Genomic DNA, 56,855 nt, shown 5'->3' with positions numbered 1-56,855 from the left:
GACCAGCTCACGGACACCGGCTGGCACCTGCTCGGCCAGCCCCAGGACCACGCCACGGTCGGCCCGCGGCTGCCCACGGCCCCCGGCCTGAGCAACTACACCGGGACGGCCAGGGAAACCACCAGGATCAGCATCGCCCAGGGCATCGGCACCGATGCCTTGTACGCGCTGCCCGTTCCCTTCCCCGCCACGACGGTCACGGCACAAGGATCGGTGCGCGCGGACCGCGCGACGCTGATGGTGTTCGATCCCGGCGTCACGCTCGGCGGCATGGACTACACCGTCGAGAGCGTCGACGAGTCGCCGCCGGCCGCGCTGCTCAACGAGGCGCCGCCGCCGCAGGGTGACATCGCCGCCCGTGACCTGTCCGTGCCCTCCTCCTACGACTCGCTGCGCGCCCTTGCCGAGTCCGTGGTGCGACTGGCGGGCGCGAAGACCGAGTTCCAGAAGGCGCTCGCGCTGCAGAACTGGCTGGCGGGCGGGACGTTCAGCTACACGGTGCACGCTCCGACGTTCGACGACGCCGCGGGTCTCACCAAGTTCCTCACGGTCACCAAGACGGGGTACTGCCTGCACTTCTCCTACGCCATGGCGGTGCTGTCCAGGCTGCTCGGCATCCCGGCGCGCGTCGCCTTCGGCTTCACCCCAGGCACCACGGTGTCCACCGGCACGTGGGTGGTGACCTCGCACGACGCGCACGCCTGGCCGGAACTGTACTTCCAGGGGTTCGGCTGGCTGCGGTTCGAGCCGACGCCGACGGGCGCCAACGGACAGGGCAGCGCCATTCCCCCGAGCTACACACTCAACTCCACCGGCCCCGGTTCGGCCACCCAGCCGGCGACCGGGCCGAGCATCGCGCCGACCGCCAATCCCACCGGCTTCCCCCGCGGCTTTCAGCACGTGCTCGTGCCGCCCGGAGGTGGCGGAGTGGCCGGCGGCGGCGGCGTCCGAGCGGGCGGGCCCGACCCGTGGGTGATTTTCGGACTCACGGTCGCGGGCCTTGCCGCGATCGCCCTCATCGCGCCGCTGTGCGGGCGGCTGGTGGTCAGGCGGCGGCGCTGGCGGCACCGGACCGGCGACGGCGCCGGGAGGCCCGGCGTCGTACCCGCGGGTCACGCTGGCGGTTTGGAGGGGCGGATACGCGCCAGGGACGAGGCATGGGCGCACGCGGCCTGGCAGGAACTGCGCGACGACCTGATCGACTACGGCGCCGGCTGCCAGCCGAGCGAGTCACCGCGGGCGGTGGCCACCAGGGCGGGCGGCGCGCTAAGCCTCGGTGAGCCGGCGCGGGCGGCGCTCGGTCGCATCGCCCTGGCGGAGGAGCGGGCCAGGTACGCGGCGCGGCCGACGGACGGCTCCGGGCTGCGCGCGGACAGCACGGCGGTGCGGCGTGCCATCGCCGCCGCGGTGCCGCGCGGCGACCGCTGGCGGGCACGCCTGCTCCCAGCCTCGGTGGTCGGCCCGACGATGAGCGCACTCAGCGCCGCGACCGACGCACTCGGCCGCATCGGCCCGTGGTGGCTCGGCAGGTTCCGCGGTTAGACCTCCTGCGGGGTTCCGCGTGTGGACCTTCTAGAGGTCACCCTCCTGCCGACGCCGCCAGCGCTCGTCAAGCCGCTCACCGAACGTACCGCGCGGGGCGCCGCCCCGGCGGGAGCGGCGAGACCGGCTCTTGCCGGCCGTACCCCGCTGCGCGCCGCTGGAGCCGACGGCAACGGTGGCCATCTGCCGCCAGCTGTTCAGCGCCCAGATGCCGCATAGCAGCATGATGACGAATCCCGCGACCGCCAGGCCGATCACCGTAAGGGCGATGCCGACGGCGATCATCGCAGCACCAACGAGCAAACCGACGAGCGCCTCTACCACCCGACGCCTGTAATGCACGCGGGGATCGCTAGAGCGAACAAGACGCGCTAGCCTCCGATCCTCCCTGTAGAGCCCCTGCTCGATCTGCTCGAGCTGGCGCTGCTCATGCTCAGAGAGCGGCACGACGCCTCCCATGAAAACCGGGGGGTGGGGTGACTTTCACCTCACGTTAGACACCTGGTTCATTTCCCAGAATACGAGGCTCATCACGCGTCTTGGAAGGGGCCTCCGCTGGCCCGTCTTGAGAAGATCCGAAAAGTGCCGCGGGCCGCACCGCGTCGGCGCCGAAACGCCGCGCGATCCGGTCCACCGCCTGCTCCGCTTCCCGCCATCCAGACGGCCTTTCGTCGAAGGCGAGCTGCCGTGCCGCCCCGCTGACCGGGCGAAGGCCCGTCGCCCTGACGCCGACGAGACGCAGCCGCGCCCTGCTGTCAAGCCCGGAACCCTCATAAAGGGCGCAGGCCGCGGCGTAGATCTCCCTGGCCACGTCTGTCGGCTCGGGGAGCGTCCGTGACCTGGTGATTGTCTTGAAGTTCGCCAGCCTGAGCTTGACGGTCACCGTGCGCGCCACGCACCCCGACGCGCGCAGCGCACGCGCGGTCCTGCCCGACAGCCGCAGCAGTTCCTTCTTGACCACGTCCGGGTCGTCCACATCCGTCGGGAATGTCTCCTCGGCACCGACGCTCTTCTCCTCGCGCCGTGGCGTGACAGGACGCTCGTCGCGGCCCCAGGCGAGGGCGTGCAGGTGCTCGCCCGCCGCGCCAAGCTCCCTGCGCAGGGTCGCGGCGGGCACGTGAGCGATATCACCCACGGTCCGCAGCCCGAGACGGCCGAGCACCTCCTCCGCCTTGTCCCCCACCCCCCACAGGGCGCTGACCGGGAGCGGGTGCAGGAAGTCGAGCAGCCCGTCAGCGGGCACCACGAGGAGGCCGTCGGGCTTGCACCGCGCCGAGGCGATCTTCGCCACGAACTTGACCGGCGCCAGCCCGACCGAGCAGGTGATGGACTGCTGCTCGCGGACCTGCTGCCTGATCAGCTCGGCGATACGCCGCGGCGTGCCGAGCCGCCGCGTGGCGCCAGAGACATCAAGGAACGCCTCGTCGAGCGAGAGCGGCTCAACCTCTGGCGTGACCGCGCGGAAGATGGCCATGACCTCCTTGGAGACCTCGCCGTACACGCCGTGCCGCGGCGGGATGAAGACGGCCTGCGGGCACAGCCGCCGCGCCCGGCCCACCGGCATCGCCGAGCGGACACCGAACGCGCGCGCCTCGTAGGTCGCCGACAGGACGACGCTGCGCGGGCCGAGACCGCCGACCACCACCGGCTTGCCCCGCAGTTCGGGACGGTCCCGCAGCTCCACGCTCGCGTAGAAGGCGTCCATGTCGACGTGCAGCACACGGCACCCTGCGTCGTCGGCTGACGAGTCTCCCGATGTCCGGAGAGTCACTTCCCTGGGACAGCAATTCCGAGTATGTGCAGGCGGGCGGCGATGTCGCGCAGCGGCGGGCAGGTGGCGGCGGCCTCCTCGAGTTCGTGCAGCGCGTCCGCCGTGGTCAGGTCGGCGCCCGCGCCCGGCAGCAGGCCGGAGAAGATCCGGATGCCGTGCGCGTCGCCGACGCGCAGCCCGGCGCCCGCGATCAGGGCGGTCAGCTCGGGCAGCGTGAACCGGCGCGCCGCACGGGCGCCCTGCGCGGCCGGTTCCTCGTGCCGCTCGCCTTCGCCTGGCAGCAGGGCCCGCGCCTCGGCGTACCTGCCCGCGAGCGCCCGCTGCAGGACCGCGGCGACGGTGTTGGCGGCGAGCACGCTGACCGTGCCGCCCGGCCGGAGCACCTGGGCGACCGCCGCGAGCGCCGCGGCGGGCGAGTCCACGTATTCCAGGACGCTGTGGCAGATCACCAGGTCCGCGGACGCGGTACCGACCAGGCTGGTCAGGTCCGCCGCCTCCCCCTGGACGTCGGTAAGCGAGACGCCGGCCTCGGCGGCCCGCCACCGCGCGGCGGCCAGCGCGTCGGGGCTCGGGTCGACCACGGTGACCCGGTGGCCGGCGCTGGCGAGGCTCACCGCGAACCCGCCGGTGCCCGCGCCCACGTCAACGATGTCAAGGCTTGGCTGGCCCGTCTGAGCGGTGCGCGCCGCGATGACCTCCGTCAGGACATCGGCGACCAGCGACGATCGCGAGCCGTCGCGCCTGCGCTCGGCGTCGGGGCTCTGCCAACCGGGCTTGGGCCTGCCGGGTATCGGCACGCCTGGCACGGCCCTCGCGGGAACCTCTGCGGTCACTCTTAACCACTCCCCAGGTTGCCCGTGCATCCTTACTGTGCAATCTCACTGTAGTGCGGCCGGCCATCCGGTGACCGCCGGGTAGCAAGCATCCAGCTTGCTACCTTATGTGATTTATTTGTCACTAATTGTCGATAAAGGAGCTGAACCCGGGCCCCGCGGCCCGCGTTCTACCGATCGTGGAGAACTCAGCAGCCGATTGGGGCAAGCGGACGAAAGCGACACAACGCCGTAAGCAAATGACCGCACGTGAGCCATCAAGGACACGTATGCTCAACCGCATGCCTTCGCCTGCCGAGCACCTCGAGCTCCCGCATCCCCGGCGCCTGCTGTGGACCTCAGCGTGGAGCATGGCGGAATCGGTAGGCCTGCCCTTCGGCACCTACGTCGCCGTCACCGACCTGGTCAGCCCCGACGCGGGCCTGGTCGCGGGAACCGCGGTAGTGTGGCTGCTGATCGCGCTGCGCAAGATCGTCACCGGGTCTGTCACCGCGTTGCTGACGATCACGGCGCTCGTGCTGACGGTGCAAACGCTTGCGGCGATAAGCACCGGCTCCATGTGGATGTTCCAGCTCCAGTTCCCGCTGGCGAACCTGGCGATGTGCGTGGTCTTCGCCCGCACCGCGCCGACGCGCAAGCCGCTGGTCGCCCAGCTCGCCGAGGAAGTGGTGGCGCTGCGGCACCCGAACGGCACGCATCACCCGGGGCTGCACCGGTTCTTCCAGGGCGCGACCTGGCTCTGGGCGGGGCTGTTCCTGCTGCTGACGCTCAGCCTCGCGGTCATGATGAAGACCGAGCCGTTCAAGCTCTTCATGCTGCTGTCGTCCGTGGTGACCCTGGGGCTCACGGTGGTCGGCGCGGGCATCTGCGTGCTGTGGTTCTTCGCGGTGGTCCGCCGCCTGGGCCTGCGCCTGCGCTTCACCGCCGCTTAGCCGCCACGCAAAGCATTGCAAAGCAAAGCCCGGCCCCGTTTAAGGGACCGGGCTCGGTTAACGCGCGGCTGGCGCGATCAGGGGCGGCGGCGCGGCTCCGGCGCGGTGCCCTGCGCCGGGTTCTGCGTGTCGTCGTCCTCGTCCGCATAGGGATCGATGTCGTCGTCATCGTCATCGCCGTACGGGTCCTCGTCGCCGTCCTCGCCGGCCTCCAGGTCCGGCCCGAGTGCGGACGGGTCGGGATCGAGCGACAGCCCCGGCTTGTCGGCCTTAATGCGGGCAAGGACGCCGTTCACGAACGGCGGCGAGTTGTCCGTGGACAGGTCCTGGGCCAGCGCGACGGCCTCGCTGATCGCCACGCCGTCCGGCACGTCGTCGGCCCACAGCAGCTCGTAGACGCCGATCCGCAGCAGGTTCCTGTCCACCGCGGGCATCCGCTCAAGCGTCCAGTCGACCAGGTTCCATGAGATCAGCTCGTCGATGCGCTCGCTGTGCGTGGCCACGCCGCGCACCAGCTCGGCGGCGTACGGCTGGACTGGCACGTCGCCGACCGACTGGCGCTCGCTGAGCAACTCAAGCGTGGGCAGGCCGCGCAGCTCGGCCTCGAAGAGGATGTCGAGGGCCCGCTTGCGTGCCTTGCTACGCGCGGCCACGGAACCCCTCTCGTTCGGTGCGAAGCGAAGTCTGAATGCGAAGCGACATCAGGCGCGGCCGAGATACGCGCCGCTGCGCGTGTCGACCTTGACCTTCTCGCCGGTGGTGATGAACAGCGGTACCTGGATAGTCGCGCCGGTTTCCAGCGTGGCCGGCTTGGTGCCGCCGGTGGAGCGGTCGCCCTGCAGGCCCGGGTCGGTCTGCGCGATGACAAGCTCGACCGCGGCGGGCATGTCCACGTACAGCGGGGTGCCCTCGTTGAACGCGATCGTCACGGTCTGCTCTTCAAGCAGGTAGTTCGCCGCGTCGCCGACCACCGCGGCGGGAATGCGTGGCTGGTCGTAGTCGGACAGGTCCATGAAGACGAAGTCATCGCCCTCGCGGTACAGGTACTGCATGTCGCGCTTGTCAACGTTGGCCACGTCTACCTTGATGCCTGCGTTGAAAGTCTTGTCGACAACCTTGCCCGACATCACGTTCTTCAGCTTGGTGCGCACGAAGGCCGGCCCCTTGCCCGGCTTCACGTGCTGGAATTCCACGACATTCCACAGCTGTCCCTCGATGTTCAGCGTCATGCCGTTCTTCAGGTCATTCGTGCTTGCCACGCGTCGTCTCCAATTACAGGACCAGCAGTTCCCTGGTGGTCGAAGTCAGGAATCGGGCCCCGCCGTCAGCCGTCACGACAAGCACGTCCTCGATCCGGACGCCACCGCGATCGGGCAGGTAAACACCAGGCTCGACGGTGACAGGAACCCGATCGGTCAGTCTACCCGTTCTTCCGTACCCCAGCATCGGCGCCTCGTGGATCTCCAGGCCCACCCCGTGCCCGAGGCCGTGCTGGAAATGCCCGGCATGCCCGGCCGCCTCGATGACCTCGCGGGCCGCGGCGTCGACCGCCCCGGCCTCGACCCCGTCGGACAGCGCCGCGACGCCTGCCCGCTGCGCCGTCGCCACCAGGTCGTAGATGTCCCGCTGCCAGTCAGCGACCGCGCCGATCGCCACCGTCCTGGTCATGTCCGCGTGATAGCCCTCGTGCAGCGCGCCGAAGTCCATCGTCACCAGGTCGCCGCGCTCCAGCGCGCGGCCGCCAGGCGCGTGGTGCGGTGTGGCCCCGTTCGGGCCGCTCGCCACGATCGTGTCGAACGCGGGACGCTCCGCGCCGAGCAGGGCCATGGCGTGGTCGAGCAGGGTCGCGAGCGTCCGTTCGGTCATCCCTGGACGGATCTTGGGCAGGATCTCCGCCAGCGCGGCGTCGGTCAGCCGGCAGGCCTCGGTCAGCTTCTCGATCTCCTCGTCGTCCTTCACCATCCGCAGCGTCTCGATCTGCTGCCCGAACGGTTGCGTGACTACGCCTTCCGCCCGCGCCACCAGCTCCTCGTGCCGCTCGACGGTCATCTCGTGCGCTTCGAAGGCGAGCGTGCGGTAGCCGCGGCGTGACGCCTCCGTCGCCAGCTTCGCCTCGATGAACCGCTCGGTGAGCAGTTCGACGTCGGGTGCGTCGCGCTGCGCCGCACCGGTGTAGCGGGAGTCGGTGGCGAGCAGCGCGCGCTCACCGTCCGCCGGCAGCAGCAGGGCCGCGTTGGACGAGGCGAGGCCGGTGAGGTAGCGGACGTTGGGCCCGGCAGTGATGAGCGCGGCGTCGGCGCCGCTTTCCCTGATGAGCCGCTGGGCGCGGCGGCGTCGTGCTGCGTGGGCTTCCGGCATGCCTCGACTGTATCCCCGGCGCGTCCACCCGGATCGTCGGCGCCGCAGGCGCCGACGATCCGGTTCGCGGGAAAACCGCGCCTTCCTCGGGCGGGCCGTCAGGTTCCTCGCGGAGGAAGCCGGGATCACCCAGTTCCTTGACATCGGCACCGGCCTGCCAACGATGAGCAGCGTGCACGAGGTGGCGCAGTCGATCACGCCCGCCTCACGCGTGGTCACGTGGACAACGACCCGCTCGTGCTGCGGCACGCCCAGGCGCTGCTCACCTCGGCCCCGCTGCCGCCGGCCAGCGAGGTGAACTGCTACGGCGGAGTCGCCCGCAAGCGCTGAGGGCCGGCGATAGGATTCGGACATGTCGGAACTGCCCCCAGAGATCGACACTTCCAGGCCGCATTCCGCCCGGATGTACGACTACTTCATCGGCGGGAAGAATCACTTCGCGGCCGACAGGGAGACCGCGCGGGAGGTGCTGCGGAACAGCCCGCATGTGCAGATCGCCGCGCGGGAGAACCGGGCGTTCCTCGGCCGGGCCGTCAGGTACCTCGCGACGGATGTCAACGAGGGCGGGGCGGGGATCAGGCAGTTCCTCGACATCGGTACCGGCCTGCCCACCATGAACAACGTGCACGAGGTCGCGCAGTCCGTCACGCCGTCGGCCCGGGTCGTCTACGTCGACAACGACCCGCTTGTGCTCACCCACGCGCGGGCCCTGCTGACCTCCGCGCCCGAGGGCCGCACCGCCTACATCCAGGCCGACCTGCGCGACCCCGCGGCGATCCTGTCCGACCCCGCCACCCGCGGCGTGCTCGACTTCGGCCGGCCGATCGCGCTCATGCTCGTCGCGATCCTGCACTTCGCGCCGGACGATTTCCAGCCGGCGGAGGTCATCGCCACCCTGCTCGACGCGCTGCCGTCGGGCAGTTACCTGGCGGCGACGCACCTGGTGACGGATCACGACATGGAGGCGACGTCCGCGGGACAGCGGGTGATGCGGGCGGCGGGCATCCCGATGCAGAAGCGGGACTCCGACGAATTCGCCAAGCTGGCGTTCTCCGGGCTCGAACTGGTGCCGCCCGGCGTGGTGCTCGTCTCGGAATGGCGGCCCGATGGCACCGGGCCGCGCCCGGCGCCGTACGAGGTGAATTGCTACGCGGGCGTCGCGCGCAAGCCCTGACGCCTCGGCGAGTGACAGGGGATGCCCGGGTGAACAAACGTTCGCCCGGGCTTCTTTTTTTGCTGTTATCTATGTCTGATGCTGAAATCGTTGCGTAAAGCCGCAAATACCGCTGATTTTGGTCGCAGAACCGCTCAGTGACGGGAGTGAATCGTCCGTAGAATGGCGTCTGTGACGTTCCGGGGCAGCGAGTGGAAGGACGGGAGCATGACCGATTTCCTCGCGTCAGAAGACTCCCTGCCGGACGTCGACATGAACCGGCCGCACCCGGCGCGCATGTACGACTACTACCTGGGGGGCAAGAACCACTTCGCCGCCGACCGCGCCGTCGCCGACGCCGCGCTCGCGTCCTGGCCGGCCGGCCGGATCGGGCTGCGCGAGAACCGGCGGTTTCTCGGCCGCGCGGTTAGGTACCTGGCCACCGACGCCGGGATAAGGCAGTTCCTCGACATCGGCTCCGGTCTGCCGACCCAGGCGAATGTGCACGAGATCGCCCAGGGCGCCGACCCGTCCTGCCGGGTGGTCTACGTCGACAACGACTCCATGGTGCTCGCGCACGCCAGGGCGCTGCTCGCCTCCGCGCCCGAGGGCCGCACCGCCTACATTCAGGCCGACCTGCGGTCGCCGCTCGACATCCTGTCCTCCCCGGTGGTGCGGGAGGTGATCGACTTCGACAAGCCGGTCGCGCTGATGCTTGTCGCGGTGCTGCACTTCCTGCAAGAGGAGGACAAGCCCGAGGCGGTCCTCGCCACCCTGCTCGACGCGCTGCCGCCCGGGTCGTACCTGGCCGCGTCGCACATGACGATGGAGCACGACCCGGAGGGCGTCGGCGGCGGGCAACGCGCCTACCACAAGGCGGGCCTGCCGATGCACTCGCGCGACGCCGACGACTTCGCCTCGCTCGCCTTCTCCGGCCTCGACCTGGTGCCGCCCGGCGTGGTCCTGGTGTCGGAGTGGCGGCCGGACACGAACGGGCCGCGGCCGACCCCCGCCGAGGTGTCCTGCTACGGCGGGGTCGCCCGCAAGCCGTTACCGGCGCTCCGTCAGGTCTTCTCGCCGCTCCGCACGCCGCGTCTGGCGCGGAAGACGGCGGCCTTCACCCGGCTTTGGCACGGGGCCGAGCAGAACCGGCGCGCCGAGTTGCGTGAGGCATCCACGTAGACGCGGTCGCAGTGCGGCGCGCCGCAGACCCCGAGTCGTCCGGCCAGTTCGCTGCCCACCGCCAGCGCGAGCGCCGTGGCGCAGCCCGCGCTCCAGCCGACTCCGTAGGTGTCGCTCGACCCGTGGAAGTGCACCTGCCAGGGCTCGCCGTCGACGCGGTCAAGCTGCGGCCTGGCACCCGTATCCCGCAGCAGCCGGTTGACGGCCGCGGCGGCGTCATCGGGCCGGTCCGCTGCCATCGCCTCGAACACGCCGCGCATCACCTGCGCCGCCCGGAACAGGTATGCCGCGCTCTCGCCGGGCAGCCGCTCGGGCACCCGCGCCTGAGCGCGGACGGGCAGGGCGGCAGCCGCGGCCGTGAGCAACTCCTCGCCGGCCGGAGCGGCGTACGGCCTGCCTTGCCGCTCGCCGTCGGTCAGCTCATTCACCAGCGAGACCGCTGCCTCGAGCAGCAGCTCGATGTGACTATCGAAAAGCATTTGACCAGTCACTGTCCTCAATTTATGGTGTGACTAACGTTACCCGTTTTGTCAGTCACTGTTGGGGAGGGCGCGTGACAATCGTTCCTGGCCGATCGCGAGTGCGCCTTCCCCGGCAGGTCCGGATACTGGCCGCCGCCCGCGCGGTCAACCAGCTCGGCGCGTTCTCGCTGGCGTTCCTGACCGTGCTGCTGTCCCGCGATCTTGGCGCGAGCCTCGGCACCGCGGGCGCCGTCGCGGCGTTGTTCGGCCTGGCGACCATTCCGAGCAGGCTGCTTGGCGGGCACCTGGCCGACCGGCTTGGCCGTCGCCGCACCATCCTCGCCGGCCTGGCCGGGTGCGCCGCCGCGCAGCTCGGCATCGCGGCAGCGCCCGATACCGCCGTGGCGGCGGGCTGCGCGGTGCTGCTCGGGTTCGCCTTCGAGCTCTACGAACCGCCCAGCCAGGCGATGATCGCCGACGCGACCCGGCCGGACCAGCGCGCACCGGCCTACGCGCTGCTGACCACGGCGCTTGCCGTGGGCAACATGGGCGCGGGCCTGGTCGCGGCCGCCGTCGGGCGTTCCGGCCTGCGCTGGCTCTTCGTGGTCGATGCCGCCAGCTGTCTCGGCTGCGCGCTGATCGTGTACCTCTGGCTCCCCGCCGACCGGCTCGGGTCGACGCCGCCCGCGCGCGAGCGCCATGGCGATCCGGGTGAGCGCCCGGACAGCGGCGCATCGCCGTGGCGCGATCCCGCGCTGCTCGCGATGACGGCAGCGGGCACGGTGTTCGCGCTCGTCTCCATGGTGATGCTAGTCGGGCTGCCGCTGTCGGCGGCGGCCAACGGCCTCGATCCGGCCAGCGTCGGCCTGGTCACCGGAACGCTCACGCTTGTGCTTGGCCGGCCCTTGCTGCAGAGCAAGCCGCTCACTGGCCTGTCCCACCCGGCCGCGGCTGCCGCCGGCTTCACCCTGCTCGGAACCGGCATGGCTGGGTACGCGGTGGCGCACTCGCTTGCCGCGCTCTTCGCCCCCACGGTCGCCTGGGCCATCGGCAACCTGCTGCTGACTGGCCGCGCGTTCGCGGTGGTCACGGCCCTGGCACCGCCGGGCGCGACGGCACGCTACCTGGCTGTTTACGGGCTGAGCTGGGGTATCGCGACAGTGGCTGCCCCGTTGCTGGCCACCCGGGTGATCGGTTCCCTGGGCTCTGCGGCGCTGTGGACCGCCAGCTCAGCCCTCTGCCTCGCCATGGCCGCCGTCCAGCCATGGCTGCTCCGTGCGATCACCGGACGCCGGGACGCCGTCGTCAGCCGCGCGCCGGCCTCATCCGCGGATGCGGCTGTGGGCTAGGTCGAGTTCCGCCTCGGTCGCGGACCGCGGCTGCCACGACACGGTGAGCGGGTCGCCATGGTGCCTGGGCACCAGGTGCACGTGGATGTGGAAGACCGTCTGCCAGCCCGCGGGTCTGTTGGCCTGGAACAGGGTCATGCCGTCCGGGCTGAGGCGCTGCTGCAGCAGCGCGGCGACGTCATGGACCGCCTCCATCAGGCGCGCGGCGTCCTGGCGGCCGATGTCCCAGATGTCCGCGGCGTGACGGCGGGGGATGACGAGCGTGTGCCCGGGGACGGCGGGAGAGCGATCGAGGATCGCGATGGCCTCTCCGGTCTCGTACACCGTCCACGCTCGCTCCCGGCCCGCCGCGATCCGGCAGAAGACGCAGTCGGCCTGCTGATTGTCCACGGCGGGATGCTACCGGCACGGCGCCGAGAACATCCGGCCGACCGGAACGGCCCGTCGCCAAGACCTGGACGGCGGGACACCTGGCAGGCGCCCGCCCGCAAACGCGCCACGCGCGGAGGCGCCGTTGCGGGAGGGGCGGAGCCACGCAACCGTTCGGGAATCACATCTTTCTTGCTGTTATCCGACGAGGCCGCGGATGGTCTCGATGTCCTTGACGCGCTGGGCGTGGCTGGCGCCGAGCGCGGTGACGTTGAGCGTGGTCACGCCGGCCTCGCGGTAGGCCGCGAGGCGCTCCTTGACGAAGCCGAGCGGGCCGATCAGCGAGGTCTTCTCCGCAAGCTCGGCGGGGACCAGGCCGGCGGCCTCGTCCTTGCGTCCCCCCAGGTAGGCGTCCTGGATCTGGGCCGCCTCGGCCTCGTAGCCGAAGCGGCAGGCCAGGTCGTAGTAGAAGTTCTTGCCGCGCGCGCCCATGCCGCCGATGTAGAGCGCGAACATCGGGCGGGTGAGGTCGCGCAGGCCGGTCACGTCGTCGCCGATGGCCAGCGGCGCGGCGGCGATCACGTCCAGGCCCGGCAGCGTCTTGTCACGCTTGGCGGTGCCCTCGGCGAGCGGCGCGTCCCAGGTGAGGCCCGCCTTCTCCGGGAAGAAGAATATGGGCTGCCAGCCCTCGGCCATTTCGGCGGCGAGCGCGACGTTCTTCGGGCCGAGCGCGGCGATCACCACGGGGATGCGCTCGCGGACAGGGTGGTTGATCAGCTTGAGCGGCTTGCCGAGGCCGGTGCCGCCGCTGCTCAGCGGGATGTCGTAGAGCTTGCTGTGATGGTCGAGGCGCTCGCGGCGCCAGACAGCGCGGCAGATCTCGATCAGCTCCCTGGTGCGGCCGACGGGCGCGTCATAGGGCACGCCGTGCCAGCCCTCGATCACCTGCGGTCCGCTGGTGCCAAGGCCGAGGGTGAACCGGCCGCCGGAGACGAAATCCAGGCCGGCGGCGGTCATCGCGGTCAGCGCTGGCGTGCGGGAGTAGATCGGCAGGATGCCGGAGGCGATCCCCAGCCGCTCCGTCTTCGCGGCGATGAAGCCGAGCTGGCTCACCGCGTCGAAGCTGTACGCCTCGGGGACGAAGACGATCTCCAGGCCCGCCCGCTCGAAGTCGGCGAGTTCGCTGACCGTCTCGGTGAACCCGCCGGAGTAGTTGAGCATCATCCCGACGCGCATATGCTGGCCTCCCTGCCAATCGCTGGTGCTTGGCCACCGTCCGCTGTCGCTCGCGGGGTATTCCCTGCCGTTCGCGGCCGGGGCCAGGGGTCAATTTAACCCGCTGGACGGGCGCAGGCTATCCCCGGGGTGTCCCCCATACACGAGTACTAGGTAGCTTTGTACCGTGGTCTAGACCACAATGGACTAGACCACTCCTTGCGAGACCCCCGGCGTAACATGGAAACGGCAAGCTAGTGCATATGGTGAGTACCGCTGATCCGCTGTCCATCACGCCTGCCGCGCTCCGGGTGCGGCGCCTCGGAGAGCCCGGAATCGTGTCCCCGATGGCCGAGCTTCTGCAGAGCAGGGTCAGCTCGCCGCACTATGTGCACGAACTGGACCGCGTGCTGCTCGACGACACCGTCGACGGCGCGGCGGCGCGCCTGTGCGACGTCGCCGACCTGCCCTCGCTCGAACCGGGCGGGCCACGCGAGTACATCTACTTCGACCCGGCCGCCACCAGGGCGGCGATCGTGACCTGCGGCGGCCTTTGCCCCGGGCTCAACAACGTGATCCGCGGCCTGGTCCTCGAGCTCGCCGACAACTACGGCGTCACCGAGGTGCTCGGGTTCCGCGACGGCTTCCGCGGCCTGGTCGGCGACAGCGAGCCGGTCCGGCTCACTCACGACCTGGTGGCCGGCATCCACAACAGGGGCGGCACCATCCTCGGCACGTCGCGCGGAAACCAGGATCCGTCACGGATGGTGACGACGCTGCAGCACTACGGCGTTTCGCTGCTGTTCGTGATCGGCGGTGACGGCACGTTGCGCGGCGCCGCGAAGATCGCCGACGAGGCGGTCCGCCGCGGCATGAGGCTCGCGGTGATCGGCATACCGAAGACGATCGACAACGACATCCCCTTCATCGACCAGAGCTTCGGCTTCCAGACCGCGTTCACCCGCGCCACCGACTCGATCAAGTCCGCGCACACCGAGGCGAGCTCGACGCCGCACGGGGTCGGCCTCGTCAAAGTGATGGGCAGGCACTCCGGGTTCATCGCCTGCTACGCCGCCCTCGCCAGCCACGACGTGGACTTCGTGCTGGTTCCCGAGATGCCGTTCAGCCTTGCCGGCGAGAGCGGGTTCCTCGCCAAGCTGCGGCATCGGGTGCGACGGCAGGGGCACGCCGTGGTCGTGGTGGCCGAGGGCGCGGGGCAGGACCTGTTCGAGTACGACGGGGCGGTCGACGCCTCGGGCAACGCCCGGCTGGCGGACATCGGCGCGCTGCTGCGGCAGCGGATCATCGACGACTACGCCGCGACCAGGGAGGAGCTCAGCCTGCGCTACGTCGACCCCGGGTACGCGATCCGCAGCGTGCCTGCCAACGCCTGGGACGCGGTGTACTGCCTGCGGCTCGCCCAGGCCGCCGTGCACGCCGCGATGGCCGGGCGGACGGCGATGGTGGTCGGGCGCTGGCACGGCCGGTTCGTGCACATCCCGATCCCCGTCGCCACCGGCGGCCGCAACCAGGTCGACCCCAACGGCGACCTGTGGATGTCGGTGCTCGAGGCGACGGGGCAGCCGGAGCGGCTGTTCTGAATTTTGCCTGGGATGTCCCTACGCGGGCGTTAGCGGGTGTCGGCGTTAGCGGGCTTGGGCGTTAGCTGGCTTCGGCGTCGGCGAGCAGGGTCAGGATGTCCCTGGCGATGGCCTCCGGCGGGCTTGTGCCAGCGTCGACCGTGACGGTCGCCGCCTCGGCGTAGACAAGGTCGCGCTCGGCATGCAGCTGCGCCACGTCCGGGCGAACCAGCATCGGGCGGCCCTGATCGCCGCCGACGCGGCGCATCGCCTCGGCGTAGCTGATCCGGAGGTAGGCGACGGGGACGTCCTTGAGCAGGTCACGGGTGTCCGCGCGCTGGACCGCGCCGCCGCCGAGCGCGAGCACGCTGTCCGTGCCGTCCAGCAGGTCCGCGATGACCTTGTGCTCCAGGTCGCGGAAGGCGGGCTCGCCCTCCTCGGCGAAGATCTGCCTGATCGGCCGGCCCGCGCGCTGCTCGATGACGACATCGCTGTCGCGGAAGGGTACGCCGAGCCTCCTGGCGAGGATGCGGCCCACCGTGGTCTTGCCCGCGCCCATGAAGCCGACGAGGACGATCAACGGAGCTGTCCCATCACCGGAGCTGCCCCATCACCGGACCTGCTCAGCGATGGCGCGCAGCGCGAGGATGTAGGACTGGAAGCCGAAGCCCGCGATGATCCCGGTGGCCGCCCCGGTGATCACCGACTCGTGCCGGAAGCCCTCGCGCGCGGCGATGTTGGAGATGTGCACCTCGACCAGCGGCGCGGTCCGCATCTTCACCGCGTCCATCAGGGCGTAGGAGTAGTGGGTCAGCGCGCCGGCGTTGAGCACGACGGGCGTCTGGTCGTCGCACGCCTGGTGAATCCAGGTGACGAGCTCGCCCTCATACTCGGTCTGCCTGACCTCGACATCGAGGCCGAGCTCCTTGCCCGTGCGCAGGCACAGCTCTTCCAGGTCGGCGTGCGTCGCAGAACCGTAAATCGACGGCTCGCGCTTGCCGAGGCGGCCGAGGTTCGGCCCGTTGAGCACGAGCACCCTCGTTGCCGCGGTCATGCGGACACCGCCAGGTATGCCTGAGCGAGCAGGTCCTCGGCGGGGCTGTCATAGATGATCGGGTTCCCCACGCCGTCCAGGATTACCATGCGCAGCCGCGCGCCGCGCGTCTTCTTGTCCAGCGACATCGTCTCGCGCAGCGCGGGCCAGGCGGCCTTCGGGTAGCGGACGGGCAGACCGACCGCGGTGAGCAGCTCCCGGTGCAGTGCCACGTCCGCCGCTTTCAGGCGCCCGGCGAGCCGTCCCACCTCGGCGGCGAACACCATGCCGATCGCCACCGCGTCGCCGTGCCTGAACCGGTACCGCTGAAGCTTCTCGATCGCGTGGCCGAGTGTGTGCCCGTAGTTGAGCGTCTCCCGCAAGCCGGACTCACGCAGGTCCGCGGATACCACCCGGGCCTTGACCGCGATGGCCCGCTCGACGAGTTCGCGGGCGTGCGCGCCGTGCGGCTTCGCCGCGCCGTCGGTATCCGCCTCGACGAGCCGGAGGATCTCGCGGTCGGCGATAAAGCCGGCCTTGATGACCTCGGCGAGGCCGGCCACGTAGTCCTCGCGCGGCAGCGTTTCCAGGGTCGCCAGGTCGGCGAGCACGCCCGCGGGCGGGTGGAAGGCGCCGACCAGGTTCTTGCCCTCGGGAATGTCGATCGCGGTCTTGCCGCCGACCGCCGCGTCGACCATGCCGAGCAGCGTCGTCGGCACGTGCACCACGGGCACGCCGCGCAGCCAGCTCGCGGCGGCGAACCCGGCGAGATCGGTCACCGCTCCGCCGCCGACGCTGACCACGCAGTCGGTCCTGGTGACCTTGGACTCGGCGAGCCAGGACCACAGCCCGGCGAGCACCGACACGTCCTTGGCGGTCTCGCCGCTTGGCACGCCGGTCACCGCCACGCGGTAGCCCGCGTCCTCAAGCACACGGGAGACGGGCCGCGCGACCGCGCCAAGCCGCTCGTCGTGGATGACGGCGACCGTCTCCGCCCGCTTGCCGACCAGGTCCGGCAGGGCGCCGAGTACCCCGGTGCCGACGATCACCTCGTACGGCTGGTCCCCGCCGACGGGGATTCGAGTCTCGGTCATCCGCTTATCCGCCTCATCCGCCTATGGTCCGCCTGACTCGCCTTGATTCGCCAGACCCGCCTGATCCGGTTGATCCGCCTGGTCCGCTTCAGCCGCGGAGCCGCGCGGCAAGGTCGGCGGCCACCTCTTCCGCGGCCATGTCGTCGGTGCTCACGGTGAGCGTGGCGAGCTCGGCATAGACGGGGCGCCGCTCGTCAAGCATGGCACGCAGCCGCCCGCGCGGGTTGCCTGGAATGACGACCCGGGGCCGGTCCATGCCCGTGCGCTTCGCCACAGTGGCGAAGCCGGCCTCCAGGTAGACGATCACCTGGCCGGCGATCATCCGCCGCACGTCGGGGTCGAGCACGGCGCCGCTGCCGAGCGCGAGCACGCCGCCCTCGGGCTTGATCGCGTCCAGGCCAAGCGCCACCGCGCCCCGCTCGAACTCGCGGAAGACCAGCTCGCCGTCGTCGACGAAGATGTCGCCGACCGGCTTGTGCGCCGCCGTCGCGACGAGCGCGTCGGTGTCGGCGAACGGGACCCGGAGCTCGGCGGCGAGCAGCGCGCCGACCGACGACTTACCCGCCGTCGGCGGCCCGACGAGCACGACTCCGGTGCCCGGGCCTCGCACCAGGCCGCCGCTCGTGTCCTCGTCCGTGGTCGTCGCGGTGCCTATCATGCCCATGCCTGCCGTGTCGGTGCCTGCCGTGTCGGTGCTCGCCGTGTCGGTTCCTGCGATGTCGGTGCCTGCCATCAGGAGATCACCAGGGACTTCAGGTAGCCCTCCGCGTTCCTGCGCAGTTCCTCCACGGAGTCGCCGCCGAACTTCTCTGTCGCCGCCTCGGCGAGCACGAGTGCGACCATCGCCTCGGCTACTACGCCCGCGGCGGGCACGGCGGTGACATCGCTGCGCTGGTTGATCGCCTTGGCCGGCTCGCCCGAGGCCACGTCGATGGTCTCCAGGGCGCGCGGCACCGTGGAGATGGGCTTCATCGCGGCCCTGATCCGCAGCACCTCGCCGGTGGACATGCCGCCCTCGATGCCGCCGGCCCGGTTGGTGCGCCTGCGCACACCGTCGGGTCCGAGGTAGATCTCGTCGTGCGCGGCCGAGCCGCGGCGGCCTGCCGTGGTGAACCCGTCGCCGAACTCCACGCCCTTGAACGCCTGGACGGAGATCAGCGCGCCGGCCAGCCTGGCGTCGAGCTTCCTGTCCCACTGGGTGAAGCTGCCGAGGCCAGGCGGCAGCCCGTACACCACGACCTCGACCACACCGCCGAGAGTGTCGCCGTCCCTGCGGGCGGCGTCGACCTCCTCCACCATCAGCGCCGCCGTCGCCGCGTCGGCGCAGCGCACCGGGTCGGCGTCGATCCGCGCCAAGTCGCCCGGGCCGGGCACCGGCGCGTCGTCGGGGACCGCGACGGAGCCGAGGCGGACCACGTGCGACAGGACCTGGACGCCGAGGGCCTGCTCGAGCAGTTTGCGGGCCACCTCGCCGAGCGCGACCCTGGCCGCGGTCTCCCTGGCGCTGGCCCGCTCCAGGATCGGCCGCGCGTCGGTGTGGCCGAACTTCTGCATGCCGACCAGGTCGGCGTGGCCGGGCCGTGGCCTGGTCAGCGGCGCGTTGCGCGCCTGGCCCGCGAGCTCCTCCGCGGAGACGGGATCGGGCGCCATGACCGTCTCCCACTTGGGCCACTCCGTGTTGCCGACCCGGATGGCGACCGGGCCGCCGAGCGTCACCCCGTGCCGCACGCCGCCGGTCAGCTCCACCTCGTCCTGCTCGAACTTCATCCGGGCGCCGCGGCCGTAGCCCGCCCGCCGCCGCGCGAGCGCCGCGGCCACGTCCTCACTGGTGACTCGCACCCCCGCCGGCACGCCGTCACAGATCGCGGCGAGAGCCTTCCCGTGCGACTCACCCGCCGTCAGCCACCGAAACATGCTGATCACCCTATCGTCCGGGCCTGCCCAGACTCGCGCCAGCCTGCGGCTCAGGGCCATACGGACGACGACGATCCAGAACGAGTGCGTGGCTCCCCCATCCCCGCCCCGCCTGCCCCAAGCGTTGCCGCGTCGTACGCGCTCACCCGCTGCGGCGAAAGGTGTACTGACTTCTGGTGGTACAAACCGGGTCAAAAAGTCCCTGAGTTTGCCCCAAACGCAGTACATGTTTGCGGCACGGGGCGGTTGTGGGACGGGGCGCTTGCGGGCGATTGCGGCGCGGGCAGTTGCGGGACGGACGGTTGCGGCGCGAGCGGTTGCGGCGCGGGGCGCTTGTTGCTGTTATCCGAGGCGGAAGGCGATACCGCGGCGCAGCCGGGGGGCGAGCGCGGCAGCGATGGCCTCGGCGGCCGCCCTTGCCCGGTCCGGGTCGGCAGTGCGCAGCGTGACGGTCAGGTCCGCATCCTCGCCGCCCGGTTCCAGGTCGAAGCCGTCGGTGACCGCCGCCACCGCGGCACGGACGTCAGGATCGGCGTGCGGGAGCGGGGCCGGCTCGCCCGCGGCCAGCGCGCGCAGCCTGGCGCCCTCGATGACCAGCGGTACGGGCCCTGCCACGTCCACGACCACCGCGTCGGCCTCCTCCGCCGCCACGGCAGGCCACAGCTGCGGCGCGGGCACGGGGACGGGGCGGGCGTCCGCGCGCCAGCGGGTGACCGTCTCGACGCCGGTGAACGCGATGACCGCCTTGCGCCCGTCGTTGCCGATCAGGGTCGGCAGGGCCATCTCGGTTTCCTTCTCCGTGCCGTCCGCGTTCGCCTCGGCGAGCACAGCGACGACCGGGACCAGCAGGCGGGTCGCCGCGACGGCGGCGAGCACCGCGGTCTCCGCGGCCTGGCCGGCCGCGTACGCGGCGAGGATCGCCGTCAGCGCGGGATCGGCGCCGCCCGTGTCACCCGCGGGTCTGCTCGCCGGCCCGCCGCTCGCCGGCCCGCCGCTCGCCGGCGCCCCGCTTGCCGGTTCTCTGCTCGCCGGCCCTCCGCTCGTCGACACGAGCCGACCCTATCCCGCACCGCCGCCGCCACGCCCGGCGGGCACCACAGGGACTTATGGCGGCTACTGAATGTAGTGAAAGCTATGAAAGCTGCATTTAACCGTGGGTATCGTCGGTCTCCACGGCAGAATCGCTTGAGCGCACATGTCGGATATGGAAACCTCATGACCTGCGGCGACACGCAGGCCTCCGCGCCCGGTTGGCAGGGTCCGGATCAGGGGTTGCGGCGCTAGCGGGAGGGAGCAGATCCGTGGGTTCGGCACGTGAGACGGCGCAAGCCGCGCGGATACTTCCCGGCACGCCGATGCGGAAGGTAGTACCGCCGCGGATGGTCGGACCGTACATGAGCGGGCAGCGCGGGGTAATAGCGGGCTACGTGCACCGGGTTCGCGACGTCGTCTTCAGGAACACGGCAGACGCGTTCTACGCACTCGGCCTAGGCTACGAGGGGTCGGACTTTAAGCCCGATATGGCGGAGCTGTACTTCCTGTGCTGGCAGGCGAGAGAGATCGACGGCTATGTGCCGGTCAGCGCGCGCGGAGCTTCCGGCCGGGTGGAGTTCTACCTGGAGCCAATCCAGATACCAGTCGGCACGACGCTGTGCCGGCTGGCGGACGCGGGCGAGGAACCGGTGGCCCGGTATGACGGGCTTGCCTGGCGGCGACCGAGGGAGGGACAAGGCTGATGCGGTACCGACTCATGGCCTCCTACCTTGGCGCCTCCTACCAGGCCGCGGTCGGCCCGTCCGACCGCGATGTGACGCTGTTCGCCGCGCCGCCGCCGCCCGAGGAGCATGGCTTCTCTCCCGCTCCCGGCGGAATCTGGCGCAAGCAGGTCAGGCTCGACGATCTCGACGGGCTGTGGGAGTCCCGGCCCATCGGGTCCTACCACGGCGAGCCGTGCCTGGTCCTTGACGATCTCGGCGACCGGCTGCACATCGTGTACCTGGGCATGGACGAGCGCCGGGCGGCGCAACTCGGTTACTGGGAAGTCGACAGGGGAGTCTTCGAGGTCGTCGTCGTGCGGCACGACGTGACGGACCTGGCCGAGGAACGGCACGAGTTCCCGATTTCGCTGCTGCTGTCCGCGTTGCCGCGGGCTATCGGCGCCGGCGCCTCGAGTGGCGGTGCCGGCGCGGGCGCGATGTCCGCGGCGATCGGGCCTGCCTCGGGCGGCGCCCTCGCGGGTGGCCCAGGTGCCGGCGGCCGTCAGGCCGCGTTGAACCCGGCGCAGAGCGGCGGGTGGAACGGGCAGGGGACGGCCCAGCCCGCGGCCCGCGGCCAGCTTCCGCCTGCCGGAACCGGGCAGTTTCCCCCTGGAACGCTGTCGCAGCCGGCGGCCGCCGTCCAGCAGCAGCAGCCGGCCGCGTACCAGAACCCCGCGGCTGGCCTGCCCGTCGGCACCGGGATGGGGCAGTACGCTGGCGCTCCCACGATGCTCGGCGCGCCGCAGCTTCCCGTGGGACCGCAGGCGCCGGGCATGCAACAGGCTCCCAGCGTGCAGCAGGCGCCCGGCATGCAACAGGCTCCCGGCATGCAACAGGCTCCGGTGATGCGGCAGGCGCTCGGCCCCGCGCAAAGCGGGCCAGGCGGGCAACCGCAGTCCGCGCTTCAGCCTGGTTCGGCGCAGTCCTTCGCCGGCGCCGCGCCACTTCCCCCCGTGCCTCTTGCCGCGGCGCCGCTTCCGGCCGCACAGCAGTCGGCCCCGTCGCTTCCTGCCGTACAGCAGGCCGCACCGCCCCAGCAGCCGGGCGCGGCGGCACAGAACTCGCAGCCGCCTGCCGCCGCGGCGGCATGGCACGGCTCACCGGCGCCAGACAGCAACGGGACGTGGTACTACCAGCCGGCCTTCGACCCGCAGCGCGGCGGCGTCGCACCGGGCGGATTCGCCGGCAACGGCATCGCGCAGAACGGCTACCCGCAGCAGACCCAAGACGGAATGCAGAACGGCTATCCGGAGCAGACCCAAGGCGGAACGCAGAACGGCTATCCGCAGCAGACCCAAGGCGGAACGCAGAACGGCTATCCGCAGCAGACCCAAGGCGGAACGCAGAACGGCTATCCGCAGACCCAAGGCGGAACGCAGAACGGTTATCCGCAGACCCAAGGCGGAACGCAGAACGGCTATCCGCAGGCCCCGGGCGGTACGCAGAACGGCTATCCGCAGCAGACCCAAGGCGGTACGCAGAACGGCTATCCGCAGCAGACCCAAGGCGGAACGCAGAACGGCTATCCGCAGGCCCCGGGCGGTACGCAGAACGGCTATCCGCAGGCCCCCGGCGCTGCGCAGACCAGTTACCCCCAGCAGGACCAGGCCGCCGCGCAGAACGGTTACCCGCAGCCGGAGCAGGGCAGCGCGCAAACCGGTTACCCGCAGCAGCAGGACCAGGACGTCGCACGGAACACGCCGCCTGGCGGCCAGTCCGCCGTCCCGCAGTACGCGCCGGCCGGCGGAGCCGCGTACCCGCAGGCGGCGCAGCTCCCGATGGCCGCACCGCAGCAGGCACAGCCGGCGCCAGGCCAGCCGGCAGCTGGCCAGGCGGCACTGGCCAGCCAGGCGATGCCAATGGCGCAGCAGGTGCAGGCTATGCCGCCCGCGCCGCTTGGTCAGCCCGTCGGCCAGGCCGCTTCGCAGACGCCGTTCCCTCCAGCCGCGACTCCCGGCGGCGTGGTGGCGGGAACGGCGGGGCTGCCGGCTGGGACCGGCGTGTCGGACAGCGGCGCCATGACGGCGCTCGGGCAGCCGCAGGCAGGCCCGCAGGCGTTCGGCCAGCAGGCGCCGGCTCCTGCGAGGGCGCTCGCGCCCCAGGTTCCCGCTCCCCCGATGCCGGCCACCTCGATGCCCGGCATGCCGCAGTCCGCTCCGCTCGGGCCGGTTTCCCAGGCGGCCGGTGCCGCACCCGCGATGGCCGCGGCACCGGACATCACGCTGCCCGCGCCATCGGGACCCGCGGTTCCCGCGCCGGCAGCGGGCACGGCCCAGGCGCCAGCACCGGTCACTGCGCCGCCGACGCAGCTGGGCACCGTGACTGGTCCGCAGACGTCGCTGCCCACCACCGGCCGCGAACAGTCCTCGCCCATCGGGGCGGCCGCCGGCGCGCTCAGCAAGCTGACAGGGGCGGTGCGCGGCCGGCGTGCCGCGCGCAAGCCCCGGCTCGCCATGTCGGCGATCTTCGCCGACCTCGTGGACATGGCCGACATTCCCCGTTCCGCTTACGCGGTCGACGAGGAGGTCACCGGTGCGATGTGCTTGTTCAAGACCGACGGCGGCTACGAGGTGTTCAGCTGCGCCGAGGACGCCAGGCACGAGGTGCGGTTCTTCGAGGACGAAGAGGCCGCGTATTTCTATCTCTTCGGCGTGCTCGCGGCCGAGGCACTGCGCAACGGCCGCCTCAGCCCGCGCCGCGGCTAATTGCCCGCCGACGCCCCGCCTTCGGACTCGGTGCCGTCCAGCAGTCGCACCCGCACCGCGAAAACGCCGTGCCCGCCGGCGGAAGGGACTGTGGCGCGGCCATTTGCGCGCCGACTATAAAGGCGCGCGTCGATGCCGTTCCGCTGAGAATAGCCAGAACAGTAGAGCTGACCGCTGATGGGAGGCTACTCTTTAAATTGCCGACGGGGCTGACGGTCCCCCGCTCCCCAAGCAGCCCCGTCGGCCCTCCTCCCCGGAAAACGGCATGCCGATGCCCGTATTCTCACCATGCGAGAAGGCAAAACGGCACGCGCGACTGGGCGCAGAAAATGGATCGCCGCGACAGTTGAAACGTTTTCTCCGCAGCTCACATGACTCACATAAAGGTCAATTCGCAACTCTAGCATAAAATTGACATTCGAATTCTAAACAATCTGTTACGGTAACGCCAGCGGGCCCGGCGATCGAGTGCGGCCCGGCCGGTGCGGCCCGACCGGCGGATCCGTATGCTGATCCGCATGACGATCCCGCTCACAGGCACCCAGTACGAGATCGAGGCCGGCGACTACCAGGCGACCGTCACCGAGCTTGGCGCGGGCCTGCGCGGCCTGCGATTCGGCGAGACCTTGCTGATCACCGCCTTCGACGCCGACCAGCTTCCGCCGGACGGGATGGGGCAGCTGCTCACCCCGTGGCCGAACCGGGTCGACGGCGGCCGCTACACCTTCGGCGGCGAGGACTACCACCTCGCGCTCTCGGAGCCGCCGCGAGGCAACGCCATCCACGGCCTGACCCGCTGGGTGCCGTGGACGAGGACTACGCACGACAGGGACGAGGTGACCCTTCGCTGCCTGCCGCTCGGGCAGCAGGGGTACCCCTTCGGCGTGCAGGTGGATATCACATACCGGGTTGCCGCCGAATCCGGGCTGCATGTCACGATCACCGCCACTAACAAGGGCAGCCGGCCCGCCCCCTGGGGCGCGGGGACGCACCCGTACCTGTCGGCGGGGACCGCCACGATCGACGAGTGCGAGCTCGAACTGCCCGCCGACCGGTGGCTGCCGGTCGACGACCGGCTGATCCCGTCCGGCCCTGCTCAGGACGTGACGGGGACAGGGTACGACCTGCGCACCGCACGGAAGCTGGCAGGCATCAAGCTCGACACCGCGTTCACCGGCCTGCACCGGGATTCCGACGGTCTCGCCTGGGTGCGGCTCACCGGACCCGAGCGCACCACCGCCATGTGGATGGACGCGGCCAACCCCTGGCTGCAGGTCTTCACGAGCGACCCGCTGCCAGCGGCGCGGCGCCGGACCGCGGTCGCCGTCGAGCCAATGACGTGCCCGCCGAACGCGTTCGCCAGCGGCGAGGACCTGATCGTCTTGCAGCCGAAGGAGTCGGTCACCGTCCGATGGGGCGTGCGGGCGGAGTAAGCGCCCGGACTCTGGCGAGTTCCTCCGGTGTGTCGATGTCGTCAGGGCTGCCGGTGTCACCGCATTCCACCAGCGTGACGAGATCCGGGTGCGCGCGCAGGAACGGACGCGCACCCGCGTCACCGCTCGCCATCGCGACGACCGCGGGCCAGTGCTCACGGGCGATCAGTACCGGGTTGCGCGGCTTGCCGTCATAGGCGGCGACCGCCACCGACGCTCCCGCCGCATGTGCGGCGATCAGCCTCCGCACCGCCTCTGGCCCGATAAGCGGCTGGTCGGCCAGGGCGATGACGGCGGCGGCCACGCCGGCGTCACCGCCGGCCCGCTCGCCGTCGGCGTCGACCGCACGCAGCCCGGCGACCAGGGACGATCCCATGCCCGAGGCCCAGTCCTCGTTCCTGACGGTCACCGTGCCTGGCACCGCGACGCGAACCGCGCCCGTCACCACGAGCACCGGGTCCGCGCCGCCCGCGCGCAGCAGCGCCACGCCGCGCTCGGCCAGGGTTGCGCCGTTGAGTTCCACCGTTGCCTTCGGCTGGCCGAGCCGGGTTCCGTCCCCGGCGGCCAGCAGGATTCCCGCGACCCGTGTGACCACGACCCAACGGTAGCCGAGGCCAGCGACACTGCGGCGAGGAGTTTTCAAATAGTTTGAAAGTTGGCGAGTTGGCAAGTAGTTTGAAAGTCATGACGGCTATTCCGGCTGAGGCGAACCTCAGCGACCTGCTGAACAAGCCGAAGGCGACGCTGGCGCGGCTGGCGAGCAGCCGACGGATCCTGCTGCACCGGCGCGACGCCGAGGATCTGGTGATCACTACCGCGGAGCGGGCGGCGGCGGACAGCGCCATGGTGCGCGACACGACCCGGCTGTTCCGGGAGATGATGCGCCAGGACCCGATGGTCATGACCCTCGCGGTACAGGTGCTCCCCGCCGTGTTCCCCTGGGTGCGACACCTGCCGGAGGACGCCCGGAAGGAATTCGCCGCCAAGTGGCTCGACGTGCTGGCGGCGGCGGGTGAACTCGACAACGGGGCGGCGGTCGAGACCGTTGTCGCGGCATGGCAGCACACTGCCGAGATCTACGCGGATCCCGAATTGTTCGCCATACTGACCCGCGATCACGACGGCACGGACTACGGCCCGGTTCCGCCGCCGGTGATCCCGGAGTGAGCCCCAAGCGCGGGGACCGGGTGGCGCCTCCCGCAGGCCGAGGTGACTGGGAAATTCGGTCCTTCGAGACCAAGGCACCGAACGGTTGGGAGGAACTGTGCCTGCAGGCTCCGGACAACACCCTGACGGCCTGGAACTTGTTGCGCCGCAACCCGGTCCCAACCGTACCCTCGCCACGCCATCACCGGCTTCTCCACCAGTTGGCCACTGCGAACGTGAAGGGTCGCGCCCTTGAGCGCTGGCAGATCGAGGTAACCGGCGCCGGACGCGTCTGGTACCTGGTAGACCACGACAACCGCACGGTCTGGATCGACCACGCGGGTCCAGGCCACCCGAAGGCGACGGAATAGGGAAGGCCTCTCCCGGCCGCGGGAAAAGCTGGTGACCGCGCCGGCGGCGCGGGGTTAGGGTCGCAGTGTGCTGCCAACGTCGCATCTGCTCGCGTTCATCCTCACCGCCGTTGTCTTCATCGCCACTCCGGGGCCGAGCGTGCTGTTCGTGGTCAGCCGGTCGGTGGTGCACGGGTCCGCCGCCGGAGTCGCCACCGTGGCCGGCAACACGGCGGGTGTGTTCGCGCAGATCGTCGCCGTCGCGTTCGGCATCGGCCCGCTGGTGGAGCGGTCGGTCGCGCTGTTCACCGTGCTCAAGCTGGGCGGCGCGGCCTACCTGGTGTTCCTCGGCGTCCAGGCGATCAGGCACCGGCGCTCGCTCGCGGCCGCGATCGGGATGCCTGCCGAGCGCAAGACGCTGGCCAGGATCGTGCTCGACGGGTTCACCGTGGGCGTCACCAACCCGAAGGCCATCGTCTTCTACGCGGCGATCGTGCCGCAGTTCGTCGACCGCCAGGCCGGCAATGTGCCAGTGCAGCTCATCGCGCTCGGCGCGGTGATGGCTGGCATCGCGCTGGTTTCCGATAGCGGCTACGCGCTGGTCGCGGGCCGGATCAGGAGCTGGCTGTCCGGCTCGCCGCGACGGCTCGCGGCGCTCGGCGGCACCGGCGGCCTCGCCATGATCGCCATCGGCGCCCGGCTCGCGTTCACCGGCCAGCACGACTAGCCGGACACGGCGAGCCGCGAGCTGCCTTAGGCGTTCGCGTGCTCGTGGTGGATGCGGCCCTCGGTGTCGGTCAGAGCCTGGCCGGAGCCACCCCAGCGGAGCTGGATGAGCTCGGCCGCGATGGACACCGCCGTCTCCTCGGGCGTGCGGGCGCCCAGGTCGAGCCCGATCGGTGAGCGCAGCCGCGCCAGTTCCTGCTCGGTCATGCCCACGGCGCGCAGCCGCTCGAGCCGGTCGTCGTGCGTGCGCCGCGACCCCATCGCGCCGATGTAGCCGGCCGGGGTGCGCAGGGCCACCTCGAGGACGGGGACGTCGAACTTGGGGTCGTGGGTGAGGACGCAGATAATCGTGCGCGCGTCGACCTCGGCGCCGGCCAGGAAACGGTGCGGCCAGTCGACCACCACGGTGTCGGCGTCGGGGAACCGCGACTTGGTCGCGAAGATCGGGCGGGCGTCGCAGACGGTCACGTGGTAGCCGAGGAACTTGCCGACTCGGGCGACCGCGGCGGCGAAGTCGATCGCGCCGAACACGAACATCCGCGGTGGCGGCGCGAAGGAGTTCACGAACACCGCGAGTTCGTCGCCGCGCCGCTCGCCGTGCTCGCCGTAGTGGCGGGTGCCTGTCAGGCCCTGGGCGAGCATGCCGCGCACGTCATCGTCGACGGCGGCGTCGAGCCGCTCGCCGGCGCCGAGGCTGCCGGTGGAGATCCGCGCGGTGTCACCCCAGACGATCCGCCGGGCGCCAACCTGGCCGGGACCGGAGATCACGGTGGCCACCGCGACCGGCTCGCCTCGCTCGACCGCGGCGTGAATCTCGCCGAGCTCGGGGAAGGTCTGCCTGTTTATCGGCTCGACGAAGATGTCAAGGATGCCGCCGCAGGTCAGGCCGACCGCGAAGGCATCGTCGTCGCTCACGCCATAGCGCTGGAGTACCGGCTGGCCCGTTTCTGTGACCTCTGTAGCCAGCTCATAGACGGCGCCTTCGACACAGCCGCCGGACACTGACCCGATGACCTCGCCGCCGTCCTCGACCGCAAGCGCCGCACCCGGCTCGCGCGGCGCGCTGCGGAACGTGCCCACAACCGTCGCCAGGCCGAACGTCTCGTCTTCCGACCACCACTTCGTGATCGTGTTCAGGATGTCACGCACAGTCCCTGCCTCGAAGTCTCACTTTTCCTACCACGCTACCGAGCGGCACTGGAAACCGCCACGGCAGGTTAAGCAGCCACTTAATTGAACCCGCAACGACCGCGGTCTATGCCGCGGCCGTCGCGGGGATGTCCGACGAGGAGGGAGGGAGCCGCCTATTCCACGATCTTGGAGATCGGGATCTCCAAGATGTCGTGCGCGCCCGCAGCCCGCAGCGCCGGGATGAGCGTGTTGACGCCGCGCTTGGGCACCACGGTCTCTACCGCGTTCATGCCGGTGTTGGCGAGCGTGGTCACCGTCGGGGACGACATCGCCGGCAGCATCGCGGTCACCGCGGCGACCTTGTCCGCCGCCACGTTGAGCTTGAGCAGCACCTGGCCGCGGGCCCGGATGGCGCCGCGCAGCAGCAGTGCGATGTCCTCCATGGCGGCCCGCTTATCCGGGTCGGCGTAGGCGGTGCCGCAGGCGACAAGCTCCGTGTAGCTGGTGAGCAGCGTCTCTAGGATGCGCAGCCCGTTCTTCCGCAGCGACGAGCCGGTTTCTGTCAGGTCGACGATCGCGTCGACGATGTCCGGCACCTTCGCCTCGGTCGCGCCGTAGGACGGCACGATCATCGCCTTGACCCCGTGCTCGGCGAGATAGCGCCCGGTGAGCGACGGGAACTCGGTGGAAATCCTGATCCCCTCGGGGAGGTCGGCGACCGACCGCCACGGTGCGTTCTCCGGCACCGCGAGGATCACGCGGACCGGGTTGGAGGTCTGCTTGGAGTACTGCAGCTCGCCGAGCGAGACCACGTCCGCCTGCGTCTCGGAGATCCAGTCGCGCCCGGTGATGCCGATGTCGAACAGGCCGCGCTCCAGGTAGGACGGGATCTCCTGCGGGCGCAGGAACCGCACCCTGTCGACTCGCGGGTCATCGATGGAGGCGTGGTAGTCGCGGTCCGACGACCGGCGCACGGTGAGGTCGGCGGCGTCGAAGAGGTCGAGGGTGGCTTTCTCGAGTGAGCCCTTGGGCAGTACCAGTGACAGCATGGGAACAAATCTCGCTTTCCTGAAGCGTTCGCGGAGGGTGACCAGGACACGGAAAAGCGCGGCTATCGTTCCCCAGGACAAGGTGGCCCGGCACCATGATCGCCTCGCGGTCGCTGTCCACGCATGGCGGACGCCGGGCCAGCATGGCTCGCGCGAATGGGTCAAGGCCGTGGGGCATCGAGGGCCGCCCCTAGGGGATAACCGCGCTGTTAATGTCGCGCGTTCTCGCTCTTCTGCAGGTCTCCGCAGCGCAGGTCGCGAAGCAGGATGGCGGTGTCAAGCGCAGCCACGACTGCCTCCCATCCCTTGTCCTCGCTGCTGTCAGGCAGCCCGCTGCGATCGCGGGCCTGCTCAATCGTGTTACACGTTAGCACGCCATTGCCTACGGGCGTTCCCGAGTCGAGCGCGACCCTGGTCAGCCCGGCGGTCACCGCATCGCAGACGTACTCGAAATGCGGCGTGCCGCCGCGGATCACCGCGCCGAGGCAGGCCACCGCGTCGTACTGCTTGGCAAGCGCCTGTGCCACCACCGGGAGCTCCACCGCGCCGGCCACGCGGACCACGAGCACGTCGCTGACGCCACAGGCCTTGGCCGCCGCGACGGCCCGCTCGACCAGGGAGTCGGTGATGTCCGCGTTCCACCGGGTGGCGACGATGGCGAGCGTCAGGCCGGCCGCGTCGACAGTCGTCAGCTGCGGGCGTCCCTGTCCGCTCATGCTCTTCCCTTCCGCTGACGGCTGGCGGCCGGCGCCGTCATTCAGCGATCCTAGTGATGGGCAGGAATGCTGGGTCAGGAGACCTCGGCGGCTGCCCGCTCGTCCGCGTCCAGGGTCTCGAGCTGGTGACCGAGGCGGTCGCGCTTAGCGGTCAGGTAGCGCAGGTTGTGCGGCGTGGCGAGCGGCGGAAGCGGAATCCTGGTGACTTCGAAGCCGTGGTCCGCGAGCGCCTCGACCTTCGCCGGGTTGTTCGTGAGCAGCCGCACCGAACGGGCGCCCAGGTCGTCGAGCAGCTGGGCGGCGACCGAGTACTCACGGGCGTCCACCGGCAGGCCGAGCTTGAGGTTGGCGTCCACCGTGTCCTCGCCGGCGTCCTGGAGCCCGTACGCCTGGAGCTTGGACAGCAGGCCGATCCCGCGGCCCTCGTGGCCGCGCAGGTAGAGCACGACGCCACGGCCCTGCTCGGCGATCCTGGCCATGGCGGCGTCGAGCTGCGCGCCGCAGTCGCAGCGCTGCGAGCCGAACACGTCCCCCGTCAGGCACTCGGAGTGCACCCGGGTGAGGACGTTCTCGCCGTCTTCCGCCTCGAGGTCGCCGAGAACGAGCGCGAGGTGCTCTCCGCCGTCGATCTCCGAGCGGTAGCCGTAGGCACGCCACTCGCCGTAGGCATTCGGTATCACCGTCTCCGCCACCCGGGTGACCAGGCGCTCGGTGCGGCGACGGTGCTCGATGAGCTGCTCGATGCTGATCAGCGCCAGGCCGTGCTCGTCGGCGAACTCGCGCAGCGCGGGGAGCCGCAGCATGGTGCCGTCGTCGCCGATCATCTCGCAGACCACGCCAGCCGGCGGCAGGCCGGCCATGACGGCCAGGTCAACGGCGGCCTCGGTGTGCCCGCGCCTGCTGAGTACCCCGCCCTCGGTGTACCGGAGCGGGAAGACGTGGCCGGGGCGCACCAGATCGTCGGGGGTGCTCGCGGGGCTGGCGAGGAGCTGAATCGTCCGCGCGCGGTCCGCCGCGGAGATGCCCGTCGTGATCTCGTCTCGTGCGTCCACGCTGATCGTGAACGCGGTGCCATGGTGCTCCTGGTTGTGGCTCGTCATCTCGGGCACGTTCAGCCGGTCGAGGTCGGAGCCGAGCATCGGCACGCAGATCAGGCCCCTGCCGTAGCGGATCGTGAAGGCGAGCAGCTCCGGGGTGGCCTTCGACGCGGCGAAAACGACGTCTCCCTCGTTCTCCCTGTCCGCATCGTCGACCACAAGAACCGGACGGCCGTCGGCGATGTCCTTGATCGCCCGGGCGACCTCGTCCAGGGGCACTTCGTCGTCACTCTTGTGCATGGTCAACCCAATTCGCGTCGGTTGCGGCAGTGTCGGTTGCGGCAGGGCGGTGGCCTGGGGGTGCTGCTGGAGGTTCATCGGGTGCTCACAGTCAGCTTTTCGACGTACTTGGCGATCACGTCCACCTCCAGGTTGACCTCGGCGCCTGGCTGCTTGAGGCCGAGGGTCGTGCGCTTGAGCGTCTCGGGGATCAGGCTGACCTCGAACCAGTCGTCTCCGGCTTTTGTCTCGGGGGGGTTTGGGGGGGTCGTCCCCCCGGGGGAAAGCGCGGAGACGGTGAGGCTCACGCCGTCGACCGCGATCGACCCCTTGTGGACCACGTACCTGGCCAGGCCGGCGGGCAGGCCGATCCTGACGACCTCCCAGTTCTCCTGGGGGTCCCGGCTGACGACGGTGCCCGTGCCGTCGGTGTGGCCCTGTACCAGGTGGCCGCCGAGCCGGTCCTCGAGGCGGACCGAACGCTCGAGGTTGACCTTGGTGCCGGAGGTGAGGGACTTGAGGCTGGAGTGCCTGAGTGTCTCTCCCATCACGTCGGCGGTGAAGCCAACCGGGCCGCCAGGCGACTCGCCTGGCGCTTCGCGGGGGGTCATCTCCCCGGACGACAGGAGACCGGTGACGGTGAGGCAGACACCGTTCACGCAGATCGAGTCGCCCACGCGGGCGTCCTGCGTGACCACGGTGCTGCGGACGTAGATGCGGGCGAAATCGCCGAGATGCTCAAGCGTCTCGACCTCGCCGAGGTCCTCAACGATGCCGGTGAACAACCACGTCCTCCTCCGGTCCGGGCTCCGGGGGACGCTGTTGCTGGCCATTTCGACCGTGCCCGTCCGCGGCGTCATACAACGCCGCCGGGCACGACCAGCACCGGCCGGCCGCGCGCGTGCTGCCTCCCATCCGGACTTTAACCGTCGGTCCCGGAGTTCCACCGGGTCAACCAGCCGCTGTTGCGGCCGGGTCGCGGACTATCACCGCCGGTTCGGAGTTTCACCGACCCCGGAGCACGCTTACTTTCGCTAACCAGTGTGCCACAGGACATATTCCGCGCGCTGTGCGAGATGTCTCACTCTCGCGTGTGGATATCTTCCGGTGGGACGACCCCCGTCCCCCGCAGGGCGGGGACGGGCCCCCGCCTGCTCAGCCCGAGAGGCGGGTGATCGCTCGCATCTTGTTGGTCGCGTCCAGGGCAGCGACCTTGTAGGACTCGGCGAGCGTCGGGTAGTTGAACACCGCGTTGACTAGGTAGTCGACCGTGCCGCCGCAGCCCATCACGGCCTGGCCGATGTGGACGAGCTCGGTGGCCCCGGTGCCGAACACGTGCACACCGAGCAGCTTGCGGTCCTCCGGCGATACCAGCAGCTTGAGCACGCCGTAGGAGTCGCCGACGATCTGGCCGCGGGCGAGCTCGCGGTACCTGGACACGCCCACCTCGAAGGGGACGCAGGCCTCGGTGAGCTCGCCCTCGGTGCGGCCCACGAAGCTGATCTCGGGTATCGAGTAGATGCCGATCGGCTGCGGCACGTCGTTGGCGGAGACCGGCTCGCCGAACGCGTGGTGCGCGGCCAGCCTGCCCTGCTCCATCGACGTCGCGGCCAGGGCGGGAAAGCCGATGACGTCGCCGACCGCGTAGACGTGCTCCACCTTGGTGCGGAAGAACTCGTCGACCGTGATCCTGCCGCGCTCGTCCGCGGCCAGCCCGGCGGCGGGCAGGTTGAGCCCGTCGGTCTGGCCCTGGCGGCCAGCGGAGTACAGCACCGTGTCAGCAGGGATCTTCTTGCCGCTGCGCAAGCTCGCGATCGCGCCATCGGGATGCGCCTCAACGGCGGCGACGGTCTCGCCGAAGCGGAAGGTCACCGCGAGATCCCGCAGGTGGTACTTGAGCGCCTCGACGACCTCCTCGTCGCAGAACTCGAGCATCCGGTCGCGCCGCTCGACCACGGTGACCTTGGTGCCGAGGGCGGCGAACATCGACGCGTACTCCATGCCGATCACGCCGGCGCCCACCACCACCATCGAGCGGGGCACCTTGTCGAGGTTGATGATCCCGTCGGAGTCGATGATCGTCTTGTCGTCGAACGCGACGCTGGCCGGCCGGGCGGGCCGGGTCCCGGTGGCGATGACGATCTTGTCCGCGGTGACCTTGCGGGTCCGTCCCGCGCCGTCGTCGATCTCCACGGAGTGCGGTCCGACGAAGTAGGCGAGGCCCCCGATGATCGTGACGCGGTTCCGCGCCAGCTGGCTTCTGACCACATCGTTCTCGCGGTGCACCACGTGCGTGGTCCTGGCGGTCAGGTCGGCGACAGTGATCTCGTCCTTCACCCGGTACGCCTGGCCGTAGATCTCCCGCTGGTCGAGGCCGGTGAGGTACAGGATCGCCTCGCGGAGCGTTTTGGACGGGATCGTGCCCGTGTTGACGCAGACGCCGCCGAGCATGTCCGGGCGCTCGACCACGGCTACCCGCCGGTCTAGCTTCGCGGCCGCGATGGCCGCCTTCTGCCCGCCAGGCCCGGAGCCGATCACGAGGAGTTCGTAGTCATACACCATTCAATCTTGCCGTTTGCCGGGAGGAAATTGAAGGTCCGTTACTTACCGTTCACGGTAACCTCCCCTGGAAAGACCCCCGCGTAACACCCCGGCCGCGCGCTCAACCGCCGATACCAGGCGCATAAGCACGGGGAGCGGTAAAACTCTCCTAGGCGTGAAACCGTAGGCGGGCCGCGGACCGTCTAAGCGGTGTCCGTAGAAACGAGGCACTGACATGATCACAGCGATGACACCGAAAGTCCGGCTCGGCCGGCGGGCGCTGGCCGTCTCGGTTCCGCTGTTCGCCGCCGGAGTGCTCGCCGCCGGCTGCGGCACCACGTCATACAAGGGGACTCCGGCGTCGGGCGCTTCTTCAGGCACCGGGTCCGCGCACGCCGGAGCGAGTGCGGGTGCCGGGGCGGACGCGGGCGCCGCGTCTGCGCCGCCGGTAACGCCGGTCCCCACGGTCAGCGGCGGGCGCGTCGCCGCGGGCGGGGCCGCCTGCGTCGGCTGGCCGGCGAACGCCCCGAGCGCCGTCCTGCCCGTCTCCTTCGTCCCGGTCAGCGTGGAGCGCTGCGTGACCGGAGCGCAGGACATCCCTGGCAAGGGAATGTGGGTCACCGCCACCCTGCAGCGGTCTGACGCCGCGCTCAGCGGCCTGGTCAACGCGCTGCGCCACCCGGCTGGCTCGCGGGCACCCGGCACCGTGTGCCCCATGATCGCTGTGATTCCGCCGCAGATCGTGCTCACTGACGCGTCCGGCGACCAGCTGATCCCCCGGGTACCGGTAACCGGCTGCGGGCTGGTCCAGTCCCAGGTGCTCGTCGCGCTTCAGTCGCTGCACTGGAAGCCGGTGTCTGTCCGGCTTATCGCCAAGATCCCCGCGGCGAGCACGGCCCCGGCGTCCGGGCCGTCCGCGACGCAAGTTCAGCCCGCCCCGACGCGCCCGGCGTCGGGGGGCGGCATCCACCCGTAGTGACGGGTGTGCGACACATTCATAGGGGTTCTGGATCGTAGCTGGCTGTCGGCCTAGTCTGAGTGTTGTCATTACTCAGATTGGAGGCTGTGGTGCCGGAGGAACCCGATGAGCTGCCGGAACTGGAACGGCGGCGAGCGGAGCTTTACCAGCAGCTTGCCCGGGTCGGGGACTTCCGGCCCGGGTCGCTGAACGAGGTGCGCCGTAAGTGCGGGAAGCCGAACTGCGCCTGCGCGGCGCCTGGTCACCCGGGTCACGGCCCGCAGTACAACCTGACCCGGCGGGTGGAGGGCCGGACGCAGACCCGGCACCTGCGGCCGGGCCCGGAACTGGACAAGATCCGGCGTGAGGCAGCGGCCTACCAGCGGTTCCGTGACCTGGTCGGGCAGGTCACGGAGGTAAACGAGGCGATCTGCGACGCGCGCCCGGTGGCTCCGCCAGGCGAGGCCGGCGATGAGGACCCCTCCGCGACGGGAGGGGAAAAGGGGGGCTCCTGAAGGAGCTCGCGGACGAGCGGGCCGCCGAGATCACGCGGCTGGCGGGGGAAGCCGCCCGGGCGCTGGGCTGCGGAGATGCCGGCCTGGAGGCCGCGGAGACGGTGATCCGGGCCGGGATGCTCAAGGTCGGGGCCGGCATGCTCGGGGAGCTGCTGTCTGCCGACCGGGGTCACCGCGGCCCCCGGGTGCCGTGCGGGAACGGCCACCGGGCGGAATTCATCTCCTACCGGGAAAAGGTCATCGACACGGTGCTGGGCCCGGTCACGCTGAACCGCGCCTGGTATCACTGCGCGGAGTGCAAGCACGGCCTGGCGCCGCGCGACGCCGAACTCGGCGTGGCCGGCGCTTCCCTGTCCCCGGGCCTGACCGCGATGAACGACAAGGCCGCAGCGGCAGGGCCATTCGCCGGGGCAGCCGCCATGCTGGAAGACCTGGCCGGGATACGCCTGACCGTCAAGCGCACCGAGCGCGCTGCCGAGGCCAGCGGCGCCGCGCACGCAGCGCGGGACCGCGAGCGGGCGGCGCTGACCGCCGCCCGCAAGCTGGTCCCGCTGCCGCTGCGGCCGGCCCCGGACATGCTCTGCGGCGTGATCGACGGCACCGGCGTCCCGATGACTGCCAGGGAGACGGCGGGCCGGGAAGGCAGGGGCGAAGACGGCCGCGCCCGCACCCGCGAGGTCAAGCTCGCCGTCTTTTTCAACCAGTCGGAACTCAGCGACGAGGGCTACCCGGTCCGGGACCGGGCCTCCTCCAGCTACATCGCCAGCTTCGAGACCGCGAGCGCCTTCGCCGGCCTGGTGAAAGCAGAAGGGATCCGCCGCGGCGCCGACCACGTCCGGCAGCTGACCTTCATCGGTGACGGCGCCGCCTGGATCTGGAATCTCGTAACCGGTACGTTCCCCGCGGCCACCCAGATCGTCGACCTTTACCATGCCCGCGAGCACCTGCACAGCCTGGCACGGTCCCTGGAGTTCATGCTGCTGGACCACTACGGCGAATGGCTGGAAGCCCGGCTCGAAGACCTCGACTACGGCTACATCGACGGCATCGAGGCTGCCGTCCGCGAGTTCCCCCTCGAAGGAACCAAGAAAACCGAGGCCGACAAGGAACTCGGGTACTTCCTCAACAACGCCCCCCGGATGCGCTACAAGTGGTTCCGGCAGTGCGGCCTGTTCGTCGGCTCCGGAGTCGTCGAGGCCGGCTGCAAGACCATCGTCGGCCAGCGCCTCAAACAGGCAGGAATGCACTGGACCACCAGCGGCGCAGACTCCATCATCACCCTGCGCTGCCGCGAGGCCAGCAGCAAGTGGGAAGCCATCTGCAACACTCCCGACACTCAGACGCGAACCGCCTAACCAGCCCAGGCCCGAAGATGATCTTGGCTACCTACAAAATTGGCGCACACCCCGTAGTGACTTATCCGTTGGCCGCTGTCGGACGCCCTCCGTACGATGACGTCCATGGCGGTATCTGCGGTTATCTTCGACTGGGGCGGAACCCTCACTCCCTGGCACACCATCGACCACGAGGCGCTGTGGCGTGACGTCTGCGCGCCGCACTTCCCCGAGGCAAGGGCGCTCACCGTCGCGGCCGCGATTCTCGCGGCCGAACAGGAGTTCTGGCGGCTGTGCGAGTCCGCGCACCGCAGCGCCACGCTGGCCCACGTCTTCGAGCAGGCCGGCGTCACCGCGCACCAGGACCTGCTCGACAGCTATTTCACCGCCTGGGAGCCGCACACCTACACCGACCCGGAGGTCGCGCCGCTGCTGCGCGAACTGCGGCGTCGTGGGATCAGGATCGGCGTGCTCTCCAACACCCTGTGGCCCCGTGCGCTGCACGAGCGGGTGTTCCTCCGCGACGACGTGCTAGGCCTGATCGACGGCGCCGTCTACAGCAGCGAGATCCCGTGGACCAAGCCGCATCCCGAGGCCTTCCTCGCGGCGATGAACGCCGTCGGCGTGACCGATCCCGCCTCCTGCGTCTTCGTGGGGGACCGTCCCTACGACGACATCTTCGGTGCCAAGAGCCTCGGCATGCGTGGCGTACTCATCCCGAACAGCGCCGTGCCCGCCTATGACGGGGCGGTTCCCGACGCCGTCATCACCCGCCTCAGCGAACTCCTCCCCCATCTCGACAACTGGTGATCCGGGCACGCACCCAAGGCGGCCAAAAAATCTCCGCCGACGGGCACGAATGCCCGTCGGCTCGACCAGCCGGACATCGGGAACCAGGTGTTGGTATAGCGACAATGCCGCCCCTTTGGCACCCGCGAGAACGCTGGCACCGCTAGCGTAAGCGCATGCGCGACACCGAGGCTGTCGCGTCCATCGTGGCCGGCGACCCGGAAGGGCTCGCCACGGCATACGACCGGTACGCAGATCCCCTCTTCACGTACTGCAGGTCCCTGCTCGGCGACACCGCCGAGGCCGCGGACGCTGTGCAGGACACCTTTGTCATCGCGGCGGCGCGGCTCGACGGGCTGCAGGATCCGCAACGGCTGCGCGCCTGGCTGTTCGCCGTGGCCCGCGGCGAATGCCTGCGCGTCCTGCGATCGAAGACGCGGACACCGCCGCCACCCGAGGCACCCGTGACCGACGGCACGGACCACGCGGGAGAGGCGGGCAGCACCGACGACGCGGATACCGCCGGCGGTGAGAGCGAGGAGGCCGGGCGGGCCAGACTGCGCGAGCTGTTCGAGTGCGCCAGCGCCGGGCTCGGCCCCGACGAGCGCGAGGTCATCGAGTTGCGGCTGCGCCAGGGCCTGGAGCCGGGCGAGGTGGCCACCGTGCTCGGCGTATCGCGCAGCAGGGCGCACACCCTGCTGACTCGCGCCGAGGACCAGTTGGAGACCTGCCTCGGCGTGCTGCTCGTCGGCCGCGCCGGGCGCGACGAGTGCGCCGAGCTCGGCTCGATGCTCACCGGCTGGGACGGGCGGCTCACGGCGACGCTGAGCAAGCGCGTCGGCCGGCACATCGAGCATTGCTCCGCCTGCAGCGGCAGGCGGGCCGTTGAGCTGCGCCCCTCGACGATGCTCGAGCTGACGCCCGCCGCCGCCCTGGCGGCCGGCGCCCCCGAGTCCTTCCGGCGCGCGCCCGGCGCGCCGGACGCGCTCAAGGCGCACACGATCGCGCTCGCCACCGAGCGAGGCTCTGCCTCGGCCGCGCACGCGACCGCCGTGCTGAGCCGTGCGGGTACGTTCGGAAAGCAGGGCTTCCCGAAGCAGGCGCACGCCGTTCTCGCCGCCGGCGGAGCCGGTCCGCTGCATAGCGTCAGGACCTCGCCGCAGCGCCAGGCCGCGGTCGCGGCGGCCGTCGTTCTCGCGGCGGGAGTCGCGGCCGCGGGCTTCGCGCTCAGCAACGGCCAGCAGCATCTCACGCCGGTCGCCGACCCCAAGACCCCGGTGTCGGCCGCCGATCCGCCGGCCGCCACCACAAGCGCCGCCGCGGCGCGGACCACCGCCCCGGCCACATCCGCCGCCAGGCGATCGCATGCGGCCCGGCCGACCTCGCCGGCCGCGGTGACCGTGACCACGACACCCGCGTCGGCTCCGACGACGGCCGCGCCGACCGTGGCCCCGCCCACGGCGACCAGGAACCCGTCGCCGACGGCGTCCGCCACGCCCTCGCCGTCCTCGTCGCCCAGTCAGCCGACGGGCACGCTGCGGGTGTTCCCCGGCGGCGGCTCGATCTTCCTCGTCCCCGGCGGGCGCGGTGCGCTGCTGTTCCTCAGCGCGTCCGGCGGCACCGTCAACTGGTCGGTGTCGGTATCCGGCGACCCGGATGGCACCATCACCGTCTCCCCTGCCACGTCGGGCACGCTCACCGCCGCGCACCCGCACGTCACCCTGGAGATCACCGCGAGCCAGAAGCTGAGCTGCGGCAACGGGGGAAGCCCGTGTCCGACGATCACGATAGAGCCGGGCGGCACGGTTCTCACCGTCACCACCTCTGGGCGCCGCCACCCTTTTAGGCACCGCCGCCGCCAGCACCGTCAGGACAGCATGCCGGCGGCCATAGCGGTTCCGTCATCGGTGCCCGCGACACCACTGTCGCGCTAGCGCCGGGACAGTCTGCCCTGTCCCGCCGCGTGCGCGCGCGGCCGCCCTCGGCGCGCTGAGACATTGGCGATGTGGCCGTCGTCGGGCACGCTGAACGCCGGGCAAAGGGTCACGGTCACCCTCACCGCGCCCCAACTTGACCCGCTCAACACCCAGCTCACGCTGGAGCCGGGCGATCAACCGGTGACGGTGCTGCTCGCGGTCGGCTGAGGCGCTAACGGGGTCAGGCCCGCCAGGCGGCCCGCGCCGTGGCCCGTTCCGCCTGCGCGCGCAGGTCACGGGTGGCCTGCGCCGGATCCTGGGCTCCGTACACCGCGGACCCCGCGACGAACACGTCGGCTCCCGCCTCCGCGCACCGCTCGATCGTCTCCTCGGAGACGCCGCCGTCCACCTGCAGCCAGATTTCACCTTCCGCGCCCGCCCGGCGGGCGGCGATCAGCGCGCGGGTGCGGGTGATCTTCGGCAGCACGAGGTCGAGGAACTTCTGCCCGCCGAAGCCCGGCTCGACCGTCATCAGCAGCACCATGTCGACCTCGTCGAGCAGGTCCGCGTAGGGCTCGATGGCGGTGCCAGGGTTGATGCCGAGACCGCAGCGCGCCCCGGCTGCCTTGATCGCCCGCAGCGTGCGCACCGGGGCCTTCGCGGCCTCCGCGTGAATCGTCACCGAGCCCGCGCCGGCCTCGGCGTACGCGGGCGCGTGCCTGTCGGGGTCGTCGATCATCAGGTGGCAGTCAACGGGCAGCGCGGCGTGCTTCAGCAGCGCCTCGACGACCGGCAGGCCGAGGGTGAGGTTCGGCACGAAGTGGTTGTCCATCACGTCGACGTGAAGCCAGTCCGCGGCGTCCTCGACGGCCTTAGCCTCTTCGGCGAGCCGCGCGAAGTCGGCGGACAAAATGCTGGGCGATATCTGAACGGCCATGGCGGTTCCGAGTCTAGAGTGCGCGCCCTGCCGGGCCGCGGGTGCCCCGTGCCGAGCGGCGTCCCGGACGGCGAGAAATGTCGCACCGCGCCGCTAGCATGGCGCACTGGGTCCTGACTTCTCGTTTTCCGTACGGACCCTGGCTGTGTGCATGGGAGGTTTCTGGCGGTGCGTGACGATCTTCTTGACCGGGTGCGGAAGCTGCTTGCCAAGGCGGAGGACGAGGGCTGCTCGCCCGCCGAGGCGGAGGCGCTGACCGCCAAGGCCGCCGACCTGATGGCCAGGTACGGCATCGACCGCGCGCTTCTCGGGGCCATCCGACCGGAGACCGACCGGCCCACCGATCGCGTGTTCACCCTCGTCAACCCCTGGGGCGACGTCAAGCGCCAGCTCCTCGCCGGACTCGCGACCGCGCTGCGCTGCCAGTGCGTGCAGACCAGGACCGCCGGGGGCATGCGGCTGCACGTATTCGGCTACTCGTCGGACCTGGAGCGGGCCGACATCCTGTTCACCTCGCTGCTCGTGCAGATGGCGCGCGCCCTCGCCGGACAGCCGGTGCCAGGGACCGGCGGCGAGGCACGGGCGTGGCGGCGCTCGTGGATGCTCGGCTACTGCTCGGCGGTGGTGACACGGGTCCGCGCCGCGGAGGAGGCCGCGGTGGCGTCCGCCGCTTCCGCTGGCACCGAGGCCACCCCCGCGAACGGCAAGCGGGCAGAGCTGGTGCTCGCGGACCGGTCGCTGGTGGTGCGGCGGCAGGTCGCGGCGGCCTACCCGCGGCTGCGCAAGGCGCGGGTCACCTACTCGGGCAACGGCTACGGCGCCGGCTACCGCGAGGGGCAGCGGGCCGACATCGGCGGCGCGAAGCTGCGGTCCCGCCCGGCCGGTGCTCTCGGCCACTGACCGTCGCCGTCCGGTACCGCTCTGGCAAGCGACTGGGACACCATAGCCAGCCGGCCGGGAACCGGACGAGTCACCGTGGTCACGGTATCCCCCTGCGACGCGCGCGTCACGGAGCGGCAATGATGATCACGGAACTTCGGCTTACAACGGATGATTTCTCCCCGATCCGGGGAGAAATGTTCCGCCAGGATCAAGTGTTCCGTGATCATGCGTCGCGAATGCCCACTATTCCCGATTTGTCCGCTTCGCTGGAGTAGTGGAAGCGAGTCGGTTCGTCCGAGCCGGGCTGGTGGGCCGGCTACCGGGCGGCGGGTGCGGCGGATCGGGCTGCAGGGCGGAGCGGCGGCGGGTGGCGGGTTAGCTCTTCGCTGGGGTGGCGGAGGCGGCGGGTTAGCTCTTCGCTGGGGTGGCGGAGGCGGCGGGTTAGCTCTTCGCTGGGGTGGCGGAGGCGGGGGTGACCAGGACCAGGGTGGTCACTGAGTCGGGCGGCAGGGTGACGGTGAAGGTGCCCGATGCGCTGGCGGCGATGGTGCCCTTGCTGACCGGGGCGACGGGGACCTTGCCCGTCTGGTGCAGTTGCCAGACCTCCGCGTGCCGCGGGCTGCCCGCGTTGCCGCGGACGGAGAGCTTCTCCTTCTTGGCGTTCGTGTTGACGATCACGATCTCGTCGGGGCCGGCGGAGGCGAACGCGTCCACGCCGGGAACGATCGAGGTGGCCGAGACGACGTTCGTGCCGAACCGCGGGAACAGGCCCTGGCCGGTGAACATGCTGATGCCCTCGTACAGCGGCATCGGCTTGTCCTGCGTGTAGCCCGCGGGCGGCTTGCTGCCGCCCGCCGCGAGCACGTCACCATACAGCAGGCTCATCGGGCCGTTCTTGCTGCCCCAGGCGAGGCTGTCACCGCCGACGGTGATGATCCTGCCGAGGATGTCGGCGTCAAGCACGGACGCGAAGCCGGTGAAGGCGTAGTCGCCGAGCGTGCCAGGGTCGGCGCTGAAGTTCCACTCACCCACGTGGATGGCGATCGCGTCGGCACGGCCCGGCTGCGCTGTCTTGATCATGTCGCGCAGCGTGCCGAGGTCCTGGGACAGGACCGGCAGGCCGGCCAGGAGCTGGGCGGCTGTCTCGTGCCCCGGGTAGAAGTGGAAGTCAACGAAGTCGGCGCGCGAGCCGCAGTCGGCGAGGAACTGCTCGAGGAAGGGCTGGTCGAAGCCGAGCGTCGCCGGGCCGCCGATCTTGATCGACGGGGCGGCCTTCTTCATCGCGTCGTAGAGCGCGTTGAAGCGCGTGTCGTAGGTCGTGACGTTCTCGTCGATCGACTCGGGCTCGTTGCCGATGATCCAGGTGGTGATCGGCTCGCCACCGCTGGCGAAGCCGGTGAAGTGCTTGACGATCGCCGCGGCGTCGGCGGGGCTCAGCGTGTCGGGGATGCCCGCCACCGGCACCTCGCCCGCCGCGTCCATCATCTGGACCCACTTGTCCACGTTGAGCCCGGTGTCGCAGCCGGCCGCGGCGCAGGTGATGCGGCTCGACGGGTCAGCCGGATTGGCCAGCGTCACCCAGAGCCTGGCATAGCCGACGCCGAGCTTCTGCAGCAGTCGCTGCGCCGCGGGGTCATGAATGTCCGACGGCGTGCCGTAGGTGGATTCGTCCACCCCTATGGCGGCCGGGTCGTCAATGGCCACCACGGCGCGGAAGTCCACCGAGATATCCGCCTTGGGCACCGGCGCGGCGGTGTTGGCCGGGCCGGATTCGAGCGGAACGTTGCCTGTCGTCACCAGGATCACCCCGAGCAGCAGCGTGCCGAGGATGAGGCCGACGCCGATCAGCCGGGAGCGCCGCCTCGCACGCCGGGCCGGATCGGCGAGCTTTCGCTCGGCATCGGTACGGCGAGTCTGTGACGTGGCGTGCATGCGTGTCTTCCCAGGGAGGTGCTGACCCGGGCGATCCGGGGACTGGCCGGTGAACCGTTCCTATCCCGGCGTGGTCCCGGGCGGCGGAACGTCAGGATAAGGATGGCTCATTGTTCGCCACGGCGCAGCAACGCGACGAAGATGGCGTCGGTCCTGTGCCGGTGCGGCCACAATTGTGCGAATTGTGAGCCAGATGAACGTACACCCGGTACCCAGGAAAGCACCGCAGCCGTGTCCAAAATGATGACATCTGACCCTTCGCCGGCCACGGCCGCCACGACGTCCGTCGTCTCCTGCGGCACCGGGGAGCAGGTCACATAGGCGACGACGCCACCGGGGCGGACCGCGGCGAGAGCGGAGGACAGCAGGTCACGCTGGAGTCCGGCCAACGCCGGAAGGTCGGCGGGCGACTTGCGCCAGCGCGCCTCGGGACGCCGGCGCAGCGCGCCCAGGCCGGAGCACGGCACGTCGGCGAGCACCCGGTCAAAGCCGCCCGCCGGCCAGGCTGGGCGGGTGCCGTCGGCGGCAAGCACCGCGAAGCCTGGCAGCGGTCCGGACGCGGCCGTGCTCGCCGCCGACAGTGCGTCCCGCACCAGGGCGGCGCGGTGCGGGTGCAGTTCGGCGGCCACCAGGCGCGCGCCGCGCCCGGCGGCGAGGCCGTACAGCAGGCGCGACTTCCCGCCGGGGCCGGCGCACAGGTCAAGCCAGTACTCCCCCGCCGCGCCTGCCTCGTCGCGCTGGCCTGCCTCGTCGCGCTGGCCGGCCTGGTCGCGCTGGCCGGCTTCGTCGCGCTGGCCGGCTTCGTCGCGCTCGCCGGTTTCGTCGCCGGTCCCGTTACGCCGGGGGGCGACGGGTGCGAGCGACAACGCGATCGCGGCGAGCTGGCTGCCCTCGTCCTGGACGGCAGCCCGGCCGCCGGCGGTCAGCGGCGCGGGGTCGCCGGAGGCGAGCGTGAAGGCGTACCTGGACCAGCGCCCCGCCTCGGCGCCCTCCGGCATGACCTGGTCGCGGTCCGGGCCAGCGGGGAACGTCGCGAGGGTGACCTTCGGGCGGGCGTTGCCCGCGGCCAGGGCGGCCTCAAGCTCGGTGACATCGCGGGCCGCGGGCTCCTCGCCCACGGCAGGCGGGCCGGGGATAGCGCCGACCGCCTCGACGGCCGCCTGGCCGTCCGGTGGGTGACCGGCGGGCGCGCGCGGCGTGCGGCCGTCCGGTGAGCCGGGGGCCGTGAAGGGGGCGTCGGCGGCGTCGCCCAGGGCGGCGCGGTAGGCGTCCACGACCCAGCGGGGGTGGCTGTAGCGGATCGCGAGATGGCCGTCGGGATCGGTCGCGCTGCTCGGCGCGACGATGGCGAGCCAGGCCTCGAGGTCCCTGGTCGCGACGCGGCGGAGCACCGCGTTGACGTAGCCGGAGACCCGGGGGCCCGCGACCGACTTGGCGAGGTCGACCGAGGTCGCGACGGCGGCGTGCGCGCCGACCCGGGTGCTGAGCAGCTGGTGGGTGCCGAGGCGGAGCACGAGCAGCACCGGCGGGTCAAGCTTTTCCAGCGGGCGGTCGCTGCACGCGGCGAGCACAGCGTCGTAGCTGCCCTGGCCGCGCAGAGTGCCGTAGGTAAGCTCCGTCGCCAGGGCCGCATCCCGGCCGGCCAGCCCCCGCTCGGCGAGCAGCCTGGGCAGCAGCAGGTTGGCGTAGGCCTCGCGCTCGTGCACGGCGGCCAGCACGTCGTAGGCGGTGCGGCGCGGATCGGCGCGCCGCGGTGGCTTCGCCGGGCGGGCGGCAGGCGCGTTGTGTGCCCCGCGTGCCCCGCGTCGTCCCGGGCTTTTCGCCCTGGGCCTGCCTTCCTGCGGCATCGCTCCCCCTTCCATCGGCCCCAAGTACCACCCAACAGCAACCACACCCCAGGCAGCGCGGGCTATGCGCTGCCTGCCACCGCAACCACCGATCCGTAACCGCAACCACAGCGCGGGGGTCGGCGCGCCTTCCGCGCCGTCCTCCCGTGGGGGGGTAACGGGGGGCGAAGCCCTCCCGTGCCCGGGGGGGTCGCCCCCCCCGGGGGAAACACCGCGAAGCCCTCCCGTGCTCGGGGAGGTCCCCGGGGGGGTCGCCCCCCCGGGGGAAATACCGTGGATACCCCTGGCCCAGTCGGCGGCCGGCATGCGGCGTTTGCCCGGCGGCTGGACGTCGCCGAGGCGGACAGGGATCGTGCCGGTTCCGGCGTAGACGGCGTTGCGGTCGACGCGGAGCTCCCCGGGTGCGAGGTTCCCGGCCAGCGGAGCGGCGTGGCCGCCCGCGGCGCTGCCCGCGGTAGTTCTGCCAGCGCGCTGGGCGCCGGCAGGGGCGGCGCCGGCGGCCAGGGTGACCGGCCACAGCTTGAGCCGGCCGCCGTCGAATTCGGTCCACGCCCCGGGGTCAGGGGTGCACGCGCGGATCTGGCGGTCGATCAGGTGGGCAGGCAGCTTCCAGTCGACGCGGGCGTCGGCCGGGGTGAGCTTGGGCGCGAAGCTGATCCCGTCGGCCGGCTGCTGCACCGCGCGGACCGTGCCGTCCTCGATGGCGTCCAGGGTGTCGACGAGCAGCCGCGCACCGGAGATGGCGAGCCTGCCGAGCAGGTCGCCGCTGGTGTCCGCGGCGCCGATCGGCTCGGTGAGCGTGCCGAAGACGGGGCCGGCGTCGAGTTCTCGCACGATCAGGAAGGTGCTCGCCCCGGTGATGTCGTCGCCGCGCAGGATGGCGTGCTGCACCGGGGCCGCACCGCGCCACGCGGGCAGCACAGAGAAGTGCAGGTTCACCCAGCCGTAGGCCGGAATGTCGAGCGCGGCCTGCGGGAGCAGCGCACCGTACGCGGTCACGGGACAGCAGTCGGGCGCGATGTCGCGCAGCTTGTCGAGGAACCACCCCTCGTTCGGACGGACTGGTTTGAGTGTCTCGATGCCGAGCTCTTCCGCGAGCTCGGCCACCGGCGACCGTTCCATTCTCCGGCCGCGGCCGACGGGGGCGTCGGGCCGGGTGACCACCGCGGCCACCGTGTGCCGGGAAGCGGCGAGCGCCCGCAGCGTGGGCAGGGCGGCCGCCGGAGTGCCAGCGAAGACCAGCCGCACTGTGGCTCCCCCTTAGGAAATCCGCTGGGTGGAGTGGGGCGAGACCCGGACTTCTGGCACCGGCTGGCCGAACCACTCGGCCTCGCGGATGGCCTTCATGGCCAGCTTGCGCTGCCGGGAGTCGAGCCGGTCGATGAACATTATGCCGTCCAGGTGGTCCGTCTCGTGCTGCACGCAGCGGGCGAGCAGTTCGGTGCCCTCGACCGTGACCGGGTCGCCGTGCATGTTGAAGCCGGTCGCGATCGCCCGCGGCGCGCGGGGCGTCGCGAATTGCAGGCCGGGAACGGATAGGCAGCCCTCGTCGTCCTCTTCCGGCTCGCCCTCCAGCTTGAGCACCGGGTTGACCAGGTGACCAGGCTCGTCGTCGACGTTATAGACGAAGACGCGCAGGCCGACGCCGATCTGCGGCGCGGCGAGCCCCACCCCCGGCGCGTCGATCATGGTCTCGGTCAGGTCCTTGACCAGGTTTCGCAGCTCAGGGTCGAAGTCAGTCACCGGCTCCGCCGGGGTGCGCAGCACCGGATCTCCGAACAGCCTGATTTCCCTGAGCAACTGGAGTTCCCTTCACGTCTGCACGCTCTCAGCCGCGACGGCCGAGGTAACGGCGTGTTTACCGGTGATTCTATCGGCGGACCAGATGAGGCCAGACTCGATAAGGCCAGACTAGATAGGGTCAGGCGGATCGAGCTGGACCCGGACTCCGCCGCCCTCCTTGCGCGCGCTGCGGCCCGCCTGGGCGGCCGCGAGTGCCTTGGCAAGCGCGGCACCCTCGGCTCTGGGCGCGCGGACCAGGGCACGCACGCCGCCCTGCTGCGGTCCCTGCGCCTCGAGAGGCACCGGCCCCAGGACCTCGAACCCCGGCTCCGTGCCCGCGAGGATCGCGGCCACCGCGTCCTGCTCCCCGCTGACCGCGGCCATCCGGACGGCGGGCGGGAAGCCGAGCTCGGCCCGCTCGGCCAGGTCGCGCTCCGCGAACGTGACAGGGTCCCAGCGGACGAGCGCCTGAGTGGCGGGCAGTGACTGGTCGGCGTGCACCAGGACGGTGCCGTCGTGGCGGACCAGGGCGGCGGCGCCGAGCCAGCGGCGCAGCGTCTCCTCGCCCGCGCGCAGGCTGGGGCGGGACAGCAGGGCCCAGCCATCAAGCAGCAGGGCGGCGGCGTAATCCGCGAGCGGCTCGGCACCCGGAGTCGCGATCACCAGGGCGGGCTGGCCGGGAACGGACGCGAGCACCTGGTCACCGCCGGACGTGCGCACCGTGAACCCGGGGAAGGCCCTGCCGAGCTCTTCCGCGGTGCGGGTGGCGCCGGTGATGGTGGCGCGCAGCCTGTCGTGACCGCAGCGCGGGCAGTGCCAGCCGCCTGGCCCGGTGGCCAGGGCGCCGCACCAGCGGCAGTCCGGTGCCGCAGCGGGACCCGACAGCCGCAGCGGGCCGTTGCACAGTGGTTGACCGGCAGACAGTGGTTGACCAGCAGGCGGGGTTTGACCCGCAGACGGGGTTTGGCCAGCGGGCGGGGTCTGGCCCACAGACGAGGCGTGCCCGTTCCCTGCCGGGTGCGTGCACCGGCCTGGCGCACGGCACCGTGCGCAGGCGATGCCCGCCAGGTAACCGCGCCGCGGCACCTGGATGAGGACCGGGCCCGCCCGCAGCGCGTCCCTCGCGGTGCGCAGCGCCAGGGTCGGCAGCCGCGCCGTGGTGGCGGCCTCGTCCCTGCCAAGCTCGGCGACGTCGGCGGCCGGCCTGACCCGCGGTGCGGTGGCGCGCAGCGTCGGCCTGTCGGGTCCGAGGTGATGCGCCCAGCCCGACCTGACCAGCTGCGTCATCTCTGCCGTCCTGGCGAACCCGCCGATCAGGGCGGCCGCCCCCGCCCGGTGCGCGCGCAGCGCGAGCACCTCGCGCGCGTGCGGATACGGGGCTCTCGGCTCGGCGTGCAGGTCGTCACCGTCATCCCACAGGACGACCAGGCCGAGGTCGCTGACCGGGGCGAACATCGCCGCCCGGGTTCCGGCCACGATCAGGGTCTCGCCGCGCAGCGCCGCGAGCCAGCGCCGGTACCGCTCCGCCGGGCCGAGGTCGGCGGTGAGCGTGACGTGCAGGGCGGTTGCCGTACCAGCGGGCGCCTGAGCGGCGAGCCCCGCCTCCCCGGCCAGCTCAGCCAGCGCGGCGTCCACGCGCGCCAGGTCGCGCGCGTCGGGCACGACGATGACCGTGCCGCGGCCCGCGCTCGCGGTGGTGAGGGCCGCGCGGGCGATCTCGTCGGGCCAGCTGGGCCCGGGCAGCGCCATCCAGGCCGCCCGGGCCGGGCGGCCGCCGGCGAGGGCGTCGAGGAATGACCTGCCGGCCGGGTACCGCGCCCAGGATCCCGGCTCGGGCCGCGCCAGCGCGCCTGCCTGCCGCGCCGGTGCGCTCGTCTGGCGTGCCCGGTCGCTTGCCGCCTCGGTCGCGGCGTGCCGCTGCGGTATCGCCAGGCGCAGCACGTCAGCGAGGGTGCCCGCGTAGCGGTCGGCCACGGCGCGGGCCAGCCCGGCGATCTCGGGTGTCAGCACCGGCTCGGCGGAGACCACCCGCTCCAGGTAGCGGAGGCTGCCCTGGTGCTCGCTCGCGGCGGCACGCTCGACGAGGAAGCCGTCGGTCAGCTGGCCGGCGAACCGCACCCGGACCCGGGCGCCGGGTCGCGCCCGGTCCGCGAGCCGCTCCGGCACCAGGTAGTCGAACGGACGGTCCAGATGCGCGAGGGGCAGGTCGACGGCGATCCGCGCGATGGGCTTGTCCGGCGCGGGGCGGAGCGTACGCGCGTCACGCTTCTTCTGCTTGCCGGGCTGGCTGGGCTGGTCGTGCGGGTCTTGCCGGCCTTGCTGTCGTCGCTCCGCGGGTCGCAGCCTGGTCACGGTGTCCGCCGCGGTTCCCGCCGCATCGTCCGCCTTGTCCGGTGCGACGAGCGGCGGCGCGTCCGACAGCAGCAGCCCCGCTGCCGCCTCGTCCCGCCTGTCCGCCATCACTCCGTCCTACCAGATCCGGCGCGCTCGCGTACCGCCTGCGCGGGTCCCCGACACGCAAGCTGGTTCCTGACACACAAACGGCCGGGCACGGGGAGCCGCATTCACCCGTGCCCGGCCGCTCGCGGGCTAGCCGGTCCTGCCATGCGCAGGCCGGCTCAGCCAACTGCGGGTCTTAGCCGATCAGGTAGTCGAACTCCCCGGAGCGCAGCGCGCCGACCATGGCACGGACGGCGGACGCCGAGTAGATGAGGGCCGTGCCCTGCGGGTCGCGCGAGTTGCGCATCGCGACGGTGGCCCCGTCAAGGCGGGCCAGTTCCACGCACGCACCCTGCGAGTTGCTGCGCTGGCTCTTCCGCCAAGTCGCACCGTCGAGCTGGGCGGCGCTGATCCCGTTGTAAATGTCCTGCATCGTTCTCGTCTCCTGACGGATTTAACCCGGTCCGCGGACTGGCGTATGCCGTGACGGGACCAGAGCAGCGGGTCCGGTCGTTGTCGCCGCCGACGGCGACCGGTTTCTCTTTTGATGTCCCCCGGGACTTACAGGATCGAGCTTAGCGCATGCACGTGCATCCGCATGGTATTTCGCACTGCCATACGCATACGCATCTGCACGGGCCATGCGCCTTAGGTATTTCCTAACCCTTTTGTCGATCTTACTTCGCGTAATCGCTGCAGGTCACCTAGGACAATCTGACACATCCAGCCCAAAGGTGACGCTGACCAGCTCCGTCTTCCCGCTGACAGCGATGTCATGCACCGAAACGGCCGTTCGCGGACGTAATATGCCTGTAACAATATTGTGCCGCTGTGTAACCAAGAGCACACGTAGTGAATGCAACAGGCCCGCACCCCGAGGGGTGCGGGCCTGTTGCGGCTCCGCGGGCCGCGGCGAAGGGGCCGCTAGAGTCCGGCCGCCGCGCGCAGCTGCGGCGCCCGGTCGGTGCGCTCCCAGGAGAAGTCGGGCTCGGTGCGGCCGAAGTGCCCGTACGCCGAGGTCTGCGAGTAGATCGGGCGGAGCAGGTCGAGGGCGGCGATGATGGCCCGCGGCCGCAGGTCGAAGACCGTCGTCACCGCGTCCTGAATCCGCTCGACGGGCACGCGCTCGGTGCCGAAGCACTCCACGAACAGTCCCACCGGCTTGGCTTTGCCGATCGCGTAGGCGACCTGGGCCTCGCACCGGTCGGCGAGGCCGGCCGCGACCACGTTCTTGGCCACCCAGCGCATCGCGTAGGCGGCGCTGCGGTCCACCTTGGACGGGTCCTTGCCGGAGAACGCGCCGCCGCCGTGCCTGGCCATGCCGCCGTAGGTGTCGATGATGATCTTGCGGCCGGTGAGGCCCGCGTCGCCCATCGGGCCGCCGATCTCGAACCGCCCGGTCGGGTTGACGAGCAGCCGGTACCCGGACGTGTCGATGTCCAGGCCCGCGAGCACCGGGTCGACGACGTAGTCCTTGACGTCGGGCGTGAGCAGTTCCTTGAGGTTGATGTCGGCGGCGTGCTGGCTGGACACCACCACCGTGTCGAGGCGCACCGGCTTGTCGGCCGCGTACTCGATCGTCACCTGCGTCTTGCCGTCGGGCCGCAGGTACGGGACCTGACCCGAGCGGCGCACCGCGGACAACTGCTTCGCGAGCCGGTGCGCGAGCATGATCGGCAGCGGCATCAGCTCCGGGGTATCCCGGCACGCGTAGCCGAACATCAGGCCCTGGTCGCCCGCGCCCTGCCGGTCGTAGTCGTCGGCACCCTCGCCCTCGCGGTATTCGAACGCGTCGGACACGCCCTGGGCGATGTCGGGCGACTGTGCGCCGATGGACACGGAGACGCCGCAGGACGCGCCGTCGTAGCCCTTGGCGGAGGAGTCGTAGCCGATCTGCAGGATCTTCTCGCGGATGATGCCGGGGATGTCCACGTACGTCTTCGTGGTCACCTCGCCGGCGACGTGGACCTGGCCGGTCGTGATCATCGTCTCGACCGCGACCCGGCTTTCCGGGTCGTCCTTGATCATCGCGTCCAGGATGGCGTCGCTGATCTGGTCAGCCATCTTGTCCGGATGGCCCTCCGTCACCGACTCCGAGGTAAACAGCCGACGCGCCACGTCTTGTCTCCATCCGCATAGTCAACTGGCTCGGTAGAGTTTAGCCGCTAACGGGGAGCGATCGCGCAGGTCAGTGACTTACCTCAATGTTCACGCCGGTCAGACGTCCGACTTCGCCGTGATCCTCCCCGAGGCGGCAGCCTCGCGCAGAGCATCGTAGTCGCGCTCGTTCTGATCGGCGTATGAACGAGCGAACTCGGTGATCGCCTGGTCAAACGCGTCCGAGCCGCCGAGATAGCCGGCGATCGCGATGCGGTCGCCCGACCTGGCGTGCGCGCGGGCCAGGGTCCAGCCGCAGGTCTGCCCGTACAGGAGCATGCCCTCTGGCAGCATGTTCTCGATGAGGAAGGAGAACTTCCAGTCGCGCAGCTGCCGCACGTAGAAGTCGCGCCGCTTGCCGTCGGCACCTTCCTCCACCCGGACCCAGCCGAGGAAGATGTCGCTCGCGGCCTGGATGAGGCGCTGGCCCTCCACCACCCGCTGGCCCTGGTTGGCGTACCTGCGGCCGCGTGCGAAGCGGCTGAGCACTGACGTCTGGGCCTCCTTGACCTGGAGGAACAGCGGATCGGAATCGTCGCGGCCGAACAGCAGCACGATCCAGCACCGGGTGCCGACGCTGCCGACCCCCACCACCTTGTGGGCCATGTCGGCGAACTCGTACTGCTCAAGGAGGTGCCGGCGGTTGCCGTCGAGCGTCCCGCGGTACTTGGCCATGAGCGGGACCATCCACGCTTCGAGCTCATCGGCCCGGGCGCCCACCAGGTCCCTGGCCGGGACGACAAGCGGCGGGTCGGCGACGATCCGCTGCTTGCCGTCGACGGTCTTGGTGAGCTTGCGCAGCGACCGCATGCTGTCGGACGTCCTGGCCTTCGCCTCGCCCGCGTCCCACTGCTTGCGCTGCCGCTTGGTGAGCCGCGACTCAAGATCGGCGCGGAGCTGTGCCACGTCGATGTGCGCGTAAAAGACGTCAAGGTTGGTCATCGCGGCGAACTGGCTCATCGCCTGGCGGTAGCTGGCGACCGCGGCCGCCGCGATCGCGGTCCGGTCCTTGCGGGAGAAACCGTTCTCACGCGCGGCCACCTCCAGGCTGGCCGCCAGCCGCTTGACGTCCCACTCCCACGGCCCGGGGAGGGTCTCGTCGAAGTCGTTGAGGTCGAACAGCATGCGGCGCTCCGGAGAGCCGAAGATCCCGAAGTTGGACAGATGGGCGTCGCCGCACGCCTGCACGGTCAGGCCGGTGACCGGGGTGCGGGACAGGTCGTCGGCCATCGGCAGCGCGGCGCCGCGGTAGTAACTGAATGGGGAGAACAGCATCCGGCCGTACCGCACGGGCACCAGATCCGGCACCCGCGACACCGCCTGCTGCTCGAGTAGCGCGACCGGATCCGGCCCGCCGTCCGCTCGCTCGAATGCCGCGTGGCTGTCGAGCGGCGCGAGTTTTCTTGCCGCCTTTCCGAGCTTGGCCCGTTCGTCGGGGCTGAGCCGCTCGGCCGGGGCCTCATGCTCGCCAGTGGCGCGCCGCTGCGCCGGGACGTGCCTGGCATCCGTTCGCGTTGCCGTCTTCACGCGCAGCCTCCTTCTTCCGTGCGGCGGCGGGCGGCGCAGAACGCCGCTGGCGCCCGCATTGCCGCCCATCGGCTGTGCCGCCCGCCCCTGTCACGGATTGTGCACCCGATGCGATCCTGGCCGCCTCCCCCGCGACGGGTGATGACGCGAGCGGGCCTTGTTGGCACCTTGGTACTCGTGAGAATCGAACGTTCCGTGAGTATAACGTGACATCGAGCGACAAGCACCATGCGGTGAACGCCGCCAGGACCATGATCCTGCCGCTGGCCCTCGCGCAGTTCATCGCCAGCTATGCCGCCACGAACATGAACGTGGCCATCAGCGCGATCGCCAAGGACCTCGGCACCACCGTGGCAGGCGTGCAGACGGCGATCACCCTGTTCACCCTGACCATGGCCGCGCTGATGATTCCCGGCAGCATCCTGACCGACATCTGGGGCCGCAAGCGCTGCTTCCTCATCGGCCTGATCGTCTACGCCATCGGGGGGCTGATCGCCGCGGCGTCGGTCGCACTGCCGATGCTCATCGTGGGGTACTCCCTGCTCGAAGGCGTCGGCTCGGCGCTGATGATCCCGCCCATCTACATCCTCATCACCGTGGCATTCCCCGACGTCAAGTCGCGGGCGAAGTACTTCGGCGTGGTGAGCGGCGCGGGCGGGCTCGGCGCCGCCGCGGGACCGCTGATCGGCGGCCTGGTGACCAGTGCGATCAACTGGCGCGCGTCATTCGTGCTCCAGGTCCTCGTGGTGGCGACCATCATCTGGCTCGCCCGCAAGATCACCGCCCCCGAAGCGCAGGGACGGGTGCCGCGGTTCGACCTGACCGGGGCGGTGCTGTCCGCCGCCGGAATGTTCTTCCTGGTCCTCGGCCTGCTGCAATCGCGCACCTACGGCTTCGGCAAGTCACGCGAGGACTTCGCGATCGGCGGCACCGTCATCATCCCCAAGGGCTCGATCTCCCCGGTGTGGATCTACGTGGTCATCGGCGCGCTGTTCTTCCTCTGGTTCTTCCTGCACGTGAGGGCCGGGGAGCGGAAGGGCAAGGACGTGCTGCTCTCGCTGCGCCTGTTCCGCGACAAGGTCGCCAACCTCGGGCTCGGCACGCAGACCATCCAGTGGCTGCTGCTGCAGGGGTCGTTCTTCGCGATCTCCGTCTACCTGCAGGAGGTCGACGGCTACAACGCGGTGAAGACCGGGCTGATGCTCACCCCGGCGACCGTCGGCATCCTCGCCGCCTCGGCGGGCGCGGACCGGTTCGCCCGCAGGCATCCGCAGCGCTGGCTGATCATCGCCGGCTTCCTTGTCACATCGCTCGGCATGGTGCTGCTGCTCGCCCTGGTCAGGGCGCACTCCGCGGTCTGGACCTGGGTGCCTGGGCTGCTGCTGTTCGGCATCGGGGTGGGCGTCATGCTGACCTCGTCGGTCAACGTGGTGCAGTCCAGCTTCCCCGACAGCGACCAAGGGCAGATCTCCGGTCTGTCGCGCAGCGTGTCGAACCTCGGCTCGTCGTTCGGCACCGCCGTGGTCGGCTCGGTCCTCGTCGCCGTCGCCCTGCCCGAGGGCCGGCCGTTCGCGGTGGCGCTGACCGTCATGCTGGTGTTCTCGCTCATCGGGCTGGTCCTCGCGGTGCTGATACCGCGCCAGTCGGCTGACGCGGAACGCTCGTCGAGTCCGGACGCCGCCCGGGTGGCCTGAGGCCCGGCCAGGTAGACGCGAACCGAAGGCCGGGCGGTCAGCGACCGCCCGGCCTTCCCCGTCCCTCAGCCCCCGCTGTTACCTCTCAGACCTCGGCCGCGTGCTCGGCCACGTCGGCCGACGCGCGCTGGCTTGGCACCGCGCCGACGGGCGCGCCGCCGCGCCAGTTGACCAGCGCGCTCGCGTGCACCCCGCGGAACAGCAGCGGCAGCAGCGCCACGGTGCCGGTCCAGCCGGTCTGGTGGCTCGCGCCGATCCCCGCGCCGTTGTCGCCGTGGAAGTACTCGTAGAACAGGATGAGGTCGCGCCAGTGCGGGTCGTCCTGAAGGATCGGCTGGCCGCCGTGCACCGGCCTGCGCCCGGCCGGGTCGCGCAGGAACGTGCCGGTGAGCCGGTCGCCGAGCTCCCTGGCCACCTCGTACAGGTTGCACTGGCGTCCGGAGCCCGTCGGGCACTCGACGGTGAAGCTGTCGCCGAAGTAGCCGTAGAGGTTCATCAGCGCCCGCACCAGCATGACGTTGATCGGGAACCACACCGGGCCGCGCCAGTTGGAGTTGCCGCCGAACATGCCGGTGTCCGACTCGGCCGGCAGGTAGCCCACCCGGTACTCCTGGCCGTCCAGGTTGAGCACGTAGGGATGGGCGGCGTGGTGGCGGGAGATTGCCCTGATGCCGTGCGGCCCGAGGAACTCCTGCTCGTCAAGCATCCTGGCCAGGATGCGGCGCAGCCGGTTTTCGTCGAACATCGCGAGCAGCACGGGTCCCGTGGCCGCCATCTGCTCGGTGCGGCCGGGCATGGCGGCGGTGACCGCGGGGTGCCTGGCGAAGAACTCGGCGGCTCCCTTGATGAGCTCCGGGTACTCCTCGCGGACCGAGGCGCCGATGACAGTGGCCGCGGCGAGCGGCATGAGCCCGACCACCGAGCGCACCTTCAGCGGCACCGAGCTGCCGTCGGGACGGCGCAGCACGTCGTAGAAGAAGCCGTCCTCCTCGTCCCACAGGCCTGTCGCGCCCGCGCCAACCTGGTTGGTGGCGGCGACGATCCAGGCGAACTCCTCGATCAGCGACTGGGTCTGCTCCAGGTAGGCCGGGTTCTCCGTGGCTAGCTCGGCGGCCATCTGGACCATGTTCTCGCAGAACAGGGCCATCCACGCGGTGCCGTCGGCCTGGTCGATGTGCCCGCCGCCCGGCAGCGGGGCGCTGCGGTCGAAGACCCCGATGTTGTCAAGGCCGAGGAAGCCGCCCTGGAAGATGCTGCGGTTGTCCATGTCCTTGCGGTTGAGCCACCAGCCGAAGTTGCGCGCCAGCTTCTGGAAGGCGCCCTCGAGGAATGCGCGGTCCGCCGCGCCGGTGGTGGCCTTCTCCAGCTGGTAGACGAACCAGACCGCCCAGGCGTGGACCGGCGGGTTGACGTCGCTGAAGTTCCACTCGTACGCCGGGAGCTGGCCGTTGGGGTGCAGGTAACGCCTGCTAAGCAGCAGTTCGAGCTGCTGCTTGGCGAACGGCAGGTCGACGACGGCGAGCGCGACCGTGTGGAAGGCCAGATCCCACGCGGCGAACCACGGGTACTCCCACTTGTCCGGCATGGAGATGATGTCCTCGGCGACCAGGTGCCGCCAGTCCTCGTTCCGCAGCCCGGTGCCGCCGTCGAGCGGGTTGACACCGTGCTCGGCCAGCCAGCGCTCCACGTCGAGCGCGTAGTACTGCTTGGACCACAGCATGCCGGCCAGCGCCTGCCGGCACACCAGCCGCTCGTCCTCGCTGAGATGGCCGGCCAGCACGGTGCCCCAGAACTCGGCGGCCTCGGCGCGGCGGGCGGTCATCACCTGGTCGAAGTCCGCGAACGGCCCCCCGGCGTCAGCGGTGGCGGCCGGGTCGGTGTCGGTGAGCCGCACCCGGACGGTCGCGGTGCCGCCCGCCGGAACGGTCAGCACGTAGTGCAGCGCCGCCTTGGTCCCGGTGCCGTCCGGGTTGACCGCCGCCGCGTCGCCGTGCACCACGGCACGGTCGATGCCGTCCTTGGCGTACGGCGCGTCATTCGCGGTGCCGAACGCGCGCTCGTTGTTCGTCTCGTTCTCCGTGACGAGGACCGGGACCGCGCCGTCGGCGCACAGCCAGCGGGTGCCGAGCTCGCCGTGCTCCACCCGCACCGCACTGCCGCCCGCCGCGCTGGCCGCGCTCAGGGCGGGCCGCTTGTCGCCGCCCGCCCACGACCAGGTGTGCCGGAACCACAGGGTGGGCAGCACGTGCAGCACCGCGTCGTCGGGTCCGTTGTTGCGCACGGAGACGAGCATGAGGATGTCCTCGGGCCCGGCCTTGGCGTACTCCACCTCGACGTCGAAGTACCTGCCGTCGTCGAAGATCCCGGTGTCAAGCAGCTCGTACTCCGGGTCGAGCTTGCCGCGCGCGCCGTTGACCGCGACCAGGTCGTCGTAGGGAAACTCGGCCTGCGGGTACTTGTAGAGCATGCTCAGGTAGGACGAGGTGGGCA

51 protein-coding genes, 2 pseudogenes and 1 riboswitch (2 of these 54 running past the window's edge) are annotated in these 56,855 nt (G+C 70.9%); of the genes and pseudogenes, 21 read left to right on the top strand and 32 right to left on the bottom strand.

Annotated elements, in window-relative coordinates:
• A protein-coding gene (locus tag EAS64_RS22320) for a transglutaminase TgpA family protein (protein WP_145855691.1) crosses the window boundary here: on the top strand, positions 1-1,542 show its 3' portion. It extends 894 nt beyond the left edge of the window; the window shows 1,542 of its 2,436 coding nt (coding positions 895-2,436); the start codon falls outside the window, past its left edge; it ends in the stop codon at positions 1,540-1,542.
• Between the two features lie 30 nt (positions 1,543-1,572).
• On the opposite strand, the gene EAS64_RS22315 is transcribed toward EAS64_RS22320, so the two are convergent.
• The 3 genes from EAS64_RS22315 to EAS64_RS22305 are packed head-to-tail and all read right to left on the bottom strand — an operon-like array spanning position 1,573 to position 4,146.
• Positions 1,573-2,001: an SCO2097 family morphological protein gene (locus EAS64_RS22315; RefSeq protein ID WP_246115811.1), complete on the bottom strand. Its 429-nt coding sequence runs from the start codon at positions 1,999-2,001 to the stop codon at positions 1,573-1,575.
• 34 nt (positions 2,002-2,035) lie between these two features.
• Positions 2,036-3,262 carry a DNA polymerase IV gene (locus EAS64_RS22310; protein ID WP_342782064.1) on the bottom strand — a complete coding sequence of 409 codons (1,227 nt, stop codon included), beginning with the start codon at positions 3,260-3,262 and terminating at the stop codon, positions 2,036-2,038.
• Between the two features lie 47 nt (positions 3,263-3,309).
• Positions 3,310-4,146: a class I SAM-dependent methyltransferase gene (locus EAS64_RS22305; RefSeq protein WP_246115809.1), complete on the bottom strand. Its 837-nt coding sequence runs from the start codon at positions 4,144-4,146 to the stop codon at positions 3,310-3,312.
• A 281-nt stretch (positions 4,147-4,427) separates the two neighbouring features.
• Here EAS64_RS22305 and EAS64_RS22300 point away from each other — a divergent pair, with 281 nt between their 5' ends.
• Positions 4,428-5,078, top strand: coding sequence for a DUF3159 domain-containing protein (locus EAS64_RS22300; RefSeq protein WP_145855686.1), 651 nt, complete (start codon positions 4,428-4,430; stop codon positions 5,076-5,078).
• Between the two features lie 77 nt (positions 5,079-5,155).
• Here the strand turns inward: EAS64_RS22300 and nusB are convergent, their stop codons facing one another.
• From nusB to EAS64_RS22285, 3 genes are read right to left on the bottom strand one after another with little or no spacing between them, the layout of a single operon-like run.
• Positions 5,156-5,731: a transcription antitermination factor NusB gene (gene nusB / locus EAS64_RS22295; protein WP_145855684.1), complete on the bottom strand. Its 576-nt coding sequence runs from the start codon at positions 5,729-5,731 to the stop codon at positions 5,156-5,158.
• Positions 5,732-5,779: 48 nt separating this feature from the next.
• Positions 5,780-6,337 (bottom strand): elongation factor P, encoded by a 558-nt coding sequence (gene efp / locus EAS64_RS22290; RefSeq protein ID WP_145855682.1) that lies wholly within the window; start codon positions 6,335-6,337, stop codon positions 5,780-5,782.
• A 13-nt stretch (positions 6,338-6,350) separates the two neighbouring features.
• Entirely contained in the window at positions 6,351-7,436 is a 1,086-nt protein-coding gene (locus tag EAS64_RS22285) for a M24 family metallopeptidase (RefSeq protein ID WP_145855680.1), read from the bottom strand.
• A 64-nt stretch (positions 7,437-7,500) separates the two neighbouring features.
• Here EAS64_RS22285 and EAS64_RS45995 point away from each other — a divergent pair.
• The 3 genes and pseudogenes from EAS64_RS45995 to EAS64_RS22270 all read left to right on the top strand — a co-directional run.
• Positions 7,501-7,712, top strand: a pseudogene (locus EAS64_RS45995) (SAM-dependent methyltransferase); the annotation flags it as partial.
• A 76-nt stretch (positions 7,713-7,788) separates the two neighbouring features.
• Positions 7,789-8,610 (top strand): SAM-dependent methyltransferase, encoded by an 822-nt coding sequence (locus EAS64_RS22275; protein ID WP_145855678.1) that lies wholly within the window; start codon positions 7,789-7,791, stop codon positions 8,608-8,610.
• Between the two features lie 171 nt (positions 8,611-8,781).
• A complete protein-coding gene (locus tag EAS64_RS22270; RefSeq protein WP_246115808.1) occupies positions 8,782-9,771 on the top strand; it encodes an SAM-dependent methyltransferase in 990 nt (329 codons plus the stop codon).
• Here EAS64_RS22270 and EAS64_RS22265 read toward each other — a convergent pair.
• Positions 9,654-10,250, bottom strand: coding sequence for a CGNR zinc finger domain-containing protein (locus EAS64_RS22265; RefSeq protein WP_145855677.1), 597 nt, complete (start codon positions 10,248-10,250; stop codon positions 9,654-9,656). The genes EAS64_RS22270 and EAS64_RS22265 overlap by 118 nt on opposite strands.
• Positions 10,251-10,324: 74 nt before the next feature.
• Between EAS64_RS22265 and EAS64_RS22260 the strand changes: the two genes are divergently transcribed.
• The gene (locus EAS64_RS22260) at positions 10,325-11,581 is read left to right on the top strand and encodes an MFS transporter (protein ID WP_222849503.1); all 1,257 of its coding nucleotides are present in this window, start codon (positions 10,325-10,327) and stop codon (positions 11,579-11,581) included.
• Here EAS64_RS22260 and EAS64_RS22255 read toward each other — a convergent pair.
• Both EAS64_RS22255 and EAS64_RS22250 read right to left on the bottom strand, forming a co-directional pair.
• Entirely contained in the window at positions 11,555-11,971 is a 417-nt protein-coding gene (locus EAS64_RS22255) for an HIT family protein (protein ID WP_145855674.1), read from the bottom strand. The genes EAS64_RS22260 and EAS64_RS22255 overlap by 27 nt on opposite strands.
• 177 nt (positions 11,972-12,148) lie before the next feature.
• Positions 12,149-13,186, bottom strand: coding sequence for an LLM class F420-dependent oxidoreductase (locus tag EAS64_RS22250; RefSeq protein ID WP_145855672.1), 1,038 nt, complete (start codon positions 13,184-13,186; stop codon positions 12,149-12,151).
• A 242-nt stretch (positions 13,187-13,428) separates the two neighbouring features.
• Here EAS64_RS22250 and EAS64_RS22245 point away from each other — a divergent pair, with 242 nt between their 5' ends.
• Positions 13,429-14,766, top strand: a complete 1,338-nt coding sequence (locus tag EAS64_RS22245) for an ATP-dependent 6-phosphofructokinase (RefSeq protein ID WP_145855670.1) — start codon at positions 13,429-13,431, stop codon at positions 14,764-14,766.
• A gap of 61 nt (positions 14,767-14,827) precedes the next feature.
• Here the strand turns inward: EAS64_RS22245 and EAS64_RS22240 are convergent, their stop codons facing one another.
• From EAS64_RS22240 to EAS64_RS22215, 6 genes are all read right to left on the bottom strand, one after another.
• Positions 14,828-15,325, bottom strand: coding sequence for a shikimate kinase (locus tag EAS64_RS22240; protein ID WP_145855668.1), 498 nt, complete (start codon positions 15,323-15,325; stop codon positions 14,828-14,830).
• Between the two features lie 30 nt (positions 15,326-15,355).
• Positions 15,356-15,799: a type II 3-dehydroquinate dehydratase gene (aroQ, locus tag EAS64_RS22235; RefSeq protein WP_145855666.1), complete on the bottom strand. Its 444-nt coding sequence runs from the start codon at positions 15,797-15,799 to the stop codon at positions 15,356-15,358.
• Positions 15,796-16,872 (bottom strand): 3-dehydroquinate synthase, encoded by a 1,077-nt coding sequence (gene aroB, locus EAS64_RS22230; protein WP_145855665.1) that lies wholly within the window; start codon positions 16,870-16,872, stop codon positions 15,796-15,798. Before aroB ends, aroQ begins: the two co-directional genes overlap by 4 nt.
• An 88-nt stretch (positions 16,873-16,960) precedes the next feature.
• Positions 16,961-17,605: a shikimate kinase gene (locus EAS64_RS22225; RefSeq protein ID WP_246115807.1), complete on the bottom strand. Its 645-nt coding sequence runs from the start codon at positions 17,603-17,605 to the stop codon at positions 16,961-16,963.
• Positions 17,605-18,786 (bottom strand): chorismate synthase, encoded by a 1,182-nt coding sequence (gene aroC, locus EAS64_RS22220; protein WP_145855663.1) that lies wholly within the window; start codon positions 18,784-18,786, stop codon positions 17,605-17,607. Before aroC ends, EAS64_RS22225 begins: the two co-directional genes overlap by 1 nt.
• A gap of 342 nt (positions 18,787-19,128) precedes the next feature.
• Positions 19,129-19,836 (bottom strand): SseB family protein, encoded by a 708-nt coding sequence (locus EAS64_RS22215; RefSeq protein ID WP_145855661.1) that lies wholly within the window; start codon positions 19,834-19,836, stop codon positions 19,129-19,131.
• 251 nt (positions 19,837-20,087) lie between these two features.
• Here EAS64_RS22215 and EAS64_RS22210 point away from each other — a divergent pair, with 251 nt between their 5' ends.
• The 3 genes from EAS64_RS22210 to EAS64_RS22200 all read left to right on the top strand — a co-directional run bounded on the left by EAS64_RS22210 (position 20,088) and on the right by EAS64_RS22200 (position 24,681).
• A complete protein-coding gene (locus tag EAS64_RS22210; protein WP_145855659.1) occupies positions 20,088-20,522 on the top strand; it encodes a hypothetical protein in 435 nt (144 codons plus the stop codon).
• Positions 20,522-23,248: a mediator complex subunit 15 domain-containing protein gene (locus EAS64_RS22205; RefSeq protein ID WP_145855657.1), complete on the top strand. Its 2,727-nt coding sequence runs from the start codon at positions 20,522-20,524 to the stop codon at positions 23,246-23,248. The genes EAS64_RS22210 and EAS64_RS22205 overlap by 1 nt, the downstream gene beginning before the upstream one ends.
• 518 nt (positions 23,249-23,766) lie before the next feature.
• A complete protein-coding gene (locus EAS64_RS22200; RefSeq protein ID WP_145855655.1) occupies positions 23,767-24,681 on the top strand; it encodes an aldose 1-epimerase family protein in 915 nt (304 codons plus the stop codon).
• On the opposite strand, the gene EAS64_RS22195 is transcribed toward EAS64_RS22200, so the two are convergent.
• Positions 24,650-25,276 carry a nucleotidyltransferase family protein gene (locus tag EAS64_RS22195; protein WP_145855653.1) on the bottom strand — a complete coding sequence of 209 codons (627 nt, stop codon included), beginning with the start codon at positions 25,274-25,276 and terminating at the stop codon, positions 24,650-24,652. The two genes, EAS64_RS22200 and EAS64_RS22195, sit on opposite strands and share 32 nt — an antisense overlap.
• An 89-nt stretch (positions 25,277-25,365) precedes the next feature.
• On the opposite strand from EAS64_RS22195, the gene EAS64_RS22190 reads away from it, so the two are divergent.
• The 3 genes from EAS64_RS22190 (at position 25,366) to EAS64_RS22180 (ending at position 26,904) form a co-directional block, all read left to right on the top strand.
• On the top strand, positions 25,366-25,848 hold the full coding sequence (locus EAS64_RS22190) for a DUF6247 family protein (RefSeq protein WP_145855650.1): 483 nt from the start codon (positions 25,366-25,368) through the stop codon (positions 25,846-25,848).
• Between the two features lie 215 nt (positions 25,849-26,063).
• Positions 26,064-26,198 (top strand): hypothetical protein, encoded by a 135-nt coding sequence (locus EAS64_RS46810; RefSeq protein ID WP_281283299.1) that lies wholly within the window; start codon positions 26,064-26,066, stop codon positions 26,196-26,198.
• Between the two features lie 67 nt (positions 26,199-26,265).
• Positions 26,266-26,904 (top strand): LysE family translocator, encoded by a 639-nt coding sequence (locus EAS64_RS22180; protein WP_145855647.1) that lies wholly within the window; start codon positions 26,266-26,268, stop codon positions 26,902-26,904.
• Positions 26,905-26,930: 26 nt separating this feature from the next.
• Here the strand turns inward: EAS64_RS22180 and EAS64_RS22175 are convergent, their stop codons facing one another.
• From EAS64_RS22175 to sthA, 6 genes are all read right to left on the bottom strand, one after another.
• Positions 26,931-28,052: an XdhC family protein gene (locus EAS64_RS22175; protein ID WP_145855645.1), complete on the bottom strand. Its 1,122-nt coding sequence runs from the start codon at positions 28,050-28,052 to the stop codon at positions 26,931-26,933.
• 155 nt (positions 28,053-28,207) lie between these two features.
• Positions 28,208-29,083 carry an ATP phosphoribosyltransferase gene (hisG, locus tag EAS64_RS22170; protein ID WP_145855643.1) on the bottom strand — a complete coding sequence of 292 codons (876 nt, stop codon included), beginning with the start codon at positions 29,081-29,083 and terminating at the stop codon, positions 28,208-28,210.
• Between the two features lie 209 nt (positions 29,084-29,292).
• Entirely contained in the window at positions 29,293-29,799 is a 507-nt protein-coding gene (ribH, locus tag EAS64_RS22165; protein ID WP_145855641.1) for a 6,7-dimethyl-8-ribityllumazine synthase, read from the bottom strand.
• Between the two features lie 74 nt (positions 29,800-29,873).
• Complete coding sequence (locus EAS64_RS22160; protein ID WP_145855638.1) at positions 29,874-31,136, bottom strand: bifunctional 3,4-dihydroxy-2-butanone-4-phosphate synthase/GTP cyclohydrolase II; 1,263 nt, start codon at positions 31,134-31,136, stop codon at positions 29,874-29,876.
• Between the two features lie 74 nt (positions 31,137-31,210).
• Positions 31,211-31,900: a riboflavin synthase gene (locus EAS64_RS22155; protein WP_145855636.1), complete on the bottom strand. Its 690-nt coding sequence runs from the start codon at positions 31,898-31,900 to the stop codon at positions 31,211-31,213.
• A gap of 112 nt (positions 31,901-32,012) precedes the next feature.
• Positions 32,013-32,142, bottom strand: a riboswitch (FMN riboswitch).
• Positions 32,143-32,270: 128 nt separating this feature from the next.
• Entirely contained in the window at positions 32,271-33,677 is a 1,407-nt protein-coding gene (gene sthA, locus EAS64_RS22150) for a Si-specific NAD(P)(+) transhydrogenase (protein ID WP_246115806.1), read from the bottom strand.
• A gap of 226 nt (positions 33,678-33,903) precedes the next feature.
• Between sthA and EAS64_RS22145 the strand changes: the two genes are divergently transcribed.
• From EAS64_RS22145 to EAS64_RS43725, 6 genes are all read left to right on the top strand, one after another.
• Positions 33,904-34,632, top strand: a complete 729-nt coding sequence (locus EAS64_RS22145; RefSeq protein WP_145855634.1) for a hypothetical protein — start codon at positions 33,904-33,906, stop codon at positions 34,630-34,632.
• Between the two features lie 92 nt (positions 34,633-34,724).
• Positions 34,725-35,129: a DUF6788 family protein gene (locus EAS64_RS22140; protein ID WP_145851094.1), complete on the top strand. Its 405-nt coding sequence runs from the start codon at positions 34,725-34,727 to the stop codon at positions 35,127-35,129.
• Between the two features lie 101 nt (positions 35,130-35,230).
• Positions 35,231-36,484, top strand: coding sequence for an ISKra4 family transposase (locus tag EAS64_RS22135; RefSeq protein ID WP_187365837.1), 1,254 nt, complete (start codon positions 35,231-35,233; stop codon positions 36,482-36,484).
• Between the two features lie 105 nt (positions 36,485-36,589).
• Complete coding sequence (locus EAS64_RS22130) at positions 36,590-37,273, top strand: HAD family hydrolase (protein ID WP_145855632.1); 684 nt, start codon at positions 36,590-36,592, stop codon at positions 37,271-37,273.
• A 155-nt stretch (positions 37,274-37,428) separates the two neighbouring features.
• On the top strand, positions 37,429-39,186 hold the full coding sequence (locus EAS64_RS22125; RefSeq protein ID WP_145855630.1) for an RNA polymerase sigma factor: 1,758 nt from the start codon (positions 37,429-37,431) through the stop codon (positions 39,184-39,186).
• A 69-nt stretch (positions 39,187-39,255) separates the two neighbouring features.
• Positions 39,256-39,396, top strand: a complete 141-nt coding sequence (locus EAS64_RS43725) for a hypothetical protein (protein WP_187366097.1) — start codon at positions 39,256-39,258, stop codon at positions 39,394-39,396.
• 13 nt (positions 39,397-39,409) lie between these two features.
• Here the strand turns inward: EAS64_RS43725 and rpe are convergent, their stop codons facing one another.
• Positions 39,410-40,105: a ribulose-phosphate 3-epimerase gene (gene rpe / locus EAS64_RS22120; protein ID WP_145855629.1), complete on the bottom strand. Its 696-nt coding sequence runs from the start codon at positions 40,103-40,105 to the stop codon at positions 39,410-39,412.
• A gap of 168 nt (positions 40,106-40,273) precedes the next feature.
• Between rpe and EAS64_RS22115 the strand changes: the two genes are divergently transcribed.
• Positions 40,274-41,005, top strand: a complete 732-nt coding sequence (locus EAS64_RS22115; RefSeq protein WP_145855626.1) for a DUF2786 domain-containing protein — start codon at positions 40,274-40,276, stop codon at positions 41,003-41,005.
• A gap of 423 nt (positions 41,006-41,428) precedes the next feature.
• Here EAS64_RS22115 and EAS64_RS22110 read toward each other — a convergent pair whose 3' ends face one another.
• From EAS64_RS22110 to EAS64_RS22080, 8 genes and pseudogenes are all read right to left on the bottom strand, one after another.
• A complete protein-coding gene (locus EAS64_RS22110) occupies positions 41,429-42,919 on the bottom strand; it encodes a glycoside hydrolase family protein (RefSeq protein ID WP_145855624.1) in 1,491 nt (496 codons plus the stop codon).
• Positions 42,920-43,026: 107 nt separating this feature from the next.
• The gene (locus tag EAS64_RS45990) at positions 43,027-45,072 is read right to left on the bottom strand and encodes a transcription antitermination factor NusB (RefSeq protein ID WP_342782073.1); all 2,046 of its coding nucleotides are present in this window, start codon (positions 45,070-45,072) and stop codon (positions 43,027-43,029) included.
• Positions 45,046-46,014: pseudogene (locus tag EAS64_RS44910) on the bottom strand (methionyl-tRNA formyltransferase); the annotation flags it as partial. The pseudogene EAS64_RS44910 and the gene EAS64_RS45990, both read right to left, overlap by 27 nt.
• Before the next feature lie 12 nt (positions 46,015-46,026).
• The gene (def, locus tag EAS64_RS22100) at positions 46,027-46,566 is read right to left on the bottom strand and encodes a peptide deformylase (RefSeq protein ID WP_145855620.1); all 540 of its coding nucleotides are present in this window, start codon (positions 46,564-46,566) and stop codon (positions 46,027-46,029) included.
• Positions 46,567-46,677: 111 nt separating this feature from the next.
• Positions 46,678-49,008 (bottom strand): primosomal protein N', encoded by a 2,331-nt coding sequence (locus EAS64_RS22095; protein ID WP_145855618.1) that lies wholly within the window; start codon positions 49,006-49,008, stop codon positions 46,678-46,680.
• 175 nt (positions 49,009-49,183) lie between these two features.
• Entirely contained in the window at positions 49,184-49,420 is a 237-nt protein-coding gene (locus tag EAS64_RS22090; RefSeq protein WP_145855616.1) for a DUF397 domain-containing protein, read from the bottom strand.
• A 491-nt stretch (positions 49,421-49,911) separates the two neighbouring features.
• A complete protein-coding gene (gene metK / locus EAS64_RS22085; protein ID WP_145855614.1) occupies positions 49,912-51,105 on the bottom strand; it encodes a methionine adenosyltransferase in 1,194 nt (397 codons plus the stop codon).
• Between the two features lie 99 nt (positions 51,106-51,204).
• Entirely contained in the window at positions 51,205-52,671 is a 1,467-nt protein-coding gene (locus tag EAS64_RS22080) for a DUF2252 domain-containing protein (protein WP_222849502.1), read from the bottom strand.
• Between the two features lie 206 nt (positions 52,672-52,877).
• Here EAS64_RS22080 and EAS64_RS22075 point away from each other — a divergent pair, with 206 nt between their 5' ends.
• Positions 52,878-54,365, top strand: coding sequence for an MFS transporter (locus tag EAS64_RS22075; RefSeq protein WP_222849501.1), 1,488 nt, complete (start codon positions 52,878-52,880; stop codon positions 54,363-54,365).
• Between the two features lie 85 nt (positions 54,366-54,450).
• Here the strand turns inward: EAS64_RS22075 and EAS64_RS22070 are convergent, their stop codons facing one another.
• Positions 54,451-56,855, bottom strand: the 3' portion of a protein-coding gene (locus EAS64_RS22070; RefSeq protein ID WP_187366096.1) for an MGH1-like glycoside hydrolase domain-containing protein. It continues 460 nt past the right edge of the window; only the last 2,405 of its 2,865 coding nucleotides appear in the window; the start codon falls outside the window, past its right edge; the stop codon is at positions 54,451-54,453.

It is taken from the genome of Trebonia kvetii (assembly GCF_007827045.1).
Taxonomy (GTDB): Bacteria; Actinomycetota; Actinomycetes; order Streptosporangiales; family Streptosporangiaceae; genus Trebonia; species Trebonia kvetii.
The sequence above is the reverse complement of the archived record's forward strand: the minus strand, read 5'-3'. Positions and strand labels throughout refer to the sequence as shown.

Bases quoted from the DNA above. Each gene is read 5' to 3' on its own strand.
- EAS64_RS22315 (WP_246115811.1), bottom strand. From the start codon at position 2,001: ATGGGAGGCGTCGTGCCGCTCTCTGAGCATGAGCAGCGCCAGCTCGAG.
- EAS64_RS22300 (WP_145855686.1), top strand. From the start codon at position 4,428: ATGCCTTCGCCTGCCGAGCACCTCGAGCTCCCGCATCCCCGGCGCCTG.
- EAS64_RS22285 (WP_145855680.1), bottom strand. From the start codon at position 7,436: ATGCCGGAAGCCCACGCAGCACGACGCCGCCGCGCCCAGCGGCTCATC.
- EAS64_RS22275 (WP_145855678.1), top strand. From the start codon at position 7,789: ATGTCGGAACTGCCCCCAGAGATCGACACTTCCAGGCCGCATTCCGCC.
- EAS64_RS22265 (WP_145855677.1), bottom strand. From the start codon at position 10,250: ATGCTTTTCGATAGTCACATCGAGCTGCTGCTCGAGGCAGCGGTCTCG.
- EAS64_RS22250 (WP_145855672.1), bottom strand. From the start codon at position 13,186: ATGCGCGTCGGGATGATGCTCAACTACTCCGGCGGGTTCACCGAGACG.
- EAS64_RS22245 (WP_145855670.1), top strand. From the start codon at position 13,429: ATGGTGAGTACCGCTGATCCGCTGTCCATCACGCCTGCCGCGCTCCGG.
- aroQ (WP_145855666.1), bottom strand. From the start codon at position 15,799: ATGACCGCGGCAACGAGGGTGCTCGTGCTCAACGGGCCGAACCTCGGC.
- aroB (WP_145855665.1), bottom strand. From the start codon at position 16,872: ATGACCGAGACTCGAATCCCCGTCGGCGGGGACCAGCCGTACGAGGTG.
- EAS64_RS22225 (WP_246115807.1), bottom strand. From the start codon at position 17,605: ATGGCAGGCACCGACATCGCAGGAACCGACACGGCGAGCACCGACACG.
- aroC (WP_145855663.1), bottom strand. From the start codon at position 18,786: ATGTTTCGGTGGCTGACGGCGGGTGAGTCGCACGGGAAGGCTCTCGCC.
- EAS64_RS22205 (WP_145855657.1), top strand. From the start codon at position 20,522: ATGCGGTACCGACTCATGGCCTCCTACCTTGGCGCCTCCTACCAGGCC.
- EAS64_RS22200 (WP_145855655.1), top strand. From the start codon at position 23,767: ATGACGATCCCGCTCACAGGCACCCAGTACGAGATCGAGGCCGGCGAC.
- EAS64_RS22190 (WP_145855650.1), top strand. From the start codon at position 25,366: ATGACGGCTATTCCGGCTGAGGCGAACCTCAGCGACCTGCTGAACAAG.
- hisG (WP_145855643.1), bottom strand. From the start codon at position 29,083: ATGCTGTCACTGGTACTGCCCAAGGGCTCACTCGAGAAAGCCACCCTC.
- ribH (WP_145855641.1), bottom strand. From the start codon at position 29,799: ATGAGCGGACAGGGACGCCCGCAGCTGACGACTGTCGACGCGGCCGGC.
- EAS64_RS22160 (WP_145855638.1), bottom strand. From the start codon at position 31,136: ATGCACAAGAGTGACGACGAAGTGCCCCTGGACGAGGTCGCCCGGGCG.
- sthA (WP_246115806.1), bottom strand. From the start codon at position 33,677: ATGGTGTATGACTACGAACTCCTCGTGATCGGCTCCGGGCCTGGCGGG.
- EAS64_RS22145 (WP_145855634.1), top strand. From the start codon at position 33,904: ATGACACCGAAAGTCCGGCTCGGCCGGCGGGCGCTGGCCGTCTCGGTT.
- EAS64_RS22130 (WP_145855632.1), top strand. From the start codon at position 36,590: ATGGCGGTATCTGCGGTTATCTTCGACTGGGGCGGAACCCTCACTCCC.
- EAS64_RS22125 (WP_145855630.1), top strand. From the start codon at position 37,429: ATGCGCGACACCGAGGCTGTCGCGTCCATCGTGGCCGGCGACCCGGAA.
- EAS64_RS43725 (WP_187366097.1), top strand. From the start codon at position 39,256: ATGTGGCCGTCGTCGGGCACGCTGAACGCCGGGCAAAGGGTCACGGTC.
- rpe (WP_145855629.1), bottom strand. From the start codon at position 40,105: ATGGCCGTTCAGATATCGCCCAGCATTTTGTCCGCCGACTTCGCGCGG.
- EAS64_RS22110 (WP_145855624.1), bottom strand. From the start codon at position 42,919: ATGCACGCCACGTCACAGACTCGCCGTACCGATGCCGAGCGAAAGCTC.
- EAS64_RS45990 (WP_342782073.1), bottom strand. From the start codon at position 45,072: ATGCCGGCCGCCGACTGGGCCAGGGGTATCCACGGTATTTCCCCCGGG.
- EAS64_RS22095 (WP_145855618.1), bottom strand. From the start codon at position 49,008: ATGGCGGACAGGCGGGACGAGGCGGCAGCGGGGCTGCTGCTGTCGGAC.
- EAS64_RS22090 (WP_145855616.1), bottom strand. From the start codon at position 49,420: ATGCAGGACATTTACAACGGGATCAGCGCCGCCCAGCTCGACGGTGCG.